The 55173-nt window shown below is 58.8% G+C and carries 58 protein-coding genes and 12 pseudogenes (1 of these 70 only partly in view); 30 read left to right on the forward strand and 40 right to left on the reverse strand.

Going from position 1 to position 55173, the window contains the following annotated elements; genetic code table 11:
* From C486_RS22905 to C486_RS01950, 4 genes and pseudogenes are all read right to left on the reverse strand, one after another.
* Positions 1-170: pseudogene (locus tag C486_RS22905) on the reverse strand (3-ketoacyl-CoA thiolase); the annotation flags it as partial.
* A gap of 299 nt (positions 171-469) precedes the next feature.
* A complete protein-coding gene (locus C486_RS01940; RefSeq protein ID WP_008452442.1) occupies positions 470-907 on the reverse strand; it encodes a universal stress protein in 438 nt (145 codons plus the stop codon).
* A 204-nt stretch (positions 908-1111) separates the two neighbouring features.
* Positions 1112-2755 carry a thiamine pyrophosphate-binding protein gene (locus C486_RS01945; RefSeq protein ID WP_008452444.1) on the reverse strand — a complete coding sequence of 548 codons (1644 nt, stop codon included), beginning with the start codon at positions 2753-2755 and terminating at the stop codon, positions 1112-1114.
* Between the two features lie 834 nt (positions 2756-3589).
* Positions 3590-4768: a CaiB/BaiF CoA transferase family protein gene (locus tag C486_RS01950; protein ID WP_008452445.1), complete on the reverse strand. Its 1179-nt coding sequence runs from the start codon at positions 4766-4768 to the stop codon at positions 3590-3592.
* 164 nt (positions 4769-4932) lie between these two features.
* Here C486_RS01950 and C486_RS01955 point away from each other — a divergent pair, with 164 nt between their 5' ends.
* Positions 4933-5982: a TAXI family TRAP transporter solute-binding subunit gene (locus C486_RS01955; RefSeq protein WP_241432453.1), complete on the forward strand. Its 1050-nt coding sequence runs from the start codon at positions 4933-4935 to the stop codon at positions 5980-5982.
* Between the two features lie 6 nt (positions 5983-5988).
* Positions 5989-7995, forward strand: a complete 2007-nt coding sequence (locus C486_RS01960; RefSeq protein WP_008452450.1) for a TRAP transporter permease — start codon at positions 5989-5991, stop codon at positions 7993-7995.
* 190 nt (positions 7996-8185) lie between these two features.
* Here C486_RS01960 and C486_RS01965 read toward each other — a convergent pair whose 3' ends face one another.
* Together C486_RS01965 and C486_RS01970 are read right to left on the reverse strand one after the other, a co-directional pair.
* On the reverse strand, positions 8186-8941 hold the full coding sequence (locus tag C486_RS01965) for a 3-oxoadipate--succinyl-CoA transferase subunit B (RefSeq protein ID WP_008452453.1): 756 nt from the start codon (positions 8939-8941) through the stop codon (positions 8186-8188).
* Positions 8941-9852: a CoA transferase subunit A gene (locus C486_RS01970; RefSeq protein ID WP_014864319.1), complete on the reverse strand. Its 912-nt coding sequence runs from the start codon at positions 9850-9852 to the stop codon at positions 8941-8943. Before C486_RS01970 ends, C486_RS01965 begins: the two co-directional genes overlap by 1 nt.
* Before the next feature lie 178 nt (positions 9853-10030).
* Here C486_RS01970 and C486_RS01975 point away from each other — a divergent pair, with 178 nt between their 5' ends.
* Positions 10031-10822, forward strand: a complete 792-nt coding sequence (locus C486_RS01975) for an IclR family transcriptional regulator (RefSeq protein ID WP_008452456.1) — start codon at positions 10031-10033, stop codon at positions 10820-10822.
* Positions 10823-11041: 219 nt separating this feature from the next.
* Positions 11042-11733: pseudogene (locus C486_RS22730) on the forward strand (hypothetical protein); the annotation flags it as partial.
* Between the two features lie 12 nt (positions 11734-11745).
* Here C486_RS22730 and C486_RS19810 read toward each other — a convergent pair.
* The 3 genes and pseudogenes from C486_RS19810 to C486_RS01990 form a co-directional block, all read right to left on the reverse strand.
* Positions 11746-12382: pseudogene (locus C486_RS19810) on the reverse strand (IS6 family transposase).
* Between the two features lie 94 nt (positions 12383-12476).
* Entirely contained in the window at positions 12477-12653 is a 177-nt protein-coding gene (locus C486_RS22735) for an HNH endonuclease (protein ID WP_206536962.1), read from the reverse strand.
* A gap of 517 nt (positions 12654-13170) precedes the next feature.
* The gene (locus C486_RS01990) at positions 13171-13494 is read right to left on the reverse strand and encodes a hypothetical protein (protein WP_008452466.1); all 324 of its coding nucleotides are present in this window, start codon (positions 13492-13494) and stop codon (positions 13171-13173) included.
* Between the two features lie 138 nt (positions 13495-13632).
* On the opposite strand from C486_RS01990, the gene C486_RS01995 reads away from it, so the two are divergent.
* The gene (locus C486_RS01995; protein ID WP_008452467.1) at positions 13633-14559 is read left to right on the forward strand and encodes a helix-turn-helix transcriptional regulator; all 927 of its coding nucleotides are present in this window, start codon (positions 13633-13635) and stop codon (positions 14557-14559) included.
* Entirely contained in the window at positions 14556-15359 is an 804-nt protein-coding gene (locus C486_RS02000) for a DUF6036 family nucleotidyltransferase (RefSeq protein ID WP_008452468.1), read from the forward strand. The genes C486_RS01995 and C486_RS02000 overlap by 4 nt, the downstream gene beginning before the upstream one ends.
* Before the next feature lie 13 nt (positions 15360-15372).
* On the opposite strand, the pseudogene C486_RS19820 reads toward C486_RS02000, so the two are convergent.
* The 3 genes and pseudogenes from C486_RS19820 to C486_RS02010 all read right to left on the reverse strand — a co-directional run bounded on the left by C486_RS19820 (position 15373) and on the right by C486_RS02010 (position 17729).
* Positions 15373-16177: pseudogene (locus tag C486_RS19820) on the reverse strand (hypothetical protein).
* 89 nt (positions 16178-16266) lie between these two features.
* Positions 16267-17214 carry an ArdC-like ssDNA-binding domain-containing protein gene (locus C486_RS02005; protein ID WP_008452470.1) on the reverse strand — a complete coding sequence of 316 codons (948 nt, stop codon included), beginning with the start codon at positions 17212-17214 and terminating at the stop codon, positions 16267-16269.
* 167 nt (positions 17215-17381) lie between these two features.
* Complete coding sequence (locus tag C486_RS02010) at positions 17382-17729, reverse strand: hypothetical protein (protein WP_008452472.1); 348 nt, start codon at positions 17727-17729, stop codon at positions 17382-17384.
* A 120-nt stretch (positions 17730-17849) separates the two neighbouring features.
* Here C486_RS02010 and C486_RS19825 point away from each other — a divergent pair, with 120 nt between their 5' ends.
* The 8 genes from C486_RS19825 (at position 17850) to C486_RS02045 (ending at position 28020) form a co-directional block, all read left to right on the forward strand.
* Positions 17850-18002, forward strand: a complete 153-nt coding sequence (locus tag C486_RS19825) for a hypothetical protein (RefSeq protein WP_008452475.1) — start codon at positions 17850-17852, stop codon at positions 18000-18002.
* Between the two features lie 198 nt (positions 18003-18200).
* A complete protein-coding gene (locus C486_RS02015; protein WP_008452477.1) occupies positions 18201-19637 on the forward strand; it encodes an SLC13 family permease in 1437 nt (478 codons plus the stop codon).
* A 102-nt stretch (positions 19638-19739) separates the two neighbouring features.
* Entirely contained in the window at positions 19740-20390 is a 651-nt protein-coding gene (locus C486_RS02020; protein WP_008452479.1) for a helix-turn-helix domain-containing protein, read from the forward strand.
* Positions 20391-20574: 184 nt separating this feature from the next.
* On the forward strand, positions 20575-22416 hold the full coding sequence (locus C486_RS02025) for an ABC transporter substrate-binding protein (RefSeq protein WP_193787465.1): 1842 nt from the start codon (positions 20575-20577) through the stop codon (positions 22414-22416).
* Between the two features lie 199 nt (positions 22417-22615).
* The gene (locus C486_RS02030) at positions 22616-23611 is read left to right on the forward strand and encodes an ABC transporter permease (RefSeq protein ID WP_008452482.1); all 996 of its coding nucleotides are present in this window, start codon (positions 22616-22618) and stop codon (positions 23609-23611) included.
* Positions 23608-24528 carry an ABC transporter permease gene (locus C486_RS02035; RefSeq protein ID WP_008452484.1) on the forward strand — a complete coding sequence of 307 codons (921 nt, stop codon included), beginning with the start codon at positions 23608-23610 and terminating at the stop codon, positions 24526-24528. Before C486_RS02030 ends, C486_RS02035 begins: the two co-directional genes overlap by 4 nt.
* Positions 24525-26627 (forward strand): dipeptide ABC transporter ATP-binding protein, encoded by a 2103-nt coding sequence (locus tag C486_RS02040; protein WP_008452485.1) that lies wholly within the window; start codon positions 24525-24527, stop codon positions 26625-26627. Before C486_RS02035 ends, C486_RS02040 begins: the two co-directional genes overlap by 4 nt.
* Positions 26628-26631: 4 nt before the next feature.
* Positions 26632-28020 carry a hemolysin family protein gene (locus C486_RS02045; protein WP_008452487.1) on the forward strand — a complete coding sequence of 463 codons (1389 nt, stop codon included), beginning with the start codon at positions 26632-26634 and terminating at the stop codon, positions 28018-28020.
* Between the two features lie 8 nt (positions 28021-28028).
* On the opposite strand, the gene C486_RS02050 is transcribed toward C486_RS02045, so the two are convergent.
* From C486_RS02050 to C486_RS02055, 3 genes and pseudogenes are all read right to left on the reverse strand, one after another.
* Positions 28029-28478 (reverse strand): universal stress protein, encoded by a 450-nt coding sequence (locus C486_RS02050; RefSeq protein ID WP_187290115.1) that lies wholly within the window; start codon positions 28476-28478, stop codon positions 28029-28031.
* A 66-nt stretch (positions 28479-28544) separates the two neighbouring features.
* Positions 28545-28706 (reverse strand): annotated as a pseudogene (locus tag C486_RS19830) (IS6 family transposase); the annotation flags it as partial.
* Positions 28649-29143: a hypothetical protein gene (locus tag C486_RS02055; RefSeq protein ID WP_008452491.1), complete on the reverse strand. Its 495-nt coding sequence runs from the start codon at positions 29141-29143 to the stop codon at positions 28649-28651. The gene C486_RS02055 and the pseudogene C486_RS19830, both read right to left, overlap by 58 nt.
* A 339-nt stretch (positions 29144-29482) precedes the next feature.
* On the opposite strand from C486_RS02055, the gene C486_RS02060 reads away from it, so the two are divergent.
* Positions 29483-29716, forward strand: coding sequence for a winged helix-turn-helix domain-containing protein (locus C486_RS02060; protein WP_008452493.1), 234 nt, complete (start codon positions 29483-29485; stop codon positions 29714-29716).
* Positions 29717-29727: 11 nt separating this feature from the next.
* Positions 29728-30006, forward strand: coding sequence for a hypothetical protein (locus C486_RS02065; RefSeq protein WP_008452495.1), 279 nt, complete (start codon positions 29728-29730; stop codon positions 30004-30006).
* 153 nt (positions 30007-30159) lie between these two features.
* Here the strand turns inward: C486_RS02065 and C486_RS22125 are convergent.
* Both C486_RS22125 and C486_RS22910 read right to left on the reverse strand, forming a co-directional pair.
* Positions 30160-30381 (reverse strand): annotated as a pseudogene (locus C486_RS22125) (hypothetical protein); the annotation flags it as partial.
* Between the two features lie 85 nt (positions 30382-30466).
* Positions 30467-30604 carry a DUF7563 family protein gene (locus C486_RS22910; protein ID WP_014864337.1) on the reverse strand — a complete coding sequence of 46 codons (138 nt, stop codon included), beginning with the start codon at positions 30602-30604 and terminating at the stop codon, positions 30467-30469.
* Positions 30605-31180: 576 nt separating this feature from the next.
* Here C486_RS22910 and C486_RS19845 point away from each other — a divergent pair.
* From C486_RS19845 to C486_RS02080, 3 genes and pseudogenes are all read left to right on the forward strand, one after another.
* Positions 31181-31708, forward strand: a complete 528-nt coding sequence (locus C486_RS19845) for a hypothetical protein (RefSeq protein WP_014864335.1) — start codon at positions 31181-31183, stop codon at positions 31706-31708.
* Positions 31709-31848: 140 nt separating this feature from the next.
* Positions 31849-32771: pseudogene (locus C486_RS19850) on the forward strand (IS5 family transposase).
* 147 nt (positions 32772-32918) lie between these two features.
* On the forward strand, positions 32919-33215 hold the full coding sequence (locus C486_RS02080; RefSeq protein ID WP_008452501.1) for a hypothetical protein: 297 nt from the start codon (positions 32919-32921) through the stop codon (positions 33213-33215).
* A 385-nt stretch (positions 33216-33600) separates the two neighbouring features.
* Here C486_RS02080 and C486_RS02085 read toward each other — a convergent pair whose 3' ends face one another.
* The 5 genes from C486_RS02085 to C486_RS22130 all read right to left on the reverse strand — a co-directional run bounded on the left by C486_RS02085 (position 33601) and on the right by C486_RS22130 (position 35752).
* The gene (locus C486_RS02085; protein ID WP_008452503.1) at positions 33601-33873 is read right to left on the reverse strand and encodes a PadR family transcriptional regulator; all 273 of its coding nucleotides are present in this window, start codon (positions 33871-33873) and stop codon (positions 33601-33603) included.
* Positions 33874-34061: 188 nt separating this feature from the next.
* Positions 34062-34355 carry a PadR family transcriptional regulator gene (locus tag C486_RS02090; protein WP_008452505.1) on the reverse strand — a complete coding sequence of 98 codons (294 nt, stop codon included), beginning with the start codon at positions 34353-34355 and terminating at the stop codon, positions 34062-34064.
* Between the two features lie 183 nt (positions 34356-34538).
* Positions 34539-35051 (reverse strand): hypothetical protein, encoded by a 513-nt coding sequence (locus C486_RS02095; RefSeq protein WP_049910045.1) that lies wholly within the window; start codon positions 35049-35051, stop codon positions 34539-34541.
* A complete protein-coding gene (locus C486_RS02100) occupies positions 35052-35354 on the reverse strand; it encodes a hypothetical protein (RefSeq protein ID WP_008452507.1) in 303 nt (100 codons plus the stop codon).
* Between the two features lie 92 nt (positions 35355-35446).
* Positions 35447-35752, reverse strand: a complete 306-nt coding sequence (locus C486_RS22130) for a DUF7558 family protein (RefSeq protein WP_083865985.1) — start codon at positions 35750-35752, stop codon at positions 35447-35449.
* A gap of 430 nt (positions 35753-36182) precedes the next feature.
* On the opposite strand from C486_RS22130, the gene C486_RS20740 reads away from it, so the two are divergent.
* The 3 genes from C486_RS20740 (at position 36183) to C486_RS02115 (ending at position 37857) form a co-directional block, all read left to right on the forward strand.
* Positions 36183-36884 carry a hypothetical protein gene (locus tag C486_RS20740; RefSeq protein WP_152419103.1) on the forward strand — a complete coding sequence of 234 codons (702 nt, stop codon included), beginning with the start codon at positions 36183-36185 and terminating at the stop codon, positions 36882-36884.
* 316 nt (positions 36885-37200) lie between these two features.
* Complete coding sequence (locus C486_RS19860; protein WP_152419104.1) at positions 37201-37440, forward strand: AbrB/MazE/SpoVT family DNA-binding domain-containing protein; 240 nt, start codon at positions 37201-37203, stop codon at positions 37438-37440.
* Positions 37441-37488: 48 nt separating this feature from the next.
* Complete coding sequence (locus C486_RS02115) at positions 37489-37857, forward strand: type II toxin-antitoxin system VapC family toxin (protein WP_206536963.1); 369 nt, start codon at positions 37489-37491, stop codon at positions 37855-37857.
* Between the two features lie 145 nt (positions 37858-38002).
* On the opposite strand, the pseudogene C486_RS19865 reads toward C486_RS02115, so the two are convergent.
* The 5 genes and pseudogenes from C486_RS19865 to C486_RS22015 form a co-directional block, all read right to left on the reverse strand.
* Positions 38003-38396 (reverse strand): annotated as a pseudogene (locus C486_RS19865) (IS1595 family transposase); the annotation flags it as partial.
* A gap of 980 nt (positions 38397-39376) precedes the next feature.
* The gene (locus tag C486_RS02125; protein ID WP_152419105.1) at positions 39377-40024 is read right to left on the reverse strand and encodes a hypothetical protein; all 648 of its coding nucleotides are present in this window, start codon (positions 40022-40024) and stop codon (positions 39377-39379) included.
* Positions 40021-40398 carry a hypothetical protein gene (locus tag C486_RS02130; protein ID WP_049910046.1) on the reverse strand — a complete coding sequence of 126 codons (378 nt, stop codon included), beginning with the start codon at positions 40396-40398 and terminating at the stop codon, positions 40021-40023. The genes C486_RS02125 and C486_RS02130 overlap by 4 nt, the downstream gene beginning before the upstream one ends.
* Entirely contained in the window at positions 40391-40588 is a 198-nt protein-coding gene (locus C486_RS02135) for a hypothetical protein (protein ID WP_008452520.1), read from the reverse strand. Before C486_RS02135 ends, C486_RS02130 begins: the two co-directional genes overlap by 8 nt.
* Positions 40585-40926, reverse strand: a complete 342-nt coding sequence (locus C486_RS22015) for a PadR family transcriptional regulator (protein ID WP_338042862.1) — start codon at positions 40924-40926, stop codon at positions 40585-40587. The genes C486_RS02135 and C486_RS22015 overlap by 4 nt, the downstream gene beginning before the upstream one ends.
* A gap of 362 nt (positions 40927-41288) precedes the next feature.
* Between C486_RS22015 and C486_RS02145 the strand changes: the two genes are divergently transcribed.
* Entirely contained in the window at positions 41289-41612 is a 324-nt protein-coding gene (locus C486_RS02145) for a hypothetical protein (RefSeq protein ID WP_083865984.1), read from the forward strand.
* Positions 41613-41620: 8 nt separating this feature from the next.
* On the opposite strand, the gene C486_RS02150 is transcribed toward C486_RS02145, so the two are convergent.
* Positions 41621-41887, reverse strand: coding sequence for a hypothetical protein (locus C486_RS02150; RefSeq protein ID WP_008452527.1), 267 nt, complete (start codon positions 41885-41887; stop codon positions 41621-41623).
* A gap of 128 nt (positions 41888-42015) precedes the next feature.
* Positions 42016-42207, reverse strand: coding sequence for a zinc finger domain-containing protein (locus C486_RS22915; protein ID WP_449289187.1), 192 nt, complete (start codon positions 42205-42207; stop codon positions 42016-42018).
* 835 nt (positions 42208-43042) lie between these two features.
* Between C486_RS22915 and C486_RS19870 the strand changes: the two are divergent.
* The 3 genes and pseudogenes from C486_RS19870 to C486_RS20750 form a co-directional block, all read left to right on the forward strand.
* Positions 43043-43404: pseudogene (locus C486_RS19870) on the forward strand (zinc ribbon domain-containing protein); the annotation flags it as partial.
* A 122-nt stretch (positions 43405-43526) separates the two neighbouring features.
* Positions 43527-44450 carry a hypothetical protein gene (locus C486_RS20745; protein WP_152419106.1) on the forward strand — a complete coding sequence of 308 codons (924 nt, stop codon included), beginning with the start codon at positions 43527-43529 and terminating at the stop codon, positions 44448-44450.
* Positions 44447-44689: a hypothetical protein gene (locus C486_RS20750; RefSeq protein ID WP_152419107.1), complete on the forward strand. Its 243-nt coding sequence runs from the start codon at positions 44447-44449 to the stop codon at positions 44687-44689. The genes C486_RS20745 and C486_RS20750 overlap by 4 nt, the downstream gene beginning before the upstream one ends.
* A gap of 110 nt (positions 44690-44799) precedes the next feature.
* Here C486_RS20750 and C486_RS02160 read toward each other — a convergent pair whose 3' ends face one another.
* The 5 genes and pseudogenes from C486_RS02160 to C486_RS22640 all read right to left on the reverse strand — a co-directional run.
* Complete coding sequence (locus tag C486_RS02160; protein ID WP_008452532.1) at positions 44800-45861, reverse strand: Cdc6/Cdc18 family protein; 1062 nt, start codon at positions 45859-45861, stop codon at positions 44800-44802.
* An 86-nt stretch (positions 45862-45947) separates the two neighbouring features.
* Positions 45948-46169: a hypothetical protein gene (locus C486_RS02165; RefSeq protein WP_008452533.1), complete on the reverse strand. Its 222-nt coding sequence runs from the start codon at positions 46167-46169 to the stop codon at positions 45948-45950.
* Positions 46169-46366: a hypothetical protein gene (locus tag C486_RS02170; RefSeq protein ID WP_008452535.1), complete on the reverse strand. Its 198-nt coding sequence runs from the start codon at positions 46364-46366 to the stop codon at positions 46169-46171. Before C486_RS02170 ends, C486_RS02165 begins: the two co-directional genes overlap by 1 nt.
* Complete coding sequence (locus C486_RS02175) at positions 46367-46606, reverse strand: hypothetical protein (RefSeq protein WP_008452537.1); 240 nt, start codon at positions 46604-46606, stop codon at positions 46367-46369. It abuts the gene before it with no gap.
* Between the two features lie 265 nt (positions 46607-46871).
* Positions 46872-47093: pseudogene (locus C486_RS22640) on the reverse strand (AAA family ATPase); the annotation flags it as partial.
* A 328-nt stretch (positions 47094-47421) separates the two neighbouring features.
* Here C486_RS22640 and C486_RS02180 point away from each other — a divergent pair.
* Entirely contained in the window at positions 47422-48060 is a 639-nt protein-coding gene (locus tag C486_RS02180) for a LysE family translocator (protein ID WP_008452539.1), read from the forward strand.
* A gap of 427 nt (positions 48061-48487) precedes the next feature.
* Entirely contained in the window at positions 48488-48940 is a 453-nt protein-coding gene (locus C486_RS22740) for an HFX_2341 family transcriptional regulator domain-containing protein (RefSeq protein WP_049910049.1), read from the forward strand.
* A gap of 1 nt (position 48941) precedes the next feature.
* Here C486_RS22740 and C486_RS02195 read toward each other — a convergent pair whose 3' ends face one another.
* The 5 genes and pseudogenes from C486_RS02195 to C486_RS02210 all read right to left on the reverse strand — a co-directional run bounded on the left by C486_RS02195 (position 48942) and on the right by C486_RS02210 (position 53135).
* Positions 48942-50258, reverse strand: a complete 1317-nt coding sequence (locus C486_RS02195; RefSeq protein ID WP_008452544.1) for a cytochrome P450 — start codon at positions 50256-50258, stop codon at positions 48942-48944.
* A gap of 58 nt (positions 50259-50316) precedes the next feature.
* A complete protein-coding gene (locus C486_RS02200; protein WP_008452547.1) occupies positions 50317-50964 on the reverse strand; it encodes a helix-turn-helix domain-containing protein in 648 nt (215 codons plus the stop codon).
* Positions 50965-50966: 2 nt separating this feature from the next.
* Positions 50967-51200, reverse strand: a pseudogene (locus C486_RS02205) (transposase); the annotation flags it as partial.
* A 70-nt stretch (positions 51201-51270) separates the two neighbouring features.
* Positions 51271-51765: a hypothetical protein gene (locus C486_RS20760; protein ID WP_152419109.1), complete on the reverse strand. Its 495-nt coding sequence runs from the start codon at positions 51763-51765 to the stop codon at positions 51271-51273.
* Between the two features lie 725 nt (positions 51766-52490).
* A complete protein-coding gene (locus C486_RS02210; RefSeq protein ID WP_008452550.1) occupies positions 52491-53135 on the reverse strand; it encodes a DUF6735 family protein in 645 nt (214 codons plus the stop codon).
* A gap of 270 nt (positions 53136-53405) precedes the next feature.
* On the opposite strand from C486_RS02210, the gene C486_RS02215 reads away from it, so the two are divergent.
* Entirely contained in the window at positions 53406-54296 is an 891-nt protein-coding gene (locus C486_RS02215; RefSeq protein WP_008452553.1) for a DMT family transporter, read from the forward strand.
* Between the two features lie 152 nt (positions 54297-54448).
* Here C486_RS02215 and C486_RS02220 read toward each other — a convergent pair.
* A pseudogene (locus tag C486_RS02220) lies at positions 54449-54771 on the reverse strand (hypothetical protein).
* A 152-nt stretch (positions 54772-54923) separates the two neighbouring features.
* On the opposite strand from C486_RS02220, the gene C486_RS02225 reads away from it, so the two are divergent.
* Positions 54924-55173, forward strand: partial view of a carboxymuconolactone decarboxylase family protein gene (locus tag C486_RS02225; RefSeq protein WP_008452559.1) — the 5' portion only. The gene runs 122 nt beyond the window's last position; the window shows 250 of its 372 coding nt (coding positions 1-250); its start codon is at positions 54924-54926; its stop codon lies off the right edge, out of view.

Below are 55173 nucleotides of genomic sequence, written 5' to 3' on the forward strand. Positions count from 1 at the left end.
CCGACGCCGAGAGTACCGACGAACGCCTCGTCGATGTCCCCGGCCTCGAGTCCCTTCGGTACGCTGTCCGTCGCCGCGTCGAACGCCGTGCGGAACAGGGAGCGATAGCTCTCCGCGGGGAAAGCCCCGTAGTCCGACTGTCCTGCGCCGACGAGATAAGCATCCCGCATACCTGTCCCCTCAGTCATCGGGTGTAAAATAACTATATGCTTCGTATCGACCGGGCCACGACGGCTGCTGCATCGGTGATCCAGATTAATCGTGTCCGCGATTCGGTTACCGGATCCACGCTCGGATTCCATACTACTGCTACGAGAATTCAGGTCACAGCGACCTGCGACGGGGTTGTCGACTCCAGAGCGCGGCGCGCTCACCAGTTTCGACTGATTTTCGGGCCGACTTGCGGATCGTTCACCAGGTCGGTCGAGCGTCGACTGAGGAGCGCTGATATCAGTCGTTAGCAAAGCAGTTACACGACTGCTACAGGGCGGTTCGTCCCGAGGATCATATCCTGCGTGACGCTACCGAACACCGCTTTGCCGACGGGTGAGCGCTTACGGGTGGGGACGACGAGAACGTCCGCATCTACCGAATCGGCGTATTCGATAATCTCGTCGCTGGGATCACCGTGACAACGGACGACTTCGGTCTCGATTCCGGCGTCCTCAAGTTCGTCGCGTGCGACCATCACAGCCGTCGGGAGGTCGTCGGGATCATACAGTTCAGCCGATGTTACTCGGCTGCCCTCGTCGACGGCGGTAAACTCTTCGAAAACGTTGACTATCGTCACGGCGAGTTTGTCAGAATCGCCGACCGGCCCGTCGGCAGCGATGAGATCCATCACGTAGTCGACGGCGCGCATCGCTCGCTCTTCGTCCGTGTCGATCGGAACGACTACTTGATACATACTTACGACACGTGCCGACTGCTACTTAGTAGTACCTACTTCGTGGGTTACTGTCGTCGCAATCGTCCAATTTCAGGCTTGTCGTAAGCGCTTTGAGCAGTTTTGGTATCGTCGAAATCGAACGAATCAACACCCCGATCACGACGCTGTCGCTCGAGTGAGTGTGAAATCCGGGAACCGTCGTTGAACGTCGTGTTCGAGACGTTACTCGCTCATCCAGTTGCTGGCCTGTGGTTCGCGTGGATCCGTCGGTACTTCTAACAGGACGGGTTCGTCGGCATCGATTGCGGATGCAAGCGCCTCTTCGAGATCGGCTGGTGTCTCGGCGTGTTCGGCCCGCATGCCAAGGCTCGATGCGAGACTCGTGAAATCGATCGGCGCATTCGTCCACTCATACTCTCCGGCCGAGAGACCGTAGTTCTGGCCGGCGTCGTCGCTGATGATCGCGTAGTCCTCGTTGACGAAGACGACGACGGTCAGTGGCAGCCCCTCGGCGACGGCAGTATGAAGTTCGTGGACGCACATCATGAGTCCCCCGTCACCGGACAGGACGACGACATCGTCGTCCGGATTCGCGAGCTGCGCACCGATCCCCGACGGTAGGCCGGTCCCCATCGTTGCCCATGAGCCAGGGTTGACATAGGACCGCGGTCCCGTCGCTTCGAAGACGTTCAACCCCCAGACGCGGAAGCCGCCGGCGTCGACTGCGACGATTGCATCGTCCGGAATCGCGTCGCGAGCGGTCTCGAGCGCACTGACTGACGTGATCGGCGGCGACGAGACGCGCAGGTCTTCGAGCCGGCCACTGGTGGATTCCCGAACAGCGGACGCGCGGTCGATAGCGTCGTTGGTCTCAACCTCGCGGTCCGCGAATGCATCCTCGAGTGACGACAGCGCTGCAGCGGCGTCGGCGACGATACCGACGGTCGGCTCGTAGCCCGTCCCGAGATCGCCGGGCTCGAGCGTTACGTGGACAAGGGTCTCGGGGACGTCGACGTTCCACGCACGGGTGGTGACTGCGTCGAAGTCCGTCCCGACCGCGAGTGCCGCGTCAGCGGTCGCGAGCAGGTCGAGCAGTTCGGGCGACGCGCTCCCGGAGAGGCTTCCAGCGACGTATCCGTTGTCCCCGTCGGGGAGGACACCTTTACCCTTGTACGTGGTGACCACGGGCGCACCGAGTCGGTCGGCCACACAGCGAAGTTCGTCGCTTGCGTTCGCGGCACGGACGCCCCCACCAGCGACGATCACTGGGGCATCGGCCGTGATCAGCAAATCGGCGGCTGCCTCGATATCACGGTCTGCGACGTCCGACACCGATTTTCGGCTGTACTCGGCCGGCGTTGCGAGCGGAACGTCCATTTTCAGGAAGTTCTTCGGAATCCCGATCCGGACTGGACCCTTTGGCTGGGTTTCCGCGGTCGCAATCGCCTCCTCGAGGACGGCGATCGTGCTTTCGGGGTGTTCGACCAGCAGGTTCTCCTTGACGACGTTGTCGTAGGTGTTCGGTGGTGTCTCGTGGATCCCGTCACCACCGCGAATTTCGGGATCGGTTTCGACGGCGATGTGAATTATCGGTGTACAGTCGTTGAGCGCGTTCTTCAACCCGTTCATCGCGTTCATGTCTCCGGGACCGGGAATGACGGCTGTGGCCGCGACTTTGCCGCTGGTTTCCGCGTATCCCCACGCCTCATGAGAGACGGCGGTCTCGTGACGGGCCACGACGAACCGAATGTCGTCCCGCGTTCCGATCGCTTCGTTCAGTGGCAGCGTCTGCTTACCTGGGATTCCGAACATCGTCTCGATCCCATTCGCTGTCAATCGCTCAATGACTGCTTGACTGACGTCCATACGTGGTCCTCGTAAACCAGGTACTTATCCTCTCCCCTCCGTTCGGTATCGGCCCCTGCGACGCTACGAACGGGCCGTTCGATCAGCTGACCGGTAGTACGAATTTCGAACTACGAAACAATCTCTCCCGTTCGTTTGGGCGGAGTCGTACCCCGGTCTCGAATAGTGATTCCAGCACCAGTGGCGATTCTTGCGACTCCAACCTCAACACCCTGCTTATTGCCCGCCGGCTCGTCACTGATCGAATCGACACAAATCCCTCAGATAACAGCCGTGTCAATGCCTTCTCGAAATTTGTTTCTCTATTCGAAACGAACTGTGTGTAACTCGATTTCACCGGATGATTCGTCGCAGTTTTCTCGGAATGCGTTACTCGACCAACTACCTGAATTACAGACATATGTTTGTAAAACATCCATCGATTTGTCCCGTCTGGAATCGGTTTGCGGCTGTACGCCGATCGCCGCCCGTACAACTTAACAACAGAATGGACGTTGTTAGTAGTTGCTTCTTCTCTATGGTAGTGACATCAAATAAGATAGAGTCTGTGTTAAATTTGTAACCATTATGTGATGGGAATGCCTGCTATCCGGTATCTCAGGCTTATTTTCAGCGTTCTCTTTTCGGAACCGCTACTGAGTTTCGGAATGTGAAACAGAACCATGGGTAACGTCATCTATGGGAATGGATCATACGACTTAATCCACCGGCTGAGACCGTCGTCGAATTCACGGGGATGGATCCCTGTTGAGACGGATCTGTCCGTAGACCGATCCTGACTTGAAAAACCGTGTCGCCGATTCGACTCGAGTACCGGAATCGCATTTCGTGTGATCAGATCACGTTCTCAGATTCGAGGGTCACGATCTCCTCCGGAGAATAGCCGAGATCACTGAGAATCTCCGCCGAGTGTTCGCCGAGATGCGGCGGCGCGCGCTCGTGAGTCGTCTCGAGCGAAGAGAAATTGACCGGGTTTGCGGGCGCTTTTACCGTTCCATGTTCGGGGTGGTCCATCTCGACGATCATATCGTGCGCGTCGATGTGGGGATCGTTCACTACTTCTTCGACGTCGTTGACGGGCGTACATGGGACGTCGTACTTCTGGAGGTGTTTGACCCACTCTTCGGTCGTCTTTTCGGCGAAGATTTCGTCAAGGCGACTGTCGAGTTCCCCTCGGTTCTCGGTTCGATCCGTGAACGTCGCGAACCGCTCGTCATCGATCCACTCTTCGCGATTGAGGGCACGACAGAGGTCAGGCCAGATCCCTTCGCTGATCACACCGACGACGATATGGGAATCGGCCGTTTCGATCGCTTGGTACGGTGAGAGGTTAGGATGTTTCGTTCCCATCCGCTGTGGGACCTCGCCGGAGGCGAAGTAGTTCGTCACGTGGTAAAGCAGCCACTGGAAACTCGTGTCGAACAGCGAGAGTTCGATGTGTTGTCCCTCGCCTGTTTGTTGACGGTGATACAGCGAGGTTAGGATAGCGTACGTCGCCGTCATCGCACCGGAGACGTCACAGATCGAGATGCCGACGCGGGCCGGTTGTTCTTCGGTGCCGGTGATGCTCATCATCCCGGCTTCGCCCTGTAGGATAATGTCGAACGATTTCTTCCCGCTGTAGGGACTGTTGGAACCGTAGCCGGACACGTCACAGTATATGAGTTCGTCGTTCAGGGCTGACAGGGTCTCGTAATCCGCACCGAACGCTTCGGCCTTGCCAGGACTGAAGTTCTGCATGAAGACATCGGCTTCCTCGATCAGGTCGTGAAGTACAGTCTGCCCCTCCTCGCTCGTCAAGTCGAGCGTAAGGCTTCGCTTGTTCCGATTCAGGCTCACGAAGTACGCTGACAGTCCCTCGTACTCGGGACTGTACGTCCGGGTGAGATCTCCGTGTCCTGGTCGCTCGATTTTTATTACGTCGGCTCCGAGGTCACCGAACGTCTGCGTTGCCATCGGACCGACGAGTGCCTGTGTTGCATCGATAACCGTCACGTCCTCTAGAGGCTGCATGGTTCGGTGATGGAGATTCCCTGATTTATACGTTCCGCTCACTGGAGGGTGTATCGTCGTCTTCGTTCGTGATGGTGGACCTCTGAGGTGATTCGCTGTTCAGAACTTATGATACCCCGGCATTCCCAAAGGTTTAATTAGGAAGAATACAGCGGATAGTGTGTATGACTCCCACCAGCAGACGGGACATTCTGAAGGTAGCGAGTGGTGTCGGTGCTGTGTCACTGGCCGGCTGTCTCGGCGGCAGCGGCAATTCAACGTCACTGAGCGTCGGTATCCCGAGTTCGACGACGACAACCGGCGCGGCAAGCAACTCTTTCCAGCGAGTCGTCAAAGAGCAGTCGGGTGACACTGAACCGGCTGGCGAAATCCGCTGGCAAAATCAAGAAACCGGCGGTGACCCGCCGAGCCTGCGCCAGTTCTCACAGGGGAACCTGCAGGCGCTGACTGCGGGCAACTTCATCGCCGCCTCGGCCAAGGAGGACCAGCCGCCGTTCGCGGAAAGGCCACTGAAGACGCTCCCCAACCAGCTGTTCTCCATCAGCTCGCTGCACATGCACGTGCTGTCCGTCAACGGCTCGGGCATCGAGACGATCGACGACCTCGTCGGGAGCGACTTTTGGGCGCTGCCACCGTCGTGGGGTCTTCGCCAGCAGGCCGAGGCCGTCTTCTCGAACGCCGGTCTCTGGAGCGAACTCCAGGACACCAACTCGATCGTCAACGCCGATACGGGCGACGTTGCCGGCCTCATCGAAGAGGGGAACATCGACGCGCTGATCGCGTACGGTGCCGGCTTCCAGAATCTCGCCGGCTGGGCGACCGAAGTCGACGCCCGCGCCGATCTCCAACTCGTCGAATTCTCCGACAACCTCGTCGAAGCCGCGAACGACACCCGCGGGACGAGCCACAGCGAACTCGATGTCTACGGCTGGGAAAAGCAGGACTTCCAGCAGGACCAGATGGACGTCTACGGTGCGGACTTCCAGTTCTGGCTCGGCAGTGACGTCTCTCGCGACATCGGCTACGAACTCGCGCGGATCAGCAACGAAAACACCGCGTCGATTCAGGAGGGCCAGCCGGCGTACCTCGATCACAGCGATCCTGAGTCAATGGCCTCGCTGTACCTTGAGGACATGCCGATCCACCCGGGTCCGTACGACTTCCTTGAGGAACAGGGCGTCGACATGAGTACCTACACGCGCGGCGGCGAATAGACGCCTATGAGCGAGACCCAGAACGAACCGCCCGTCTGGTCGCCGTTGGACCTCCGACGAGAGCACCTGCTGAATAACCTCGTCACGGTCGTCGCCTTGCTCTTTTGGGCGCGAGTCCTGCTATACGCACTCAACCAGCAGGTGCCACGGCCCAAATACGGTGTCGTATTCCTCGCTGGCGGTGTCTTGATCTACGTCCTCGACGAACTCAGGACTCTCGAGGGAGAGAACCGCCTCGAGCGTCTCGGGCTGTGGATCTGTGCACTCGTCGGCATTGCCGTGCCGGTTTACGTGTGGCTACACTACGATGTACTCGAGACACAGCGGATCGGCTACGCCCTGGGATACGAGTACGTCATCGGCGGCCTATTCGGGCTCGTCATCCTGTATTTGACGTACCGGTCGTTCGGAGCAGCCTTCGCTGGCGTCGTAATCGCGTCCGTCCTCTACGCCTACTTTGGGAACCTCCTCACCGGACTGTTGAGCCACGGCGGGATTGCCGCCGAACAGATAATCAACGTCCTGACGATGGAGTTCGACGGATTCTTCGGCTCGATCACGCAGGTCGTGGCGGTCAAAGTCGCGTTGTTCTTGCTCTACGCGGGATTGATGCGGGGCTACGGCGCGTTCGAACTCATCATGCGACTCTCCTTTCGGACGGTCAAGTATCTCCGGTCGGGCGTTGCCCAGTCGGCGGTAATCTCGAGCCTGATCGTTGGCTCGATTAACGGCGCACAGACGGCCAACGCAGCGATGACCGGCTCCTTTACGATCCCGCTGATGAAAGAGAGCGGCATGCGGTCCGACTCGGCGGGCGGCATCGAGGCCGTCGCCTCTTCGGGGGGACAGATCATGCCGCCGGTCATGGGTGCCGCCGCGTTCGTCATGGCCTCGCTCATTCCGAGCATCGGCTACGTCGATGTCCTCATTGCGGGAGTCATCCCGGCGCTCGTCTTCTATATCTCCGTGGCCATCGGCGTCCATTACATGGCGGTCAAACAACTCCCTGAGGGTGGCGTCGATATCGAGAGCCGGCTTGAAGACCTGAACGAGGGATACCATCCGATCGTCGAGGCGATTCGCTTCGGGGTCCCGTTCGTGGTCCTGCTGTACACGCTGGGGGTCGCCCAGTGGACGGTTATTAGTTCCGCGCTGTACACCTGTGCAGCGATGGTCCTGACCGGCAGCGGGCTCCCCATCCTGCTGAGTTTCGTCAACGACGATGTGGATCCAGTCGGGACGGTCCGTGACGCCGTGAATGATACCGTCTCCGGGTTCAAGTTCGGCGCCGTCGCCATCGCGCCAATCGCGATCATCATCGCGGCGGTCAACGGGATCGTCGACCTGTTGAACGCGACCGGCCTCCCCGGAAAGCTCTCGCTCGCGATCGTCGGGGTCGCAGGCGGACTCCTACTGTTTACAGCCCTGTTCTCGATGGTTGTCTGTCTCGTCCTCGGACTGGGAATGCCGACCGTCGCCGCGTACACGATCGTCGCCTTGTTGATCGCGCCGACGCTGACCGGCGAGTTCGCGCTGGATCCGGTCGCCGCGCACTTCTTCGTGTTCTACGCGGCCATCCTCTCGGGGATCACGCCACCGATCGCCATCTCGGTAGTGGTCACAGCCGGCATCGCCGGTTCGAGCTTCTGGCGAACCGCGCTCGAGGCACTGAAGCTCGGGATGCCGCTGTTCGTCCTCCCGTTCACGTTCATCTACAACCCCGAAATCGTGACGGAGGGGTTCGGCCTCATGACCGCTGCGTCCGGACTGATCGTTCTGTTCGGCGCGGTCGCGATCACCCATGGTCTCAACTGCGCACCTCGTCCCTTCGGCATCTCGTCACCGCTGAGTTACGGTGTGCGCGCAGTGTACGTCACGCTCGGTGTCGTCGCGATGGTGTGGCCTGCACTACTGCCCCGTGTTGGAGCGGTAGCGGCCACGATACTGTTCATCGCGTTGCAGACACAGATGGCGGGAACGACTAACATCGGCCACGTCGCCGAAAGCGACTAACCGACTTCGGCGCTGTTTTCTCCCGAACGTCATACCGTGTTCCTCCGTCCGATTCCCCGTCTCAAGCGTCGTTACTCCGCGGTTGTCGGGGGAGGGGGGAGGTACGACCGTCCGACAGCCCTAGCGCGGGCTGTCGATCGCATCGTCCGTGAGAGAAATTACGGATAGGGAGTTTCGCTCGAGTCGCCGGTCAGTCGAGATAGACGCCGTCGGGGTCGAGTTCCTCGTGGATCAATCGGAGTTCTTCGTCAGTCGGCTCCCGCGTGCGCTCGACGTCGTCAGCGAACTGGATTTCCCAGCCGGTGGCCGCCTGCACATCGTCTTCGGTGACGCCCGGATGGAGGCGTTCGACGATCATCTCACCGTCGGCATCGAATCCCATGATTGCCTTGTCGGTGATGACCGCGTCCGGCCCGCCTCGCAGTCCGAGATCGGCCCGCTCGGTCTCGGCATCGAGATACCCCGGGCTGGTGACGAAGTCGGCCTCCTCGGGGAACCGTCGCTCTTCGAGCGGCGAGATGATGATGGTCCGATGGGCGTTGCTGGCGATCTCGCAGGCCCCGCCGCTGCCGGGAAGTCGGACCGCCGGGTCGTCGTAGTCGCCGATCACAGTCGAGTTGATGTTGCCATACTTGTCGACTTGCGCGCCGCCGAGGAAGCCGACGTCGATCCGCCCACCCTGCAGGTAGTACGAAAAGCCGTTGAGCATCGATTCGATGCCGACTGCACCCGAAGCGAGTACCGGATCACCGACCGATAGAGGGAGCGAACTCGGGTTCGAGCCGATCGTCCCGGACTCATAGATCATCTCGAGGTTCGATGCGTGGTTGCGCTTCGCGAGGTTGCAGGCCAGATTCGGGACGCCGATCCCGACCAGAACCGAGTCGTCGTCCTCGAGTTGTTCGGCTGCCGCCGTCACCATGAGTTCAGTGTCCGTATACTCCATCAGTAGTCACCCATATCGATCGCCGTCGCATACTTCGAGTCGACTTCGAGGTCCAAAAGTCGCTCCGCGCCGAGTTTCTCCACGTATTCTCGTCTGTCGGCGACACCGTAGACCCATTCGTCGAGCCATGCCTGCGTGTCCTCGTGATCCTTCGAGACTTCCTCCCACTCGAGGTAGGCCGCGTTGTCTCGGTCGTAATAGCCTTGCGCGTACGACGGGTGTGCACCGTAGGGAACTTCGACGACATGATCGACCGCGTCGGCGGTAAACAGCGTCCGATTGGGATCACTTCGGATCGTTTCGGTCGAACACAGCTCCTCGACGCAGCAAATAACTGTCTCGGCCGCGAGCGCCGCTTCTTTCTGCTCGCCCGGGATCCCCCAGAGGTGAGCATTGCCGTCCTCGTCGCTGCGCTGTGCGGAGACGATCGCCACGTCGGGTTTGATTGGCGGTACTACCGGAATTTCGTCGTCACCGTACGGGCTCGAGACGGTTCGAATCGCGTCGCTCTGATCGACGAGATCCGAACCAGCGAACGTCCGAACTGGCATGAACGGCAGGTCCGCCGCGCCGGCGTGCAATGCCGCGACCATCCCGTAGTGGGTGTATTCCTCGGTCTCGATCGGGTTCGGGACGCCGTCCTCGATCGCCCGGCGGAACGCCCGAAGGCTCCCGACACCGGGGTTGCCGGCCCACGAGAACGTCACCTTCGAGACACAGCCCGAAGCAATTAGTTGATCGTATACCAGATCAGGGGTCGCACGGATGAGTTCGAGATCATCGTAGCCAGTACGGATGATCTCGTGACCCGCTGCGAAGGGGATCAAATGTGTGAACCCTGCAAGGTACAGACTATCACCGTCGTCAACAACGTCGCTAATCGTGGACGCCATCGTCGTCACGCTTGACATCGGATCTCTCGGAATTTACAGCAGACATTCGTATAAGCCCACCCCTTTTCCGTTATCTTGCCCGTCCTCCCGATCGATAATTCGGATCAGTCGACGGTTGTGTGGAATAACGAAACGAAACCACCGCGCGGTTTCTATGCGTGAACCTTTTTACGAATTGATTCCTACGTAGGATAGCATGTCTCGAGACGAAGCCGAAAACGGCGATTCCAGACCGCGATCACCGACGATCAAGAGCGTCGAAACCTCGCTCGAAATCGTCGACGAGTTACAGGCTCGAGACGGAGCCAGAGTCTCGGAACTGGCCGAGGCGATCGGAAAATCGAAAGGGACGATTCACAAACACCTTATTACACTTCTGAAACACGATTACGTCGTCAAATCCGGCGGCGAGTACCGGATCGGTCTCCGATTCCTTGATATCGGTGGCTACGCACTCCACCAAATTGAAGGACGACAGTATATCGAGCCGAAAATCCGTGAGTTAGCAGACCTCACCGGTGAAACCGTCCAGTTCTCCGTTGAACAGCGGGGGAGATGCGTTATTCTCGGTCGAAAGGCGGGCCAGAAGGGCGTATTCAGTCGCGCTCGTGTCGGAAAGCGGTTCTACATGCACCAAGTGGCCGGCGGCAAGGCGATCTTGGCGAACTTACCCGACGAACACGTCCGCGAAATCGTCTCCCGCCACGGATTACCGGCCGCGACCGACGCGACTATTACTAATGAGACAGTGCTGTTCGAGGAACTCGAGACGGTCCGCGAGCGGGGGTACGCGTTCAATATCGACGAAAGTACACGAGGGCTCCACGCGGTCGGCGTTCCCCTTATGGGACCCGATGGAGAGATATTCGGTGCGTTCGCCGTCGCCGGCCCGAGTCACCGGATGCGTGGTGAACAGTTTAAAGACGAAATTCCGAACACGGTTCGAAGTGTTGTCAATGAACTCGAGTTGAATCTCGCACACTCATAAGAAGACCGAACTTCGACGACGAGAAACAAATTCAGTCGGCCGACCCGATCAAGAGGTGCATCGACACTCCATAGACGTGGCATCCGTTCGTTCTGCCGATTTTCCGCTCGGTCCGCGCTGTATCGCTGACAGAGCGGCCCGTGACATTCTCCGCCGTTCCGGCTTTCGTTGCACCGTCCAGTGATAGTCGCTTCTAAAGTCGTTCCAGTGGCGACTCGAGTCGACTTCTCACGAGAGTTCCGGTATTGTCTGGAGACCGGCATCGATCCGACGCCGGCGAACGAGCTGTCGACGCTCCGGCTCAGCGTCCCGGTGACCGAAACGAGCAACGACACCTATGGGGAGGTGTCCGCCGCCGGCGACACCGTCACCGACTCGCCGACGGATATCCTGACCGCCGTCGAAGGGGCACTCGAAGCACACGATCCGGACGTCCTGGTCTGCTCAACGAGCGAGATCGTCCAAATCCTCCACGAGATGGCGACGGACGCCGACGTCGGCGACTTCTCGTTGAGTCGGTGGCCGGATGTGGATTACCAACAGCTGGCGAGTCGGTCGACGTACTCGAGCTACGGTCGCGTTGGCCACTCGCCGGTGCGGTACAACGTGCCCGGGCGGGCGATCATCGACGAGTCGAACACGTTCTTCTACGGGGAGACGAACTGCTGACGGCGAAACAGCGGCTGGAAGCCGGCGGCTGGCGCGTCGTCCACGGGATCGTCGTCTCCATCTGGGAGACCCCGGACCCCGACATCGACGACGATGACCGCGAGGACCTCGAGACGCTCGCGATGGAGATCACGGAAGACGTTGAGATTTGGCTCGAACACGAAGCCCACTACGATTGGGTGGCGTTCGTGCCCCAACGAGAGAGCGACGCCGGCGCGTTGACAAAGTACTTCGGGAAGGTCGCCGGGTCGTGTTTAGTTTGTAGCATTGTGCCAGACAGCGAAGGCCTGAAGCCAGGATTCTGCTGTTGACGGTTGTGCGTGACTAAAGCAGTTTGAAAACGAAGAAGTTCGACGTTTTATCTCTTAGAAGACATGTTCAGCAGCGTTCCGATTTCCATGCTTTTCGTATCGAAATCGGAGCCCGGATCGACGGAGTGCAGTTTGGAGATGTTTTGTTCCATCAACGAGAAACACGGCATCGTCGAGATCATGTTTCTCGGTGAATTCCTGCAGGAACCGTTCTGTCAACGCGGTCGTAGTCGTTGAGTACAGCCGAGTATGGAGAATTTTGTTCGTCTCTGGATCAACAGCAGTGTACAGCCAATATTGATGTTCGTCAAGTTGAATCACCGTCCCGTCAAGCACGATGTGATTCGAATTCTCGTCACCAGCTGGCTGTAGATCGCACTTGTGGACCCAATCATGAACTGCCTTTCGACTACGTTTGACACCAAAAAATCTCTAATTCTCGAACTGTATTCGAAAGCGATAGTCCCGCAAGGTGGAGTCGAATACCAAGTTCCATCAACTGGCGCGGTGTCCGCTCTCGTTCCACAAAATTCAAATCGATCCAGTCGCTACACCCGCTGAGGCGGTCGATTTTTGGCATAGGCACCACAAAATCCTGCCGCCTCACTTTTCACGCTTAACGAAACAGTGCCGCCTACCCTTTCACCAAATTCATATCGCACACGGGGTATCTATCAGATCAGTTTCGGACAGATCGGGATACCTTCCCACCGACTGTGGCAGGGCTCACAGAGCGAGACCAAATTTGAGGGGTCATGCGCTGCTTCGATCTCATCCTGGTTGAATTCCGTGAATGGCCGGATATGGTGAACTTGAGGTGTAATCGAAGTTTTTCTTCGCTTCGTCCACATCCTTGGCAGGTCCAATTATCTCGCTCCTAGACCTGTTCGCGTCGTTTTTTCCACAGTGGTCTATAGTTCGGTGTCGACTCCCAGTCATAGGGAACAGTTTCCTGCTGCCACTCCTACTTGCATTCTTAATTACAGAAGTGCCGATCCGCTGATTCGATTTCGTACTGGATTCGTTTGATGATCTCTCCACAGTACGTACATTCTGTCTGAGGCTGATTTTCTACCTGCCACCGTCCCCTATTGCTACAGAAGGTGTTTGCCTGATCGTCGTCGAGCCTCCTTTTGTATCGTTTGAAGTTCGTTCCACAGTAGTCGCATTGAGGTCAATCCTGTTGTCCTCTTCTTCAGACCGCCAACTCATGTAACAAGTCTTATCATAGAAATGGTGTTCTGCACGCTCCACTACCGACGGCGGTCTTGAGACTGTCTCACCACAGAAATCACACTCGACTTCAACGGGCATGGCTCGGCCTTTCGCCGACCATCAGCAACCGTCATCACTGATGAATGCCCGAAGTTATTGGTTCGGGTTGACCGGCTCTTTATATTTTGACTTCACTGATTTGCCGTCCCGCCATTGCCAGTAGTAGTAGCGGTTGTCGTTGATTTCTTTGATCGTGATCGTCGCTTTGGCAGGGACATCGTCCGGAAGATCGTCTGGTCGATCTTCGACCTCTTCTTGATCTGCCGACTCCTCGAGACGGGCCTCTCGTTCCTTGTGCTCGGCTAGCGCTTCAGCGTAAGAAGCAACGTCTCGGATCTGCTTCGGGTCCGACTCGTTGAGCGTGTTGACAATCTCCGTCGGGAGAGTCGCCGGTGGGGTCGGGGGTTCGTAGGACATCGGCTGCTCTCGTGTTAACCAACACGACCCTCGACTCCATAGTTTTGTTGGTTAAGTCAGTGGAAACGGTTCCCGCGCCTGCTGGCTGTAACACTACTCGAAACTTCTTTATATAGTAGTTTCGTACTATGTTACACCGTGCTCCGGCGCATCGAACTCGAGGTCCTCGCCACGGTCGACCGCGGCGACACGATCTCCGAGCTCGCGACGAGGCTCGACCACAGCGAGAGCTACCTCTCTCGTGCCGTCGGCGACATCGTCGAGAAGGGGCTCGTCTACACGGAACGCGACGGGCGGCGAAAACGAGTCGTCCCGTCGGATGCTCGCGCCGTCGAACTCTATCGGGACCTCGTCCGCCAGCACTCCCACATCGAGTTCCCCGAGCTGCTGACCGGGAAGGCACTCGAGGTGCTGTACTACCTCGACCAGCCGCGAACCGTCTCCGAGATCGCCGACCGGAGCGACAACTACCGTAACACGGTCAACCGCGTCCTCAAGCGGTTTCGCGACCGTGGGCTCGTCGGGACGGCCGACGGCCGCTATGACTTCAACGCCGATTTCGACCGCCTCCACAAGTTCGCCCGGGAACTCGCACACCATCTACATCGCCAACGCCTCGAAGCCGTTGCCCCGAAGGGCACGATTCTCTGGGAGGACTACGACGAATTCCTCGCCCAGACCGAGACGGAAATCGACGCGGAGGCGTTCCACGAAACAGGCCTTGCTCGATTCACGGCCTTCGACCTCCAGTTTCTGCTCACCGGCCACCGCTACTACGTCTACTCCGAGGACCTCGACGCAGTCTCGTCGGCGGAGCTCTGCTGTCACATGCTGCTGATCGACGACGGCAGCCGCCACCGCTCGTACTGTCTCCTTCTACTCAGCCACGTCGACATCGACGAGGCGGACCTCCGAGAGCAGGCGGCGAAGTATGGCCTCGAAGACGAAATCGACGCCTTGCTCCGCTACCTCGAGACGCACGGCGAGGTCGACGACGACCGGCTCCCGGAGTGGGACGAGTTCCAAGAGCTGGCGGCTGACTACGAGGTGCCACTACCACCATGAGACCAACATTCGGACGTGAGTACATCGAGAACGAATTCCAGCGAATCGGTGATGGCCTCTCAGCCCCGTTCACGGTCTACCTGATCGGTGGTGGCGCGATGTCGCTGCGCGACCTCAAGGGGGCGACGAAAGATATCGACCTGGTCGTCTCAGATGGCGACGCGTACGGCCAGCTGTGGGCCGTCCTGATGGACCTCGGGTATGCGGAGGTTCAATCGCTGGATCCAAATTATCGGGCACTGGGGGCGACGAGCTGCGTCGAAAACGACGATGGGTGTCGCCTCGACATCTTCAACCAGCAGGTCGCGAACAAGCTCGTCCTCACCGACGGTATGCAAGAGCGCAGCGAGCCGTTCCTCAACACGGATCGACTGACGGTCCGGCTGGTCAGCAACGAGGACATCTTCCTGTTCAAGGCGATCGCAGGCCGCGACGACGACATCGAGGACATGAATATGCTCGTGCAGGCCGGTCTCGATTACGACGTCGTTCGGGATGAACTCGAAGCCCAGATCGAACGCTTGGGGGACGATCAGTTCGCCACGTTCGCGAACGAGGCTCTAGTTGAACTCGAGGAGCGGTACGGGGTGACCACGCCGATCGAGGGCCGCGTCCAGGAGCTCACGAATAGGTACTACCGGGGGCTCGAAGTCCTCCAAGCATTCGACGAGCCGATGACCGTCGACGAACTGGCCGCCGAACTGGAGCTGGATACCGACGAGGTTCACGACCGGATCGCGTATCTCTCAACGTTTGTCCGGGTCCGTCGAGATGGCGACACAGTCCGTCTCGTGGAGTAGCTCAATCGCTACCCTACGGGGAAGGAAGGCGGCCGTCTGGTCGGGGAACGCGGCCACGCTTGATTTCGTAATCGACGCGACGCAGGTGCTTGCAGCCGCCCTCGGGTGAGCGCTGCTGCCAGTCCGGACAGGTGCACGATTTGTCGACGATGTCGACTTCGTACCTGTTGCCAGACGCGGACTGTACCTCGTAGCGGCCACCTTTCGAAAGGAGCGAGACATCCATGGCTTCACCGACGGCACGCTTCGTGCGGGGCTCGAGATCGTCCCGTGATTCTGCGTTCTCGTCGACGACCAGTCAGTCCCGAACGTCGCCCGTTCGGCCACCGTCGGGAGCGACGGCTTCCGCAGGGCCACTAAGCCGCTCGTGGAGCACGTCCTCTACCGGATGGCCTTCCGACCACAGGTAGTGGACCTCGCGGCGCTCGCGATGGTCGTAGGAGCCGCACGCTGCTGCGCTCCCAGTCCAGACACGCTAGGCCCCGAGCGCGGCCATCACGTCGACGATGACGCGGGGCACCGTCCGGGAAGAACAACCGGAAGCGTGTACACGCTTCTTGCGGCGGGACGGTCTCCCACCAATTTTCGCTGGAACCCCAGCTATCGAACATCGCCTCGTCGCTCCCGTAGCCGACGGTCACGCCGTCGCTCGGCGTCCAGTCTGCCGGGAGGTGTTCCGCCTCGCCTTCGAGCACCCGGAGAACGGCGTATCGGAGGTACTTGTGGGCTTGGTTGTCTGTCGTTCGAGCGATCTGGTCGTGCTGCTCGGCAACGTGCTCGGCTTCCTCGAGGACCGTCGTGAGATAGGGTTCAGTCATGGTTCGCGGAGGTCAGAATGCGCCTCCGGCCCTCCGCGAGCGCAGAAAAGCTTAACCAACAGAGCGGACGGAATCCATCACTCTGTTGGTTAACTGAGTGAGAACGAGGATTCGCTCTCGAGAACGTCGATGAGTTCTTCTGCTGTACGACTAATCCGTCCGAGGCGCTCGCGAACGACTTCGGGATCTTCCGACTCCCACGCAGCGAGGTAGAACGCTGACCCGCTAGTGTCGAGCCCGCAGTACCGCCCGACGACGTACGCGACAGCTTCGGCCTCGACTTCGCGTTTCGACCGCTCGGTGTCGTCGTCGACGTCGAAGTGGAGCAGTGCGTGCGCGTACTCGTGGATCAGCGTCCGCGCAAGGTCGGCCTCGTTCTCCCGATCACGCACCTCGACGAGCGGCTGGATGTCGACGAGGCTCAACTGCTCGCAGATGCCCTTCGCGTCGCCGTGGGTCCAGTCTTCGTCGGGAACGATCCGCACCGTCACGCCGAGGTCGTCAGCGGCGACAGTCAACTGTTCGACGAGATCGCCGGCGTCCCCGGTCGCTTCCGTGTCTAGGTCGGGAAGCGGCTCGCCTTCGGTCTGGGAGACGTCGAACACCGGCGCGGGTTTGAACCCGACGAGTCCCTCTGACCACTCCTCGGGCGGCGTCTCGTCGTAGTCACAGTCACTGTCCTCGTGGTAGCTCGGCGAGTTCTCGCACTCCGGGCACTGCTTGGTGATGATCGGCGCCCAGATCCAGATGGCCGACTCGCCCTCCGTGACGTGCCGGTCGAACTCCTCCTGCCACGTCCGGTAGCCCGCCACCCGACTCGCCTCGGGACACTGCCGCTTGATGAGGAGCGTGTTCCGGTAGGAGTAGTCGTGGAAGCGACTCTGGACGTCGAACCACTCTTGGAACTCCGCGCTGGCCTGCGCGTCGTCGACGCCGGCGACGAGGTCGTCGATCCACTGTTCGATAGTGCTGTTCATCTCGTCCGATCGCGTGTCGGTCTCCTCGAAGGAGACCGACGAGTCTCTGGTCGTGGACATCGTGTTCACCGAATCGAGTTCACGGCGACTGCGTCTGTTCAGACCGCGCCGCACCCCTCAGGGGCGTTCAAAAACCGCTCTGTCGGTCAGCGGAGCTCGTGGCGTTCGTCCGCAANTGTTCAGACCGCGCCGCACCCCTCAGGGGCGTTCAAAAACCGCTCTGTCGGTCAGCGGAGCTCGTGGCGTTCGTCCGCAAAGCCAACCGTGACGAGGTACCCGAGGAACTCGTCGAACCGCTCGATGTCGCTGGGCGTATCGGTCGCTAGATGACGCGCCCACTCGATAGCCCATTGGAAGGCGGGATCCGTGCCACCCTTGCCGTGAATATACCACCGCCGGGCCGCTTTCAGCACGACCAGCGGATTCGTCGGCGGATGTTCACCGGCGAGCCCACGGGTGATGGACTCGATTTCGTCGGGGACATCGGCGGGATCGATTTCCTCTGACTGCGTGTTGTCGATATCGACCGGGATCTCGTCGATCGAGACGTTGTCGGGACTCTGTTGGTGACTCACTGGAAGTCACCTCTGAGGGCTTTCGAAGGAGCCCTCGCCCTCTCTGGGGGCACGAAAAACAGGTCGCGAAGTCACGCCGGCGGGAGGTAGACGCTCTGCTCGCTGGCGGTCTCCTCAAGCTTGTTCTACGACGACCGAAACCTCGAGGAGTTCCGGACAGCATACGCGGAGATGCCACTCTACGGGAAGGCGATGGAGAACAAACGGCTCGTTGGCGTTGTTCTCGTATCGCTTGTCGTGATTGTCGGGCTCCTCGCCGGTGGCACGATCTGAGCCACCGGTCTTTCGCGGACTCGACTGTGATTTCTCGAGGGCGATGTCTGGAAGACGAGGGAATTGCACCCATGCCAAGCGGGCAGGCCTCTCGTGACGAGGTCATCAAATTCTTAGTCAGGAACGGAGAGGGTGGAGCTAATGGGAGATCGAGCCGGCACACGGTCAGGGTCGGAACGACGATCCGTGTCACGACAAATGGTCGGACTGATCGTCGCCGCCGGCATCCTCGTTGTCGGGATACTGCTGCCCACGCTCCCGTCGCTGTCCGTCGCAGAGCAACGGGCACTGGCGGTGTTTCTCTCAACACTCGTCCTCTGGCTTACTCGACCGGTTCCGTACGTAGTCTCGAGCCTGCTCAGCGTCGCGTTGCTGTTCGCGCTGGGGGTCGTCGACTCGTTCGACGTGGCGGCGACTGGCTTTACGTCGACGCTGGTATTCTTCCTCCTCTCGCTGCTGTTGCTCGGCGACGCCGTAACGAACGTCGGACTCGATCGTTGGCTGGCGCGTCGCCTGCTGAGCGCGGAGAGCACGCCGAGTCGGACGCTACAGTCGGTCTCCGGTAGCGTCCTCGCGCTGGCACTGGTGATGCCCTCCGCGATGGCGCGTGCAGTGACGTTCGTGCCGGTCGTGAAACGGTTTGCTGGGACGTTCGAACCGGACGGCGACGGCGAAGGCGGCTTCGAGCGGGCGGCGTTTCTCGTCCTCGGCCACGTCAACCCGATCGCGTCAATGGCGCTGATGACTGGTGGCGGAATGGCGCTGGTCACCTCCGAAATCGTCACGACCACAGTGGAACCGATCACGTGGGTCGACTGGGCGGTGTTAATGGTGCCGCCGACGATGGTGCTGTACGCCGCGGCGGCCGTTGCTGCCGGTCACTTTGCGGGCATCGGAAGCCAGACAACGGTCAGTGCGGGCGACAGCACACAGCTAGAGACGGCCGACGTGGGACTGCCACCGAGTGCAACGGGAACTGAGACGCCGCCTGCCGCCGACGCGGAAAAAGCTTCGCTGACTCGCGACCAGCGGCTCGTCGTGCTCGTCCTCTGTGGTACCATCGCGGGCTGGGTCGGTGGCTCGTTCGTCGGAATCCCGATGGTGCTACCGGCCGTCGCGGCGGTGACTGCCCTCTCGATGCCGTCCGTCGGCGTCATCACCACCGATGACATCGCGGAGACGAGCTGGGGGATCATCTTTCTCATCGGCGCGATGTTGTCGATCCTGGACGCGCTACAAGCGACCGGCGCGATCGAACTCGTCATCGGCGTGTTGACGCGACTGATCCCGTTTGCGGCACTGACGGACTGGCAGCTGGTCGCCGTGTTGGTCGGTCTCGCCGTCGGCATCCGAACCCTGTTCTCGACCGGTTCGGCGGCGATCGTGGTCACGCTCCCGATTATCCTCGAGTTGGCCGCTGCCTTCGAGATCAACCGGCTGTTTCTCGCCTTGACCGTATTGCTGGTCGTCGGCTCGACGACGATTCTGCCGTTCAACACGACGGCGGTGCTGGTGTCGATGGACCAGGGGCCGCTCTCGAATCGGGATATCGCCACGTTCGGGCTCGTGACGATGGCGCTGGCGGTCGTGGTCGCCGCCCTCTCATGGATGGTTTACTGGCCACTGGTGTCCTGACCGATCCGGACCACGTGAGCTATATATGTGCAGGCCGGTCTCTCCGCAAGAGGTGAGTTACTGATTCTCCGTGTCGAGTTTACGACCGTGCCGACGGGTGTCATGGCCAAGCTCCGCCGGGAACTGGACGACGTCCGAAGTATCGAACTCGACAACGCGTTCTACGTCGAGGACGGCACGTGGATCGAGTCGCTGACCGTCGCCTCGAGCGCCGCGTTCGACCCCGAAGCCGTCCTTGCGGACATCTCCGGTGTGTCGCTCTTCTACAGCAGCGAGATCCCGACCGCGTCCGACGACCTCGAGATCCGACGGCTCACGATACTGGCAACCGAGTCGTATCCGTTCATCCTGAGTCTGGTGTTGCGCCAGGAGACGATCCCGAACCGTATCGTCCTCCAGAACGGCGTCTTCGAGGTCGTCGTGACCGCACGCGACTGGGAACAGTTCCGCGCGATGGCCGACGAGGTCAAAGACACGCTCGGCGAGTTCGAACTCCTGTCGGTGACACAAAACGAGGAACCGGGCGAACCGCTCGACAGCGGCCGGCTGACCGAAGTCCTCGTCTCGAAGCTGACCGACGACCAACTGGCAGTCCTTGAGACGGCATACAACGAAGGCTACTTCGACATCCCTCGCGAGACGTCGGCGACGGACCTTGCCGACGAACTCGACATCGCACAGTCGACGGTGAGCGAGCGACTTCGAACTGCAGAGCGCACGCTGCTGGAACTCATCTACGGGCCGCGAGACTGACCCGGCTCGATCCGAGCCGAAATCGGCCAATACATCTGTCCCTACTTAAAGAATGATAGCTATCGTCGCTCATAGGGAGTAAATCGAACCTAGTAAGGTTACAACGTGGGGGTAGATGACACTGACAGAAGATCATGACAGACCGGCCACCGGGGGACGTGGCCGACTCACACGGCGCAGCTACATCGCCACGGCCGCCGCGGCGCTCGGGACGAGCGCGCTCGCGGGTTGTAGCGGGAGCCGCGGACAGAGCCTCGAGCCGGACGTACCCGATGGGGTTCCGGAGACAGTCGAAACGCAGTACTGGCGCGAGTGGGAGACCATCGATGCCGACTCGCCGCCACTCGATTACAGCGCGACCGCGGGTGCGGTGCTCGATCGGTTGCCCGTCGAGTTCTCGAGCGAGGACGATCCGTGGATGCGCGAGCACGCGTTGATGGTCAGACGCGGATTGAACGACCTGGGAATCGCCGTCACGCTCAATGACCGGCCGCTGAACCAGCTCTACGCCCAGAGCTGGGCGACGAAGGGGCTCGAGGCAGTAATCTCGATGAGCACGCACGGGCCCGATCCCCAGCGGGGACTCGATCCGAACCCGCTGTTGATGCGCCGAACCGCGGGCTCGCTCTCGAACTACGACAACTACTACCACCCCGAGCTACAGGAATTACTCACCGAACAGGCCCAGACGACCGATCGAGCCGAGCGTGAAGACCTCGTCGCACAGGCACAGGAGATCTTCGCTGAAGACGTCGGCGCGTTGATCACGCTGTTTCCCAACATCGTGACGGCAGTCAACAGGGAGCGGTGGTCCGGCTACGTGGAGACGCCGGGCAACGGTCCGACAATGGACTCGTTCGTCTGGACCGAAGTCAACCTCCAGCCGAAGACGGACAACCGCACCTACGTCAAGGGTGTCACGACGTCGATGAACTCGCTGAACCTGCCGTGGGCCGCTGGCGGCGCGGAGGCAAAGCGCCTCACGTTCATCTACGACGGCCTTTTCGATGCGACGCCTGACCTCGACGTCGTCCCCGCGCTGGCGACCGGCGGTGGCTTTGTCGACGACACGACCGTCGAGCTCGAGTTACGTGAGGGCGTCGACTGGCACGATGGCGAGCCGTTTACGGCCGAGGACGTGAAGTTCACCGTCGAACTCTACCAGGAATACACCTCCTCGAGTCAGGTGCCGTTCTACGAGCCGATCGAGTCCGTCGAGGTGCTTGGCGATCACGAGGTGCGGTTCAACCTGACGAATCCGGACGCCTCGTTTATGACCCAGCGGGTCGTCCGCAGCGTCATTATCCCGAAACACCGGTGGGAGGACGTGGACAACCCATCCCAGCACAACCCGGACGCCCCGGTCGGCACCGGCCCCTTCGAGTTCGAAAACTGGGAACAGGGGACGCGATTCTCGGCGTCGCGCAACGACGGCCACTGGATGTTCGACGACGACTGGCGGGCCGAGGCGCTGGGCGAGCAAGCCGAGCGCGGTCCCGGCATTGATCGCGTCATCTGGATCAACGTGAGCAACGTCGACGCGCTGATCGGCTCGCTTCAAAACGGCGCGATCGACGCCATCGGGACGACCCTCTCGACGCTGCAGGCCGAACGCGCGGCCAACACCGACGGCATCGAGCAAATGTCTGCCGGGAGCTACGCGCCGCTGGACGGGAAACTCATGTTCTCCTGTCCGCTCGTCCGTGACAAGGAATTCCGCGTCGCACTGGCAAAAGCAGTCGATTCGCAGAGGTTTGTCGATGATTTCCTACAGGGTGAAGCGACGGTGCCGTCCGGCGAGAACCCGATCTCGCCGCTCACGCAGTGGCACAACCCCGAGACGACCGCATACGAGATCGACATCGAGGACGCACGGATCATCCTCGAGCGAGCGGGCTACACCTGGGACGGCGACGACAACCTGCGCTTCCCGAACGGCGAGGCCTGGGGAGCATTCGTCGAGCGCATTCAACCCGAGAACACCCACAAACGACGCTCGGAACTTGACCAACCGGATTTCTCATGACCGTACGACCACCGATGACCCACACAGCCGACAGACGCCCGCGGCTCGCGCGGGATCGGATTCGAACCGAGGCGAACAGAGGCCCTGACCGTGCCACCGCTCGTGGCGAGCGTATGACAGCCAGCGGCTGCGACGCGATCGACGCGGGCACAATGCGGACGATAAACGAGACCGCAGTCACACCGGCGGAGGGAGACCGATGACGAAGTTCCAGCGGTTCCTGCTCAAGCGACTGGCGATCTCCGTCCTGTTGACGCTGGTCGCCGTCTCGGTCATCTTCGTCGTCCTGCGACTCCTGCCGGGAAGTCCCTTCGAGGCGCTCGTCACCTCGGGCAATCTCAATCAGGAGCAGATCACCGAGATCCGAGCGATGTACGGCCTCGATGAACCGATGTGGAGACAGTACGTCAACTATCTCACGAGCCTGCTGACCTTCCAGTTTGGCTACTCCATCCTGCGGAGTCAGCCGGTCTGGGCCGTCCTCGAGCCACGCCTGATCAACTCGCTGATCCTGCTGGTGCCGGCGCTGGTGACGACGGCGATCCTGAGCTCGCTGCTTGGCATGTACGCCGGCTGGAACCGGGGGAGCCGCCTCGAGAAATTTAGCATCGTCTCGACGACGCTGCTGCGCTCGACGCCAGTCTTCATCACGGCGATTTTCTTCATCATCGTCTTCGCGTACAACTTAGAGCTCGCCCCGGCACTTGGGATGCGATCGATCCGGGCGACGCCGGACGGCTACATAGAGACATTCGCCTCGCTGGATTTCCTGCATCACTACCTCCTGCCGTTTGCCGTCGCCGTCCTCTACTACAGCGGTGACTTCCTGTTGCTGGCCCGCAACGGCGTTGTCGAGAAGCGCGGCTCCGAGTTCCTCAAACTCCACCGCGCGAAGGGGCTCACCGAGATGGAGCAACTGGCCCGTGCGGGCCGGAACTCGATGCTGCCCATCCTGACGTACTTCACGCTGCGACTGGGGATGATCTTCCAGGGCCTGATCCTGCTCGAGGTGGTCTTTAGCTGGCCAGGGATCGGCCGCGAGTTGGTATTGGCGATCCAGCAGCAGGACTATCCGCTGGTGCAAGCCGCAGTCTTCATCATGGCGCTTGCGGTCATCCTCGCGAACCTCGCCGCGGACGTTCTCTATGCGTACTTCGATCCGACGGTCTCGGCCAGCGGGGGTGGGTCCGCATGAGTACTGGGACGGAGCGAGAAGCGGAGGTATACAAACGCGTCGACGCCGTGTGGACGACCGTTTGTGACCAGTTTGCGTTCCTGCGTCAGGATCGCCTGGCGTTTGGCGGGATGCTCGTCGTCGCGGCGTTCGTGTTCCTCGGGCTGTTCGGGCCATTTCTGGCTCCTCATGACCCGATCGAACATACCGTCCGCGGCGGCGACGGCTCCGTCTTTCGGCTGACGGCCCCGAGTGCGGAGGCGTTCTTCGGGACGACGTCGTACGGCAAGGACGTGCTGAGCCAGTTCCTCGCCGGCGCGCGGCCGACGCTAATCGTCGGCCTGTTCGGCGGGCTGGGAACGGGTGCTCTCGGCTTTACTGTCGGCGTCGTCAGCGGGTACTACGGCGGCTGGGTCGACGAGCTGTTGATGCGCCTGACCGACCTGACGTTCTCGCTGCCGTTCATGCCGATGGCGTTGCTGTTACTGACCTTCATGACGCCCAATATTTGGCTGATCACGGCGATCATCGCTGCCTTCCTCTGGAAGATGCCAGCACGCGTCGTCCGCTCGGAGGTGCTGTCAGTTCGCGAACGAACGTTCGTCAAGTCCGCCCGCGCCAGCGGCGCGAGCGACCTGCGGACGATGCTATACCACGTCGCACCGAACGTGTTGCCGATCGGCTTCCTCTATACTGCCTACGGTGTCGCGTGGGCGATCGCCGCGCAAGCGAGCCTCGCGTTCCTCGGCTTCGGCGACCCAACGATGACCAGCTGGGGACGGATGCTCCGGCAGGTGTTTGCCTCCGGGAACATGCGCGTCGCGTGGTGGTGGGTGTTGCCGCCCGCCGTCGGTATCGCTGCGATAACCACCTCGGTGTTCCTCATCGGCCGCGCCTACGAGGAAGTCATCAACCCCGAAATCCAGACAGACCAATGACGTTACTCGAAGTCGACAACCTGAAAGTCACGTACCAAACCGACGACGACCCAGTCCACGCCGTTAACGATGTCTCCTTTACCATCGACGAGGGCGTCAACTACGGCCTCGCCGGCGAGTCCGGCTCCGGAAAGTCCACCGTCGCGGAGGCGCTGTTGGGCCTACTCCCCGGTAACGGCACCGTCGAGCGCGGGACGATCGAATTCGACGGCAAAGACCTCACGTCCCTCTCGGCGGCCGAGCGTCGGGACGTTCTCTGGGAGGACATCGCCTACATCCCCCAAAGCGCGATGGACTCGCTTGATCCCGTGATGTCGACCGGCGATCAGATCGCACAGGCGATCCACACCCACCGCAACGTCACGGACACGAAAGCATGCGAGCGCGTCCGCGAGCTGTTCGAGATCGTCGGCCTCGACCCCAACCGGGTCGACGACTACCCCCACGAGTTCTCCGGCGGGATGCGCCAGCGGGTCACCATCGCGATGGCGCTTGCCCTCGAGCCGGATCTCATCATCGCCGACGAGCCGACGACCGGGCTGGATGTCATCGTCCAGGACAAGATCATCGACAAGATCCTCGAGATCCAAGAGCGGATGGACAGTTCGTTGCTGTTGATTACCCACGAGATCGGCGTCATCGCCGAGACCTGCGATGAGCTGTCGATCCTCTACGGCGGAAAAGTGATGGAACAGGGCAGCGTCGACAACGTGTTGGTCAATCCGACCAACCCCTACACGATGGGACTGAAGAACTCCTTCCCGGAAATCGACGAGGAGGATGAAGACCCCGTCGCGATCCCGGGCTCGCCGCCGAACCTGAACGGCGAGCCAACATCCTGCGTGTTTCAGGACCGGTGTCCGTTCGCTACCGACGAGTGCGGGGAGTCCCATCCTGACCCGGTCGAGCTCCCCAACCGGAATCACCGATCGGCCTGCCACCGCGTCAAGGAGTCCGCACAGATGCGGCAGGCGGCCGACGACCCGGAGACGTGGGACATCCCCGACGACGGGGACTCTGAGTCCGACCGCGGCGAAGTCATCCTCGAAACGGACGCCCTCGAGAAACACTACGAGCAGAGTCAGTCGCTGCTGAGCAAGGTCCGCGGCGAGGACCCCGATCACGTGAAGGCTGTTGACGGCATCTCGCTGTCGGTGCGTCGCTCGGAGGTTCTCGGTGTTGCCGGCGAGAGTGGTTGCGGGAAGTCGACGCTTGGCGAGACCATGGCCTTACTCGAGGAGCCGACCGGCGGCGAGTTGGTGTTCGACGGGGAACCCTACGAGTACTATCAGGACGGCAATCAACGGGAGTTCCGCCGGAAGATGCAGATCATCTTCCAGGACCCGTTCGACTCGCTGAACCCGCGCCAGACCGTCCGCAAGCTGGTCGGCGAGCCGCTGACGATCCACGATTACCGCACCGACGAGAAAGAGCAGGCAATCGTCGAGACGTTAGAGAAAGTGGGGCTGACCCCCGCCGAGGAGTACCTCGATCAGTACCCTCACGAACTCTCCGGCGGCCAGCGCCAGCGCGTGGCGGTCGCCAAGGCGCTCGTGCTCGATCCGGACTTCCTGATCTGTGACGAGCCGGCGTCGATGCTCGACGTCTCCCTGAAGGTCAACCTGCTGAACCTGCTGCGGGGACTGGCCGACACCGAGGACATCGGAATCGTCTACATCTCACACGACCTCGCGAGCCTGGTCCAGGTCTCCGACCGCCTGGCTGTTATGTACCTCGGTCGGGTCATCGAGGAGGGCGACGTCAACCATATTGCGACCCAGCCGAGCCATCCCTACACGGCGTCGCTGCTATCGGCTGCCCCTGAGAAGGACCCAACGGCCGATCGGACGCGCGTCCTGCTCGAGGGCGAGCCGCCGGACCCGGTCGATCTCCCCTCGGGCTGTGCGTTCGCTCCCCGCTGTCCGAAAGCACAGGAGTCGTGCTGGGAGTCCGAGCCAGCTATCGACGAGACGGGCGACGAGCGCCACCAAGCGGCGTGTTACTTCCCGGAGGGCGATGACGATCCGACGACGGTAGACACGTCCGCGACGGACAGTGACGGGGCCTCGTCGATAAACGCCGACTCGATAGGTGACTGATTCCATGGCCGGCCTCGAGACGACGACGCTGTCAATCGTCGACGCGGTCTATCCGACGCCGCTCGCAGCTGTCGTCGGTGTCGATGTCCCGACGAGCCTCGTGGCCGCCGTCGGGATCGGGACGCTCTTGGTGTTGCTGATCCTGTCGGGGTTTTTCTCTTCGGCGGAGATCGCGATGTTCTCGCTGGCCCACCACCGCATCGAGGCACTCGTCGAAGACGGCGTGTCCGGTGCTGAGACGGTTCAGGCACTGAAAGACGACCCCCACCGGCTGCTGGTGACGATCCTCGTTGGCAACAATCTCGTCAACATCGCGATGTCGTCGATCGCGACGGGGCTGCTCGCGATGTACGTCGGACAGGGCGAGGCGGTGCTGGCCGCCACGTTCGGGGTGACGGCCGTCGTGTTGCTGTTCGGCGAGAGCGCACCGAAATCGTACGCCATCGAGAACACGGAGTCGTGGGCGCTTGCAGTCGCTGGCCCGCTCCGACTCTCGAAGTGCGTGCTGTATCCGCTGGTCGTGACCTTCGATCGGTTAACCAGGCTGGTCAATCGCCTGACCGGCGGCGACACCGCCGTCGAGTCGTCGTACGTGACCCGCGACGAGATCCGTGAACTGATTCGAACCGGCGAGAACGAAGGGATCATCGAGGCCGACGAACGCGAGATGCTCCAGCGCGTGTTCCGGTTCAACGACACCATCGCCAAGGAGGTGATGACTCCACGGCTGGACGTAACGGCCGTCCCCCGAACGGCGACGGTTGACGATGCCGTCGCGAAGTGCGTCGAAAGCGGCCACACCCGCCTCCCGGTCTACGAGGGCGGCCTCGATACCGTCGTCGGCGTTGTCGAACTGAGTGATCTCGTCCGAAGTTATCGGAACGGCGATCCCGCAGGAGACGGCTCGCTCGAGGCCCACATCGAGGAGACGCTGCACGTCCCGGAGAGTAAACAGGTCGACGAACTGTTCCGGGAGATGCGCCACGAGCGCGTCGGCCAGGTCGTCGTCATTGACGAGTTCGGCACGACAGAAGGGATCGTCACGACCGAGGATATCGTCGAGGCGGTCGTCGGCGAGACACTGGACACCCAGGAGGAAGAACCCATTGAGACGATCGACCAGCGGACGATTCGAGTCGATGGCGAAGTGAACATCGAAGACGTCAACGACGTTATCGGCGTCGAGCTTCCCGAAGGCGAGGAGTTCGAGACGATCGCCGGCTTCGTGTTCAACCGCGCCGGCCGTCTGGTCGAACCCGGCGAGACGTTCGAATACGACGGCGTCGAGTTGACGGTCGAGCGCGTCGATAACACGCGTCTCAAGCGCGTGCGGATCGTCGAACCTTCCCCTTCACCGTCCGAAGAATCGTCCGTGGCCGCCTCGAGTTCGTGATTCGACCGCTAGTCGTTCGACATGACCGCCACGACCGGCCGGTCGGCCTCGAGCAGTACGGACTGGGTCGTGCTGCCGAACAGAGCCTTTCCGGTCGGGGATCGCTTCCGGCCGCCAACGACGATGTACTCGGCGTCGTGTTCTGCCGCGGCGTCGACGATCGACGCGACTGGATCACCGACGCGGCCGAGTGTCGAAACCGATTCGTGATCGATGTCCTCGAGCGTCTGCATGGCGACTTCGTTCGCCACAGTGGCCGCTGCATCGGCGCGCTGTGACTTGCTGTACCCCTGGAGATCAGAGACACGCTCGACCGTCTCCTTGCGGGACTCGAAAGCGTCCTGTGAAACGACATGGAGGACGAAAAGTGTTGTTTCGTACGCTGAAGCCAGTTCGTACCCCGTCTCGAGGACGGGATCGCGTTCGGTCGTCGCATCCACCGCGGCAAGTATCGACATACAGTTGCGTTTGGAACCACATATTGTAAACCCTCGGCCAAATAGAGGGGGGGGAGGGGGTCGTGTTTAGTTTGTCGCATTGTGCCAGACAGCGAAGGCCTGAAGCCACGATTCTACTGTTGACGGTTTTGCGTGACTAAAGCAGTTTGAAAACGAAGAGGTACGACGTTTTAGCTCTTGAAAGATACGTTCAGCAGCGTTCCGATTTCCATGTTTTTCGTATCGAAATCCTCTGCTTGGTCGATGTGGAAGTCCACCGACACAGTGAGTTGCCAGAGGTCGAAGGTGAGACGGACGAGTTGGGTTTCGCCATCGTCGAGTTCGACGTGTCCGACTTCGTGCTGGCGGTCGTGCTCCTCGATCTCGGCCTGCTGTTCGTCGGTGAGTTCGCCCCATCTTGCGCCTGTGTCCCATGGGTTCCAGCTGAATAGTGCGGTCACCTCATCAAGCCACTCTTCAACCTGTTCCGTGTAGAACCGGGCTTCCTCGATGTCGCGTTTCTCGGGCGTTTCGCCGCGCCGTAGCGCGCCTTTAATGGACGCGGTCAGTTCGGCGAGTTGGGCGGCATCACTGCGAGTGGACTCGCCGGGGTGGCGGAGTGCTTCAACGAGCCGGTCACGAGCGAGGGATTCGGTCTTCTCGGGATCGACATCCTCGCGGGTCATCGGTAGTCACCCGAGAGTTCTGCATCACCGGAGATGTAGCAGTCGGCGCACGGGAAGCCTTCGTCAAGCTTCGCGCACTCGTCGCAGGTGTCTTCATCGGTCGGTTCGATCGCCGTGCCGAAATCTGAAACCCGGCGGATGTCTTCATTGACATGGGTTCTTCAATCGCCTTGGGGAACTCGGCCCGCCTGTTCCAGCAGGCGGGCGTTCCTTCGACCGTCACGCCCCACGAGGCCGGGCTTCCTCCGTACCTTCTGCTATATAGCATATGGTGATAAAGGTTTGGCCTCCTGCTTGGAGGCAGAAGGCTGAAAGGGAATGCTTCCGACTTAGAGAGCAATGGGCGAAGACCGGGAAAGGAACGAAGGCGGGCAATTTGTGCCCGAACACACCGATGAGGACGTACTCAACGCAGTGCGGGAATACGAGCCCGCAGGAACAAAAGAAGTGGCTGACGAGCTCGGCATCGCCCGGCAGAGTGCGGACTATCGCCTTCGGCGGCTTCTTGATGAGGGGCAAGTCTCGAAAAAGAAAGTCGGGAATTCTCTGGTCTGGTCGGCCGAAGAGGATTAACCGAGAGCGACATGGCGAAGGAGAAGGACGAAGACACCGACCGAGACCCCGAGACCAAAGAGCGAATCGACAAGCGTTGGCGGGAGAAGGCCGAACTCAGCCGAGACTACAAAGACGCCCGCGATGAGTTGACAGACAACCCGAGGGACGATCCGTGGGGCTACACGGAACTTCCGGCCCGCAACCCCGCGGAGAACGTCATCCCGCCGCTGTGGGAGCGGATTCGCTCGAACGCGCTCACCGTCAGCCAATCACGCAAGCGGTTGGGTGAGGCGTACCGGCGTCGGTGAGGCATCGAGACGGACTTCCGCGTGATCAAGGAGGACTTCCTCGCCAACTGTGGATCGCGGAATCCGGCTCTACGAGCGTTTTACTTCAATTTTCGCCGCGCCGAGGAGACTGGCGAATACCTGAGTAAGGGGAAGCAGGTTACAACAACTGATAAGACAGAACAGGCATTTGGTCGGGTCCGCTGGGATCGGTGCGCCACAAGACCGACACTCGGTATCCGTTTCCGTTGGTGTCTCTGGATATCCAGTCGTCGCCATCGCGATTCGCTGTCGATCAGGTTCACGGTCAACGCACTCGCTGAGTCCTCCAGATGGGATATGAGAGGCTTCGCCGGTCGGACGGAGCTCTTCAAAGTCAGAATCTCGATCAGTCATTGATTGGGTAATGGGTTGTATTGTCCCACAGCTCGGTGCAGGTCCAGTTCAATAGAGAAGATCTGAAAATGAGATCACTGAGACGCTATTGCTGGCGGAGTCCTGCTTCTCGAGCTTCACGGTTGCTGGCACAGTGGATGCACGCTGGCAAATCACCATCAACAGAGAAAACCCGGAAATAGTTCTCGGTGACGTGAGAGCCACAGCCATCACATTCTGGCATTATCCAAACCAATGTTGGCACTCCAATAAATATCTTGTTCTAATGCTTGTGTGATCTTCCCCAATACCATCCACTCTAAATGTGATTGACTCTTTTCTGCGCTTCAATAAAGTGTCCACAGTCTTCACAACGGGTTTTGACTGCGTTGGTGGCAACCCGCTCGTTGCACTCGGGACACGAACCGGTTCTTGAGTCGGGCTGGATGTCTTCGTCGAACGTTATCTGGTAGATCTCTCTGAGAGTCATGATGTTCACGAGGGGCAATGAGCAACTCCAACTGCCCCTCACCCCACTTGTGGGGCACAGAAACCGCTCGATCAGTAGACAGTAGCAGGGTTCTTTGTGAAACTCGCGGTAAGTACAGGTGAAAGCGTTACCGGAGCAGCTACCTACCTCTCGGATCGGCGTCAGAAACAACCTGCTGAATATAGAGGATGAGTTCAGCAAATGCCATCCTCTTTTTTATCCTATCGAATTTCTCTCTAGAAGATATGTCAATCGGTGAAAGTTGCGAGAGAGGTTCGAAAACTGAACCAGAACGAATACTTAGCATCTTATGAATTGCTAAATGGAAGTATGAAACCATCACCAAACAATGATTTCACACAACAAAGAGATGACCGTTCAGACGACGTGTCGATCGCCCGTCGAAGTGTTCTGCGGGCGGGTGCTGGCTTGGCAACAACTGCCGTAGGCATTACAGCACTCAGCGGACAAGTCGCCGCACACTTCCCCACTGGTCTCGAGGTCGATATCAAGCCAGGAAGTGAGAAGAACCCGATTAACCCGAACAGCCATGGGACCATTCCGGTCGCTGTCCTACAGACGGACGAGTTCGATCCGACGAGTGAGGCTGTCAGGTATCGGTTTGGAGCCCCTGACGTCGTCGCAGAGGGGGGCGGCGCACGCCCGGCACACGGCGGCCATATTGAAGACGTAGACGGAGACGGGCAAGACGATCTCGTGCTTCACTTCCCGACAGACGAAACCAGGTTCGACGGTGATGAGTCCGAGGGCCGACTCGAGTGGGAGCGAACCGAGGAGGGCGCCCATGGATTGGCCGGGACAGATACAGTCACGATCGTAGGCAGAGGCCCCCAATAATCTCCGCCTGCACTGACCGATTGTCGTTTCGAGGTTAAGTGGAGTACTCGTGCTGAATACAGAGCGCGGGCCATGTTTAGACGCTGCTCAGTTGCCGTCTTGACCGGGATTATGTGGAGGTGAGTGGGGAAGCGGCGAGTATGCCATCTCAACTCTCCCGGTTTACCGACCGATGTGTCGATTTGTCTCCAGAACGCTGTCACTGGCGACCCAGCACCGGCGGTCAGGAAAGGTAACGGCGGCTATGCTGACTGGGAGATTGTCTCCATTCACTGCCTTCGAGAGTACCTGAACCAGCCCTACCGCCGGTTGCTCGATATTCTGCACGAGATGCCCAGAATCGCCGCGAAACTCGACCTTGTGGTGGATCAGCTTACTGGATTTCACAACTGGCTGTACACGGAAACAGGATCTCACAATGCGGATCTGGCGGGTATTGCTGCGGCTGNTGTGGTGGATCAGCTTACTGGATTTCACAACTGGCTGTACACGGAAACAGGATCTCACAATGCGGATCTGGCGGGTATTGCTGCGGCTGTCTGTCTCGCTGCACGAGCTCGGCGACGTTCAGGCGATCGACGCAACCGGCTTCAAACGCCATCAAGCCAGCCGTCACTACGTTCTTCGCGTTGGCTACAACTTTGACGATATCAAGACGACAGCGCTCGTCGATTGCGATACCAGTGTCATCCTCGACATTCATTGCCCGATGAAACAGCCGCACGATACACAAATTGGACGACAGGTACTCACGAGAAACCTCACCCAGCTCGCCACAATTACCGCCGACAAAAGCTACGACTGGGACGCGCTCCGGCACGAACTCAGGGATACTGGAATCTGCCCGGTGATCAAACATCGAGAGTTCTACGCACTCGACAAAGCACACAACGCTCGCCACGACGAGAACGTCTATCACCGTCGGTCGATTGTCGAAGCGGTTTTCTTCGCACTGAAACATCGGGTCGGCGAGACGTTGCGGGCTAGAACGTGGTTTGGCCAGTTCAGAGAACTCGTCCTAAAGGCCGCCGTCAGAAACATCGAGCAAGCTGTGAGGCCCTAACACCACTGATCTTACGCGTCTAAACAAGGCCCACAGCGCGTATCGGTCAGCGTCATCAGCACTGTTTCACGATCAAACCATACTCGTCTCAGCGGCGGGTGCGTGAACCCCCGCAACATTTGAACGTCGCGGGAGACGACACGCTCGATGCCCTCCATCATCGATAAAACCGTGTTCGGCGACCCCTCCAGAGGTCTTGCACTGGTCTACCTCTGTGGCGCACTTCTGCTGGCCGGGCAGCAGGGGTACTACGTCATTGTAGAAGGGGCGACACCATTCTATGCTGGACTGTTTCTGATCGCCGGGATGGCCCTCTCCGGCATTGCCGAGTCCCTGCCGAAACCTCGACGACGGGCAGCCGGCGTCTTGCGACTCACGACACTCGTCGTGCTGGTGAGCATGTTCGTAATTATGATCGTTACACCCGAACTCCTCATCAACTGAGCGCGGTGATCGATTCGAACTCACTGCTACCAACCGAATGTGTTCTTGAGGAGGTTCCGCTACGACTGCTGACAATTCACGGGGTGAATCTACCGTATCAGCCCCACGGTTTCTGACAGAGTTCCGCCAGTCTGTGAGTACACCGCTGCACGTACAGCGCTTATTTAGAAATTTGAGGGGGACTACATCTAACCTTTTCAGCGAACAGCCGCTTCAGTCGTACTCTGGCGAATAGAACGCGCTCGCCATGCTGCATCCATGCTCTCTATTCAGCAGGCGGTTTTTAACATAGTTCGGATAGATCGATAGCCACTTCGGTAACTGCTTGGCCTGTACTTACCGATTCGGGGAGCAAAGCAAGAATCGAGATCGCTTCTGATCTCGATTAGTCGATGTACTGTACTACCCACTCACGGCGATCCTCGATCGCTTGCTCTCCCTCGTCTGTGATCGCGTAGTAGTTTGTGCGCCTATCGAGTTGTCCTTTCTCGACAAGATCCTTGTTCACGACCGTATCGAGATTGGGATACAGCCGACCATGATTGATCTCTGAACTGTAGTACTGCTCGATCTCGTCTTTGACGTCCTGTCCAGATGGCTGGTCAGCGCCCACGATCACGTATAGCAGGTCTCGTTGGAATCCTGTGAGGTCGTCCATGGCCCAGCCATTCAGGTGAGATGATATTTGTTATTCTATCCGTACGTAGATGTAAGCAGATCCAACTAGTCAGATCTTATACCACTAGCCGGTTCTTCTCCCTTCCACGGGCACCTGAGCTGTGGTCATGATGAAACGACACTCAACGGGGTCTGCCCTACCACGCACGCTCAGCGGTCGCAATCGTCTCACTCCGAATTCGAGAGTAGCTCACCGACGTACTGAGCCTCACACTCACGCCGGGCCTCAAGTTCGCGTTGACCACGCGCTGTGATCGTGTAGTAGTTCGTTCGTTTGTCGGCCTCACCTTTCTCGACGAGTCCTTTGTCGACGACATCATCGAGGTTGGGATACAGGCGTCCGTGGTTGATTTCGTTCTCGTAGTACCCCTCGAGTTCGTCTTTGATCGCGAGACCATGTGGCTCGTCCCGGCCGGCGATCACATACAAGATATCACGCTGAAATGCAGTGAGATCGTACATATTCGAATGCGGGTATATTGAGTAATGAAGGTTCCGAGACCAAGTGATACCTTAGAATTTTCTTATATGTTGAAAATATGAGAACGACGAGACAGACTTATACACGGTCTGCGCCGAACAGGGGCCCAGGTACGGACGGGTATTCAGGGCGGTGACTGAGAACCGATGGGCGACAGCGCGGTGTTAGGGTTCCTCAAGCAATGACCTGACCCGTTGCACGTAGCTGTTTGCATCCCAGCTGCGGGCATCGCTGATCTCGTCGAGAATAGCGCGAGCATCGGCAGCTGACAGCTGTTCGGTGCGAACGAGTACCGAGAGCAGCGTCGGCGTTGTGACGAGCCGCGTATCGGCGAGCGAGGCGTGGACCAGACCGAGTTGGGTGAACTCATCACAGAGCGACAGTGTGGCGTCGAGGTCATTCGCGAGGGTGACAGCAGCGTTTTCGCCGTCATCAAGCGGAAATTCGGCATCGAGGTCGACCGATCGTGCCTCAAACGTCCCAGTTCGGTCGAGGACGGTCGTTGAAGCCCGACCGTGTACATCATCATAGGAGGCGATCTCTCGGAGTTCCTCAATGACCACTGTTGGGACGATGACCTCGTAGCAGGACAGACAGAGTTCGAGTGGATCGGGATCGTCGTCAGCAACGACCCCAAGACTCACGAGGGCAGAGGCGTCAGCGATGAGCGTCGACATTTATGCGTCGGCGACCTCGTCGATGAAGTCCTCGTCCAGCTGCTGTTTCAACACTCGGAGGTTCGCCGCCTCTTCGGCACCGACGAGTGCTTTGAGTTGCTCGAAGGAAATCTCGTCGTCGTAGTAGGCAGCCGCGATTTCCTGCGTGAGCGCGTCATCATGGGCCGCCTCTTGGAGGTACTCTCGCAGCGCAGTCACGAGGACATCCGTCCGGTCTTCCCCGAGGACATCTGCGAGGGCGTCGGTCCGGTCGATAAGCCGGTGGGGCGCCCGGAACTGAACGCGCTTTTTGTCGCTACTCATTATGTGTACATTGTGAGCCAGCCCACTTAGCATTTATTGTGTGTACAATGTGAGCTACGCTTCCCTCACGTCGACGATCGGTCGACCGATCGTCAGTCAGATACGATATGCTTCTCGAGATCACATGTCCAGTAGGTAGCTGGCCCACCGGGACTACATCGCGCACACAGCTGTAGCGCTCCCTCGAGATGGCCGAGTTCGACGCGGAATCGCGTGAGGGCTGCAAGCGCGTCGACGACGAGCCCACAGCCGTCGCAGGCGTGGTGATTTCTCTTATCCGGACCTGGCCGTATCTGGATAGCACAATCGACACAGATCAGGCGACTGACTCGCTCGTCTTTCCTCCAAGTGAATACAGAATTAGACAGCTCGTATAATTCAGATAAGTATACATCAATTGTAGTTGAATCTGCTACTGGATATCAAAATAAGATTGCAACCATGATGCAACGTGGTTCCAAGAAGGAGCACTAATTAATGATATCAAATCACGGGTCATAACGCTCATTGCTGATAACTATCCTAATGTTCGATCACGGGTCTGGTTGAACCGTTATACGATGAACAGGTACAATACCACGGCCCTCAGGCCGTGGATACGCGCCGTCACTCAGTGACACATTCCACCGATATCGACAGGGCTGGATATTCCACGCTAACTGATTACTNCCACGGCCCTCAGGCCGTGGATACGCGCCGTCACTCAGTGACACATTCCACCGATATCGACAGGGCTGGATATTCCACGCTAACTGATTACTGTAACCTCCCCTATTATTTCACCATAACTACTTTATTACTATAGTCGCAATATATTGATGAGTAACGATGGACTCATACCTAGTCTATTATACGTTTGAGAAATCGTGGTCAAGCGAAGAACTCGAACAATTATTCTCGCACCTTGATGCAACATATAGCGTTCAATTGGGTTCAAAAGGTCTGGACCAGCCAGAGTCACATGACATTGATGAATATATAGGTGAGATTAAGGGAGATTTAGGCTATTTTAGAATAGATCATGGCGGTAATCTATTCAGCATGATGTTTAATGATAAGATGGAACCAGCTGTCGGTCTGCCGAATATTATGATCCGAATTCAGGATCACATGGTTCATAGACTAGAAAACGAAAGCGAAGACGAAGCTGTCTCTCGTTTCAATGAGGTCTATTCGTTCCTTGCCGATTTCTACGAGAAACTGGTTGAAATCAGCTGTGAACCAGTCTATGTCTATGGACTGAATTTTGGTGAATGTGATAGCGTTGGCGATCCAGATCATACGCGTCATATAAGCCGTGACCAGCTTCTGGCTGGCGAAATGCCGGGTATCTACTGGTTCCAAATTGTTCCTCCCGAAATTGTCAAACGAATGGGTGTCGATCAATTCCTCTCAGCGCCAGCCTATCGAGTTGAACAGTTAGCCGATGCCGCTGTCTTCCTTGCCGTTGATCAAGGTATAAATGACGGACTGTTTGAACATTCGACAAAAGACGTCTCCGAATATTTTGGACTCGAGTGGGAGCCATGACAGACGGCTTTCGAAGGAATAGCATGAATGACACCCAAGATAGCGACCCACTCGAGAAAGAAACCAAGCACGAGCGTCGCAACGCGGTAGAAACCCAGCACGGAATTGAAACGGTTGGGGAGCGTTCAGGAGTCGGGAGGGAGTAAGTACGGCCTGTTGCCGACCCCATTCAGCGATAATCAGAGTCTTGAGCAGGGGTCGCCGATGCAGATTGCGTATCACGTCCCGACCGGTTCGTTCATTCTGACTCCCGTCGACGCCTACACTCATGTTCACCTACATGTGATTTATTATGGTACAGTACGAACCATCCCATATGACCCCAGAAGTTGAAGAAACGAAGGTTAGCTCTCGAGGTGGTGTCACAGTTCCCTCGTCTGTTCGTAACCAACTCGGAATTGAAGGGGGTGACAAACTCCGCTGGCATCTCGATGGCGATGGAGATCTCCGAATCGGGGTTGTACACCAGCAGGAGGGAGTATTCGATAGCGTCGAACCCATCGATATGGGTGAGACAAACGCAGTAGACATCAAAGAGGAATTCGGAAGCGAATGACAGCAGTCGTCGATACCAGCGTTCTATTCGCACATCGGAGCGAACATGATGAGTATCATGAACAGGCTCGAGAGATTATCCAAAGTCGACCACGGACAGTTACCGAACTTCCACATCACAGACCACGTCCTCGCCGAAACCCTGAATCTGATTCTCAATAAGGGGAATCATCAGAAAGCGACGCAGACGATGGACCTGCTGATCAAAGGAAGTCACTTCCAGCTACAACACACACCGAAAACGGACTTCAATTCGACTCAGGCACTCTTTCGCCGCTATTCGTATCTGTCATTCATCGATGCAACGATTGTAGCGTACATGCAGCGGACGGGTATCGAGTATCTCTATTCGTTTGACGACGATTTTGACTCGATGGAGGGCGTGACGCGGATCAATTCTGCCATCGATCCGCGGTAGTGATCGGTCTCTTGTGAGCGTGATCTATAGTAGGATCCATGAGATCACCTACTGCAGGAACGTCACCGACGACGTGCAGGCCACGAGGTCTCTCTCGAGTTCGAGGACAATTACCACCACAGCTTGGGCGACTCTATACTAACGTTCAACGCTCTTGTGTAGCACTTTGTTGAGTTCGCGGCGTCGCTTTGATAGCGTGTTTAAGCGCTTCTCTCTCTGGTTTCCGCAGTAGCTTTCGTCGAAGTTGGAACGCTCGGAGATACTGTGTGAGCTTATCTTCTGAAATGCCTCGATGAGGTGAGAGCCACGGTCGCAGCGGCGATTCGTGGCTCTCGCAGGTATTGACGTGAGCGTCATCGTCCACATATTCGCGGTCGACTTCGTCGTTCTCGTCGAGTGGGTCGTAGGCACGAAATCCGTCAGTGTAGACGGTCACAGTGGCTCCTTCTCGCGTTTTGAGAAGGAGCCACTGTGACCGTCAATTTGTCGGCTGATTTCGCAGGGATCTGGTGCTGATTGCCGGTGCTGCAATCGCCGATCGACTCGGCCGCCTGTTTTGGTGACCCAGACTCGACTGCCAGTTCGGTCAGGAGATCACGCTCCTCGAGCAGATAGCGTACCTGCGACCGATTCAGCGTACGGAGTTCGCGCTCGACCTCGAACAGCGAATCGGAGTTCTCGACGATCGTCTCGAGGTCCTCCTCGTCGATGTCATCGGGAAGCACCGCTCCGCATGCAGTCGAGTTCTGGTGCTCGGACAGTTTCGTCCGGCGGTAGAACAGCCGCCCGCACCCGTCGCACTCGAGATCGGCCTCGGCCTCGAGGACCGCCGGCTCCCTGTTGTGGTCACTCTCGCAGTGATCACGAACGGCTGCTTCGTCGACGTACTTCCGGCCACACCAGCCACACCAGACGCGGTCAGTGTCACCATCGGTCTCTTTCTGGACATCGTCGCCGGCGTCGCCAGCGTCTTCGTCCGCGGCGTCCTCCTCGAGGGCGACGTCTTGCTCTGCCTCTGACTCAGAGTCGACATCACTGGTGGGTGTGTCGTCCTCGGTGGAGGTACCGTTCTCGTCGCTTCCGTCTTCGCCGTTCTCCGTTTCGTGGACGCCGTGTTTGACCATTCGGCGGTAGACAGCACCGTAGCCAACCTCGAATCGGTCGGCCGCGGCACTGATGTTGCCATCCGCCTCGTCGTACGCGAGCTGGAGATCTTCGGTCGACGTGTGATCCAGCAGGTCCTCGTCCGTCTCGTCGATGTCCTCGTCTTTCCCGTCTTCTTCGTCTTCCCCGCCGGTCCGATCGCAGCCTGGATCGTCGGTCGTCTTGGGTTCGCCCTCCTGAACGTCGTCGGTGTCGGTGAGCGAGAGGTCGCCGTCGACGGGAACGGTCATCGTCACCTGTCCGCGGATCTGCTCTTTGCTGACCTCGAGCAGTTGTGCGCTGTCGGGCTCGATCGCGGTTTCGCCGAGCGCGTCGATGACGTCGGCGAGACGCCGCAGGCCATCGGCATCGGCGGTCATCGGTTACCCCCTTCCGTTCCAGTGGTAGCCTCCGCGTCGACGTAGCAGGGGATTCCACCCTCGTCGCGCTGTAGGAAACTGACCTCGGACAGCGGGACGATCTCGGCCTTGCCGTAGTCGTTGAGGTGGGTCTCGAAGACGCCCTCGTACTCTCCCGACAGCAAGTTCCCTTCGTGGTGGAACTCGCCGTCGAGGAACACGACCGTTGAGTACTCTGGCCACGGGTCAGTGAGCATCACGAAGACGGTCGCCTTGTTGACCGTGAGACGATCGCCGTCGTGGTATTCGCCTGCCTCGAAGACGGCGACGCTATTCCAGCCGAGCATCCCCGTGAGGCTGTCAACGGTACGAGCGGGACAGCTGTCCCACTGTTCAGTGCCGTCCTCGACGGTACCGCCGTCGGTCGCAACCTCGTAGTCGCCGGCGTCCTCGAGCTTCTCGGCTGCCTTGTCCAGGTCGTCAAGCGTGACCATCGACCCGTCGGCTCGGATGGCCTCCTTGACCGCTTGGTTCGTCAGCTCCTGGATCTCCGCTTCCGTCTTGGCGTCGTACCGCTCGGCGAGCCGATCGGGCTCGAGGCCGCGACCGATCTCCATGCGGGTCTCGGCGAGTCGCTCCTGCCAGCATTCTTCGACAGTTGTCACGCCCCGTCACCCCCGTTCTCGTGAACAGTCTCCGGCGTCTCCCGAAGGTAGCCACGGGCGGGGCAGTAGATCTCGCCGTAGGCGTGCATCCAGTCGATGGTCTCGAACACCACACTGAACGAGACCTCACTCTCCTCGAGGACTTCGTCGACGACGTCGCCGATCGGCGCTCCGTGCTTGCCCTCGTCGTCGAGGTCGTCAACCTGCTTGAGGACGATCTCGTCGGTCGTCTCGAGCTGGCCGCCGTCGGCCATGAGGTCCTTGCTTTCTTCGGCCTCGGTTTCGGTCTCTCTCCCGACGAGGTCTTTCCCGCAGTTCTGGCAGCGGTACCCCGCATCTGGATCCTCGCCGCAGACGGGGCAGACCTCAGACATCGCGACCACCTCTGTCGGCCTCGAGTTCATCCGCGAGAGCGCGCAGCGCTCCGGCTGGCGTGTCGGAGCCGAGCGTCACGTCGACGCCGTCGGCCGTCGCGGTCCACCGAACAACCTCTTCGTCGCCCTCACGCGTCAGCGACTCCTCGAGGGTGACGTTGATCGACTCGAGATCGATCGAGGGCGTCATCGCGAATCGCCTCCGTTGATCCGCTCGTCTTGCCACCCGAGATCGTCTTCGAGGAACGCCCGTGCTGTCTCGGTGATCGCGTAGTTGTTCGTCCGCTTGTCGAGTTCGCTTTTCTCGACCAACTCGAGATCGCAGAGTTCGTCGAGGTTCGGGTAGAGGCGGCCGTGGTTGACATCGACCCCGTAGTAGTCTTCGAGTTCGCTCTTGATCGCAAGTCCGTAGCGACTGTCCTCGGCGAGGATCTCGAGGATTCGGGTCTGGAACTTCGTCAGTTCGCGGCGGAGCTGATGGGTGTCTGCTTTCGAGAGCGAGACACGCCCGCCGTCGGGGAGTGCGATCTTCTTGCCGGACGGAGGACGGCTGTCGGTGGAGCGTTCAGGGCTCGAGTCTTCGGCAGCGTCGGCTGTGGTCTTCTGGCCGTCGGAACGGCCGGTGATTCGTCTATCAGTGGGGTAATCGTTTTTAACCCCGGAGTTCTCGTTCGACATGACTTTCGAAATCCCTCTGGAAGGGTTCGGAAGTCGATCTCGGGGTGTTCCAGCACCCCGAACCGCTGAAGGTTCTTGCGAGACCGACTTCCCAGTTACAGTGAATGGTTGGTCCGCCTAATACTTTTCCACGTAGTAACGGGATCTATACCAGCTACTGACCGGACACTTATCGGCCAGTGGCGTGAATCAGTCAGTATATCGGTGTACATATGAGTGCTGTTTACCCAGTTACGCGGGAGATGCGCCAGCCGGCGGAGTGGATGCGGTCGCCAGCCGATGACCGTATCCTTGAGTTGATGCACGACGAGGGGAACATGACGCCCCGCGCCCTCTCCCGTGACGGGGATATCCCTCGGATCGATATCAGTCGCGACTACGCTGGCGATCGCTGCCGCGAGCTGGCGAAGTACGGGCTGCTTGAACGCCTTGATCGGGGTCTCTACCGTCTCACTGATCTTGGCGAGGCCTATCTGGAGGGCGATCTCGACGTAAGCGAACTTGAAGAGGTCGACGATACGATGGTCGACGAGTGAACCTCGCACTATAACTCACCCCGAACCAGTTCCATCGCGTCGGTCATCCAGTTGGGAAGTGGCCGCGCCGGCGGATCGCGATCGACGCATTTGCCCTCGTCGTTGAACTCGAGGAGCCACTCCTCTTCCCCGTAGCTGATCGAGATCGGTCGGCCGCCATCGGAGCCGTAGGCGATCTCTACCGTGGCTCGTATGGGCTCTTCGGGCGGGGCCTCTTTCCCGAGGTCCTCCGCGAGGTCGATGTCGATCGTCTGCCGGTCTCCTGTCGTCGACATGGCAACTGCTGGTGAGGGGTGCTGTCCCCTTTAAATCGACTTAGAATTCCGAATAATCGCACCATCCTGAAGGCCATGTTGTGACCGACCACATCATTTATGGAAATTGCAAGGCTAAAACCTCCCCTTCAACGCGGGGAGGATGTCAACTCCGTCTGCTCGTCTTCTGGGTCTTCGGCGCGTTCTACCCTAGCGGCATGGCACTTTCGAACGCGGTGTCCTCCGGGCCGTTTGCATTTCCTCTCGGGGTTGGCTCCGCAAGATGGGCAAGGAACCGTGCGAGCAGCGGCGTGGTCTGGTTGATCGTCGTTGCCCGGCACCTCATTGGCGAACTTCCTTGCGCGCTCACGAACGCGCTCACGGCGTTGTGTTCGAGTCCCGGTGTATCCTTCCGGCGGTTCCCACGAATCTACAGCAAACTACCCTTCCGCAGTATCTTCAAGCCAAAGCCACTACGACGGGTTAGGCGTATTCCCGTTGATATTGATGTACTGGCCAAGCGTCGGATGCGGGCGTTCATCCGCGTCCTCAAGTATCTGTTCGCCGCAATTACACGCAATTATCAATCACCGTCGGTACTAACCAACCAGTATATTCAAGTGAGAAGAATTATATAAAAATAATAAATAGAGTTTATGCCTGGGACTGCCAGATCTGTACTGAGTATTGGTTCTATTGGTATTAGTATCCTGTTTATTATATATCCAGAATTTATGGAAAGAATGCGGATTAGGACAGCTGCAGACCCACAACCGTCAGAATGGGCAATCAAACGGAATCGTTACTTTGTGGGTCCACTCTGGATAGGTATTGGTATATTTGCATACATTGCATAACTTTATAATAGAGTCCATTGCCACCACGACTCAAACGCGTTAGTGTCAACGGTGATTTCGAGGAACTCTTGGGCGGCGATGACGCCGGCCGGCGGATGCTTGTAGACGTGCCCCCATGCTCCACCGGAGAGTTCAATCCGATACCAGCCCGTCTCGTCGCTCACCTGGTTTCGAACTTTGAGTTCAATCCGCGGGAATAGCAGCGGTCCACGGACACGAACAAACGCGTTCTCAATTGACTTGTGGGCCGCTTCGAGATCGGTAATCCAGTCAGGTTGAGCATCGGCAGCGTTCGCCTTAGGATAGGAGGACCCGACTGGGTCGAAGTGGGAACAAGAAACTCCACGGCTGGGAGTTCGACCGGTTCACCACGTTGCTTGAATACAAGGCGGAGGAACACGGCATCCTCGTAGACCGAAAGAGCGAGCGAGACACGTCAAAGACGTGTTCGTGTTGTGGGCGGAAGCGCGAGGCGAACCGCGTGGAGCGTGGCTTGTATGTCTGCGAGTCGTGCGGGGCGACAATGAACGCGGACGTGAATGGTGCGGTGAATATTCGTAGGAAGATAATCCTCCTACAGAGGATATGAGTAACGGTCGTTTGGCACGGCCAGTAGCCTACCTGTTCAACCAAACTTCGGGATCGTTCCACCCGAGGGAACAGATGGGTTGCGAACCTTAATATCCCAACGCTCGGGAATCCTCGCCCTTTAGATCGGGGGAAGATGTCAAGTGGTTGTTTAACCGTACTAATAATAGAAGTAATGAAAAGTTATTAGAAAATATAGATATAATACAAATAGTGTGGACCGAAGAAACATCCTGGCTTGGTGCCTTAGTGGTGGGATCATCGGCATCAGTGGTTGTAGCGGCCTGCTACCGAATGAAAAGGAAGAGACATCGAGTCAATTCGATCCTTCTCCATTTACAGAAATCGAAGGCACTCAGTCACCTGATGCAGTGTTGATTATAGACGAAGACGATACTAATTCGTTTGGAACGGCAGTTGCTGCAGCAAACCAGACAGTATTCGTTGGTGCCCCAGAGGCAGAGACAGCAGCAGAATCTAAATCAGGTGCAGTGTATGGCTTTCAGAATGGTGACGGAGAATGGAACCAAACAGCTAAACTTGTCGTGCCAGAGGAAGGTCCAGATGACTATGGCGCCAGAGTAGCAGGAAGCGAAGGGACTGTCCTCATACGAGATGACTCAAAGGAAATGGTTCCGATAACAGTCATTGAATGGGAGGAAAACGGATGGCAGCAGACATCAACCATCTCCCCCTCGACATATACTGGACCTCTCGCAACAGCCGACTCAACTGCTGTTCTTGGAAGTGCTTCTGATCAATCTATTGGGATTATATACGAGCGTCAGAGTGGTGAGTGGAAACAGCAAGAGTCCATCTCTGTAGATGGGAGAACTGGCAATGACCGATCAATCCGATCCGTTGCAATTGATCACGGAACGATAGTCATCGGAGAGACTCCTAAAGGTGGGAGGGTAAATACTGGGAAAGCATACATCTGTGAATATTTGAATGATAGTTGGAAACTCCAATCTGAAATCACCAGTGATGCTGAACAAGATAGTTTTGGGACTTCTGTTGCAGTTCACAATAATATAATAATAGTTGGGGCCCCTATAATAAAACCGTGTGGTGCTTCTCAAAAGAGGATGGTGGATGGGAACAAAACCAGCGCTATTCTGTCACGAATGACGAGATGAGCAACAGTTTCGGATGGTCCGTTGATCTCGGTTCGCAGGGGGCTATTATTGGTGATCCACACTATGAATCTAGTGGAGGATTCTATCACATTGCCGATCCAACAGATGATGAGAGAGAGGGAACCTACTATACAGGATCTGAATCAAGCACTAGTTTTGGTAGCAGTGTTGCAATAGCGGACAACACAGTAATCGTTGCTGATAAAAACCAGAATACGGCTTACCTCTACACCTTATAACTCAATATAATAACATTAATGCCACTATTATTCATGTCTAGTCGTAAGAGTACTAAACCCAATTATGGAGATGCAAGGAGAAAGCCCCGCCCTTTAGAGCGGGGAGGATGTCAAGACTGAGTGGCCGCTACTGGTAACTCGAGTTGCGGTTCGACGTCTCCGTCGATCACGCGGTAGGTTCGGTCGCGAGTTGGCCCCTCATATCCGATGAGGTTGTATTCTTCGAGCTTTTTGAACTTTCCTCGTCGGGCCCGTTTGCCGATCGATGTCGGGGCAACACCGTGGTAGACCTCTTCAGCGATGGTATCGTAGCGATCATGCAGCGCCTCACCGGAGATTTCGCCAGCCTCGTGGATAATCGCGTACAGCACCTGGTGGTGAAACGGCAGCGACTGTAGGTTCAGCTTCCGGATTCGATGCTCCGCTCGCTCTTTGCCGGCCTCGATATCCTCATCGTGGATCCGCAGATGGCCCTGTTCTCGAGCAACATGAGCCGCTCCCCATAGCCGCTGGATCCCATCGCGGGCGACGCCGGCGACCGCGTCCGCGAGCCAGCGGAGTTGCTCAGATGTGACTACCTCTCCAGTGTGGAACCCCTGCCGTGCTCGACGCTCGAGGATGTCCGCGAGTTCAGGAACACGGTAGCGCTCGAGCGCGATATGGTTGCGGTCGAACGAGTGGCCGTTGTCGACATTCAGTCGTGAGAGCCACTTCTGTTTCTCGTGCGCGATCACGATGGCCGTTACGTCCTCAAGGGCGAGCAACTCGCCGACCGCGTTCGTCGCCGGAAGGTCATCGCCCTCGTCTAGGACGACGACGGTCTTGCGATCGATCGCCTCCCGCAGTTGTCGCCGGACTTTGTCTGTCGGAGTCGACTTGGCAACGCCGGCGGGCCCGTTAGGAAGCCCCTCCAGAGTTGCCCGAAGGATCCCGGGACCCGTCTTGCCGAGTGCCTTGATGTGGACGCGGTCGGCACCGAACCGCGTCTGGTAGCGATCGAGTGCCTTGCTCGCGAACAGTGATTTTCCAACCCCGCTCGAGCCCGTGATGAGGATCCCATCCGAACTCGTAGCCCCAGTGAGCTGCTGAAAAAGGTCCTGCATCTCCCCCTCACGATACAGGAGTTCGACCTTGTCGAAGTTGTCGTCGAAGACCCTCGGATCAGCAAACATACACACAACCTCTATCACGTCGGTTAAAAATACTACTTGCAATTCCGAATCTTCACCTGCGAAAACAGCGGTCGTATTAGGACCGTCTACCTGATCAGGAACCGTTCGCGCCAGAAGTCCGTACGAGTCCAGCGCTGCGGGCAGTCCTGGGCGTGCGGGATCTCGTCGATGTTTTTCGCCCGCCGGTGACAGGCCTCGCACATGATCTCGCCGGTCGGTTCGCCGATCTTGAAGCCGTCGACGTCGACCGGCGTGTCGCTGCGGACGACCCGGTACTCCGTCTCCGGGGCGAGTGCGTCCTGATTCATCATTCGGCCCCCATCGTCAGGACGACCGGCCCGAACTGGACCGACCGATCGCCGGCGTGACGTAGGACCGTCGCGAGCGTACTGCTCGGCTTCGGCCCGACGACGATCTCGTTCTCACCGTCGTCGGTCACATCGGCCAGCCGTACGAGCGGGAGCCACTCAATGACCGCCGCAGCGACGCCGCGAAGCACCGACATCTACCGCACCTCCAGAACGAGGAACAGCCCCTGAGATTGGACAGTTCCGACACCGCAGTCGTGGTCGACAAGGATCCGGAGGACGCCCGGCGGGACGCGATCGACCTGCGCCCCGAGGATGATCTCGAGTGCGCGCTGGCCGCCGATGGCGCGCCGGTCGACCAAGTGGACATCGTGGACGGTTGGGTGCGAGGGAGCGGCCTCGGCAGCGCCCTCGGGGTCGGCCGTCTGGACGCTCATCGCGACCACCGTGGTTCACCGGAAACATGCTCTCCGAGCTCGTCGGCGACGTCATCGGGTTCGAGCGGTGCCGGGACAGAGTCCGCGCCGGTAGCGAAGGCCACTCGTCGGATGTGCTTGCAGCGCCGGTCGCGGTACTCGTAGTCGGGGCACTCGCAGGCCTCAAGGTGCGCGTCGACGAGGTACTCCGTACCACTCTCAGAGACGACGAGGTAAATCCTACCCGGGCGACCTCTCGCCCACGCGCAAGGAGTGCGTTTGAATCGATCGTCGACGAATTGAGGGCGTACCGCTGCCGGAGGTTGTGGAGCATCCACCGCGCCGACGCAGTCTTTCCGACGCCGCTGGGCCCGTGGATCAGGATGTCTTTCGCACCCAGCCCGTGCTGTGTCGGTCCGAGAAGTCGTGAGAGCGACTGTAGTTCGGTGTGTCGGTGGAAAATCTTGGTTTCGTACGCGTCGTCGAAGACCCACCGAGATTCAATCATAACTGACTGTTTTGATAACCATCATAAAAGCCGTGGTGGGCGGCGTTTCGGAACAGTTGGGGGAAACATAGTACGTTCGCACACCACCTCTCTGCAACTACTCGACGAATGACAAGTATAGGCGAAGGCGTTGCCGGAGCGACTATTTACCTCTCCGAGTGGTGGCAGAAACAGCGTGCTGAATACAGAGAATGAGTTCAGCACGACGACTTCGTTTGATTCATGTCGAATTAGTGAACAGTGAATTAGCCGTTCCGCAGATGTGCGAACAGCACGAAACGTCGCCGCCACCGACTGATTTTAGTAACTCACGAGAGAATTTGTGTTCATGGTGGATCTCGGTATTTTGTTGGCGTTCATTCCGGCAGCCGTCCTCATTGTGATTACGCCCGGGCCAGATACCGTCTATAATCTGACGGAGAGTCTGCGTGAGGGCTCGACCGCTGGGATGTTTGCAGCGCTCGGTACCGCCACTGGGATACTTGTCCATACTGCTGCTGCTGTCCTTGGGCTCGCCACACTCCTTCGGACGAGCGCCACTGCGTATCAACTTGTAAAATACATCGGCGCCGCATATTTAGTGTACCTCGGGGTGCAAACCCTCCGCAACGACGAAGAATTCGATATTGAGACGACGCTCGGTGGAGACGACCGCTCGTACGTCGAGTCGTACAAGGAAGCAGCTGCCATCAATATCTCGAATCCGAAGGTTGCGATGTTCGTGCTGGCGTTCTTCCCGCAGTTCATCCCATCATCGGCAAACGCCACCGTCCTCATGTCGATTCTCGGCGTCGCTTATGCCGTAGTGAGCATTGTGTATTTTGCCGGTGTCGCGCTCTTAGCCGACCGCGTCCGCTCACTGCTGGTTGACTCAGATCTCACCCAGCGCGCAATCCAATATGGCAGCGGCAGCGTGCTCTTAGGGTTCGGCCTGAAACTCGCTCTCGAAAAACGCCCTACCACCTGAGAACAGAGACCACTGTACTGAACAATCACCACTTTCACAGACCGAGCCGAATCCCGAGGAACATTCGCGCTCTGTATTCAGCATGCTGTGAACAACATCCATCAGAATTGGTAGAATTGCGGGCAGTCAATAAGCACATCGATGCACCGGTTGGTACTCAGGGATAAGGGTGAAAATATCCTTCTGAGAATAGTTCTGTGACTCCCTCAACAGCTGTGGAAACAAGAAGAAATCACCGCTAATCGCGACACCGTCCGCACACTCAAGGTCGATGTCTTCGACGGGCTCACACCCAGTTTCGCGCCACTGACAACCGTTCCACTCGAGGGTCATCCGAAGCCACTTGCCGTCGGCGCGTGGCCGGAACGAGATCTTCCGCGGCGGGCCACCGGCTGGCCGATACTCGACTCGGACTGTGATCCAGACGATGATCTCTGACGACCTTCTCTCCCGCGACAATCTCGAGGACGACGAGTGGGCCCAGACTCCGCACCCCGGGCATCTGGTCCCCGACTCGATCGATCGCGATCGGGAACTCGAAGCGGAGCTCGAGAACCAGCAGAACATCGCGGACGCCGCCCAGCAGATGGCGGCCGCGCTACAGAACGGAGCCGACGCCGGCGATGCGGTCCCCGAAGAATTCGCTGCCCAGATCGAGGCGAAGAACGAACGGATCCGCGACCTCGAGGACCGACTCGAATCGGTCACGGACGAGCGTGACCAGCTGCGCGACCGCGAGCACCTGACCGCCGCTGGAGACTTGCTGGACGAGTTCGACGAGCGCGGCACCACCATCGGCACGACAGAGATCGACGGCAGTCACGCATCGAACTCCCCGTGGCCTCCTTCTCTAACGCCAAGCCCTTCAGTGAGCGAGTGAGTCAGTCAAGACGGCGGACGGTCATCTCGACGGGGTCGTCGGGGCGGAGGGTGATCGAGGGGGCAAAGGAGAGGTCGTCGTGGGGATCGACGGTCCACTCCTGCGCGATGGTCGCCAGGACGAGGCGAGCTTCGAGCATGGCGAAGCGGTCGCCGATACAGCGGCGTGGGCCGCCGCCGAAGGGGAAGTAGCCGAACTTCGGAAGCGAACTCTCGAACTCGTCGGTCCAGCGTTCGGGGCGGAAGGTCGTGGGGTCGTCGTAAATGCGGTCGTCGTGGTGGATCACCCAAGGGTGCATCGTGACGGTCGTTCCGGCCGGGATCTCGTAGCCACCCAGGTTGTCAGGTTCGGTGGCTTCCCGGACTAGTTCCCAGACGGGTGGATAGAGACGCATGCCTTCTTGGATGGCCTGTTCGGTGTAGGGGAGGTCGTCGAGGTCGGCCATCGTCGGAGTCCGGCCGTCGAGGACATCGTCGAGTTCAGCCTGCAACTGGGCGCGTTGCTCGGGATTGCGGCCTAGGGCGTGCAGTGTGTGGGTTAGCGTCAGTGCCGTCGTCTCGTGGCCGGCGAGCAGGATGGTGATGATTTCATCACGAACGCGTTCGCGTGTGATGTCCTCGCCCTGTGCCGCGAGGAGGATCGAAACGATATCGTTGCCGTCACCCTCGTCGTGTTTCTCGACGATGCGGTCGGCAACATCCTCGAGCGTCTGAATGGCGGCCTGATACCGGCGGTTCTCCGGCGTCGGGAGCCAACTAGGTGGATGGTACTGGCGTTCGGCGTAATCCATCACAGCTTCGAGCGCGTCGCTGACGTCGCCTTGCTCGTCGGAAACGTCGACATCGAAGAGCGTCTGGGCGGCGATTTCGACGGTGAGGTGCATCATGTCCTCGTGGATGTCACGCGTGTCGCCGTCGGCCCACGAGTCGAGCAGGCGCACGACGCCGTCGGTCATCTGCTGGGAGTACTGTTCGAGCATCTTCGGATGGAAGGCAGGTTGCATCCGGTGGCGCTCCTCGCGCCACGCAGACCCCTCGCTCGTGAGCAGACCCTCGCCGAGCGCGTCGCCGAGTGCCTCCTGAAAGAGGTCGCCCTTGATGTAGGACTGGTTATTCTGGACGAGTACCTGTTCGACGAGTTCGGGGTCGCTCACCTGATAGATTGTCGTACCGGCGACATTGAAGGACGCCACCGGCCCGTACTCGGTCGCGGTGTCGGTGACGAATCCGAGTCGGTCGTCAGCGAATTGGAGAGTGTTGCCTACAAGTGGGTAGCCGGTCGGTCCGGGCGGTGTGTCGGTGTGATTCGTCGTTGCCATTGTATATAAAGAGACGTGCCCACGGCCAATCGACCTACTGCGGGCGAAAACTGGTCATTTAAGACAGACGTGGCAGCAGCCGGGCCTCGATCTTACGGAGATGCTCCGATGCGGTGCTCTCGGCGCATTCCGCGGCGGCTGCGACATCCTCGATGGTGGCGGTGCGTGGCGTCGCGTAATATCCCACGTCGATGGCAGCGTCAAGGACAGTTCGCTGGCGGTCGGTCAGGGCGGATCGAGCGGCGTCGATCTCCGGGTTGTATGTGCCCAACTGCTCGATACGGACGTCGGCCGCGGTGTCGGTGGGGAGGTCGTCCATCGCGTCGTGAAGCGCCGCAGACGCACCTGCGATGCGGACCGTCACGCTCTCGGCTCCAAGTTCGATCGGTAGATCGACGAGCAGCCGATGACGTTCGACAATCCGCAGTAACTCGGCCAGTTCCGATGTCGGGTGCGAATGCATGAAAACGTACAGATCCCCGTTCTCGGTGTCGAAGACATCGTAGGAGATGGCGTCAGCCCACGATTCGAGGTCGGCGACGACGCTGTCACGGGACGCCTCCAGCCGACAGAGCTGAACGAGCGTCCCGTCGTGGAGGTAGTTCATGTTGCATAGCGTGCCGCGGTCCACATCCAGCCCGGGAATCAGCGCGTTACCGGTCTCCGACGTTGGCGTCCGTGGAAAGGTGAGCGTCAGGTACCGCATACCTGTGGTTGAATCGGCCACCCCAATACACTGTCGCCGGTTTCGAGCCAGTCGTGCCAGTCAAGGATGTCGTAGGCGCTATCCCCAAGCAGCCAGGTCGGTGTTTCGACGGCGAGCGCGTCACGGGTGACGCTCATCGCCGTCTGTTGGGATGCTTGCTTGGCCTGTGTGAACTCCATCGCTATCGGGATTTTAGCGCCGGTTGAGACGATCGTACAGGCGAAGCCGTAGTAGTACTAATACGAGGACGTCGTCGACGTTCTCGAGGAACGCGACCTTTCTGACTAACTCTTTCTCGAAGTCTGTTCAGTACATCCCCAACTCTTCCTGTATACGATACTCTAACCGGGAAATTCGATCCTCCAAATTAGACACTTCATCATCGACATTATTCTCTATTTCTTTAAATCGCCCCTCGAGTACTCCGTATACAGAATCTGGGTCAGGATCGGTCACTTGATCAATTTCTGCAACAGGGCTGATTCTGGGCCCATCTCTTGTGAAATAGAGACCTGCGTCTGCATCATCCGCGGATGATACATACCGATACGTATACTCTGAATTCCAATACCGATCGAAAAGTCTGTCCGCAACAATCGACTGGCGAGCAGCTTTTGCACCTTCGATAGCGTCAGTACCAGTAAGATCGGCGGGGAACACATCCGAATGCTCCTCCAGAAGATGTTCCTCAATTTCGCAAATATTGAAGGCTTTCTCCTTGTTATTTCTGAACAGATTATTTATCTCAGCCACCACCGGATCGTTGAGCTCTGCATTTTTCCCACGTGTCAGAATTAACATCAACCGGCATATTCGTCTCTATTTATCTATTCGATAAAGTAGTACCGACAATGCTTGTTTGTATACAGGCCTCGGCCATGTATCTTAGATATGGTCCTTAGATTAGATTCTAAGATAACTCACTTACCAATCATTCTTGGGAATCATCAGGCAGAGCGCGAAGATGTCGTTACCGATCAACGGTATCTCGTTCGTTACACTGCCTATAGAAACAACTCCCAAATAACAGATAAAGGTCATATTCATTACTACCCAGCCGGAGAGGATGATTTGGTCTTCGACATTCACTCTCCTGGTGAGTTGACCCGACGGTGAATGTGTGTTGTGTGTTCAGCACGGCTTTGCCAACCTATATGCTGTTTTTAATAAGGGACCTCGTCTCTCGACCATAGAAGAATTCTTCAAAATCCGTTTCATAGCTCTCACTGAACAAATCTGCGACTATCCTCCGAGTAGTGACTATATCGATAGCGTCAGCGGTGAAGTGATCGGGTTAGGGCGAATACGAGCAGCGGGATGAATGCGACGATGTTTCAGGCTCGCCATTGGTCGTTGGGGAGTCGGTCATCGTTCCAACGACCGACCAGATTGTGGGTCTGAGTATTGAGGACGGTAGCGAACTGTGGGCTACGTCTGAGACATCTGCAGCGGGATGTGTTCCTGTCAGCCGTGGTCTGCTTTACACGTCAGGGAATCCGGTGACGCTGCAAACAAACTGTGACTAATCAGGACGAACGGGGTACTTCTGGGTTGGAAATGAGTAACTCCTGGCGCTTCCTGATCCACTCACCGAACTTCTGCTGGAGGTACTGACGAACCGTCGACTGGGTGAACACACCCTTGTCGACCATATCGCTGACGACATCTTTCAGTGCCCGGAACTGTCCCTGCAGGTGGCCGTCGCCGACCGGCTCGCCATCGTACCAGCACACCGTGGCGAGCGCTCCGTTCCCGACCGTCGCTTCCTGTTCGACGGTCTCGGAATCGTACTGGAGCCCGAACCACAGCGTCCGATAGGCAGTCACCTCGAAGGTCGGCGACACCACGTAGAACGCCTCGTGGTGGAGATAGTCGAGGTAGTCAGCGACGATTTCGTCGAAGGTGAGCCCGGTGGCACGGGGTTTCGGCTTGACGATCGTCGACGGCCGATCCTCGCTGGCGAGGTACCCTTCGACAGCGTCTGTATCGGGACCATCAGCCAGATCGGCACACAGCTGTTTGGCCCAGTTGGAATCGGTGTCGTCGCCACCGAACGGCGACCCAGCCGTGATTCGGTGTTTGAGCTTCAGGTTTGGGGCGCCCCAATGCGAATAGTGGAGCGTGTACTGTCCGTCTGTGCGTTCGTACGCAACGAGTGCGCGGTGTCCCATCAACTAATCACCTCACGGGACGATTCCGACTGGATCGCCCCGCACCCTTCCCGGGGCACGAAAAACTCCAACAGTAGTTGCCCGTGAAATTTCCATATTCGAGATTGATACAGGTTCTCAGTGATGTCCAGCGGGCCGAACAGCGGCGCTACAGCGCACACGGATACCAGTCCCGGCAGGACCTCGACATCGTCGCCAAGCGCACTCGGCCGTCCGGAGAGTCAGGGCGGTTCGACGCATATTTCCCCGTCGGTGGCGACCTCCTCGTGAATGCGTCGCTACGGGACGGCCGGCCGGTTCTTGCTCTTGTGTGCCGTCTGGGGAACAGCGTTCATGGCGACGGACGTTGGCTTGGCCGATCTCCCTGCGGTGCCGTTCGCGGCCGTGCGCTTCGACGTCGCCGCCGCGCTGCTGTTCGTTGCCGTGTTCGCCTCCGGCGCGGATGTCCGCCCCCGGACTCGAGACGACTACGTCTACGTGCTGGTCGGTGGCGCGCTCATCATCGGCGCCCACCACGCGTTCCTCTTCGCCGGCCAACGGTACGTCACGGGTAGTGTCGCTGCTGTACTGTTGGGTCTCGTCCCCGTGGTGACGCCCGCGCTCACGCGGCTCGTCTCCACCGATGAAGAGTTCACCGTCCCCACCGCACTCGGCGTTGCGCTCGGGTTCGCCGGCGTCGTCATCATCGCTGACCCCGACCCCACGAATATCACAGACAGCGTCCTCGGTGTGTCGCTCGTGCTGGCGTCCGCGCTCGCGTTCGCCGTCGCCGCGGTCGTTACGCACAGCCGATCACCGTCGATGCCGTTCCTCTCGACGCAGGCGTGGATGATGGCTACCGGTGCCGCCGTCCTCCACGTCGCTGTGCTCGTGCTCCCCGGCCAGTCGTTTGCGGCCGCCACATGGACGCTGTCCGCGCTCAGCGCACTTGCGTATCTCTCTGCGGTCGCCGGCGTCGGCGGCTTCTTGCTCTACTTCACGTTGCTGGACGATCTCGGCCCTATCGAGATGAGCTTCATTGAGTACGTGATTCCTGTGTTCGCGGCGCTAGCGGGCTGGCTCGTGCTTGGGCAGGAAGTGACACCCGCGACCGTCGGCGGGTTCGCGTTCATCGTGGCAGGGTTCGTTGCCGCGAAGTGGCGGACGCTGCGTTGGACGTAGTGGCGCGTGGGTGCCGATCACTGGAGGAAGTTTTCCTGAACGCATTCGTTGGGTGTCCGAGTAGCTGACAAGTGCGGCGTCCCATCGGGAAATCACTTCACGGGGCAATTTCGACTGGATCGCCACGCACCCGACTCGGAAGACGAACAACCCTACTCGTCGATTGGGTCGGAGGAACTGAGGTCTGCGTGGAGGACTTCACCCGCCGTCTGAATATCAAACTCTTCGTCAGCTTTGAGGTGGTCGGCAAGGGTCCAGAGGAACTCGTGGGTCACGATGCCACCCTCGTAGTCAGGGAGGCCGTTTTCACGCGCCTCGTACACCTCGAAGTCATCATGGCCCCAGATCGAAAATTTCCCCTCCTCGCTCACCCCCCCCCCCCCCAGTTGAGCATTCCGAAGCAGTAGTTCTCACAGAGGNCCCCCCCCCCCCCCCCCCCCCCCCCCCCCCCCCCCCCCCCCCCCCAGTTGAGCATTCCGAAGCAGTAGTTCTCACAGAGGTCATCCAGCCGGTTGAGGTCACTGAGGATACAGTGCATCCTGAATCCCTGCTCGAAACTGCTGATTCATTGGAAGCGCCTCACGGCTCGGCGGCGCGGATAGACGCCGCGTTGTCGTTCAATAGACCATGACCACAGACGATTCAACTGAGGCATTCGCTGGATTGTTTGCAGACTCCGACGCTGAGCCGGAGTTCCTGACAAAGCTTCGGACTCACGACCCAGACTTCGCAGACTACGTTGCTGCGATCGCACGAAACGCTGATACAGATGACGCGCTATCCGCACAGACGAAGACGCTAATCACGCTTGCCCTCGATGCCGCCGATGGAAATACAGCAGGTATGAATAATCTCGCTGCCGTCGCCCGCTCACAGG

The organism is Natrinema gari JCM 14663 (assembly GCF_000337175.1).
In the GTDB taxonomy this organism is placed as follows: Archaea; Halobacteriota; Halobacteria; order Halobacteriales; family Natrialbaceae; genus Natrinema; species Natrinema gari.

Excerpts from the sequence above, each read along its gene's own strand:
- C486_RS02210 (WP_008452550.1), bottom strand. The coding sequence starts at position 53,135 with ATGGGACACCGCGCACTCGTTGCGTACGAACGCACAGACGGACAGTAC.
- C486_RS02045 (WP_008452487.1), top strand. The coding sequence starts at position 26,632 with ATGGCCGGCCTCGAGACGACGACGCTGTCAATCGTCGACGCGGTCTAT.
- C486_RS01950 (WP_008452445.1), bottom strand. The coding sequence starts at position 4,768 with ATGCAGCCTCTAGAGGACGTGACGGTTATCGATGCAACACAGGCACTC.
- C486_RS02015 (WP_008452477.1), top strand. The coding sequence starts at position 18,201 with ATGGTCGGACTGATCGTCGCCGCCGGCATCCTCGTTGTCGGGATACTG.
- C486_RS02145 (WP_083865984.1), top strand. The coding sequence starts at position 41,289 with ATGAGTGCTGTTTACCCAGTTACGCGGGAGATGCGCCAGCCGGCGGAG.
- C486_RS02150 (WP_008452527.1), bottom strand. The coding sequence starts at position 41,887 with ATGTCGACGACAGGAGACCGGCAGACGATCGACATCGACCTCGCGGAG.
- C486_RS02080 (WP_008452501.1), top strand. The coding sequence starts at position 32,919 with ATGCCCTCCATCATCGATAAAACCGTGTTCGGCGACCCCTCCAGAGGT.
- C486_RS01965 (WP_008452453.1), bottom strand. The coding sequence starts at position 8,941 with ATGGAGTATACGGACACTGAACTCATGGTGACGGCGGCAGCCGAACAA.
- C486_RS02055 (WP_008452491.1), bottom strand. The coding sequence starts at position 29,143 with ATGACCCGCGAGGATGTCGATCCCGAGAAGACCGAATCCCTCGCTCGT.
- C486_RS02100 (WP_008452507.1), bottom strand. The coding sequence starts at position 35,354 with ATGAGTAGCGACAAAAAGCGCGTTCAGTTCCGGGCGCCCCACCGGCTT.
- C486_RS02090 (WP_008452505.1), bottom strand. The coding sequence starts at position 34,355 with ATGTACGATCTCACTGCATTTCAGCGTGATATCTTGTATGTGATCGCC.
- C486_RS01955 (WP_241432453.1), top strand. The coding sequence starts at position 4,933 with ATGACTCCCACCAGCAGACGGGACATTCTGAAGGTAGCGAGTGGTGTC.
- C486_RS02195 (WP_008452544.1), bottom strand. The coding sequence starts at position 50,258 with ATGGCAACGACGAATCACACCGACACACCGCCCGGACCGACCGGCTAC.
- C486_RS02175 (WP_008452537.1), bottom strand. The coding sequence starts at position 46,606 with ATGAGCGTCCAGACGGCCGACCCCGAGGGCGCTGCCGAGGCCGCTCCC.
- C486_RS02115 (WP_206536963.1), top strand. The coding sequence starts at position 37,489 with ATGAGTATCATGAACAGGCTCGAGAGATTATCCAAAGTCGACCACGGA.
- C486_RS20740 (WP_152419103.1), top strand. The coding sequence starts at position 36,183 with ATGGACTCATACCTAGTCTATTATACGTTTGAGAAATCGTGGTCAAGC.
- C486_RS02020 (WP_008452479.1), top strand. The coding sequence starts at position 19,740 with ATGGCCAAGCTCCGCCGGGAACTGGACGACGTCCGAAGTATCGAACTC.
- C486_RS02065 (WP_008452495.1), top strand. The coding sequence starts at position 29,728 with ATGGCGAAGGAGAAGGACGAAGACACCGACCGAGACCCCGAGACCAAA.
- C486_RS19860 (WP_152419104.1), top strand. The coding sequence starts at position 37,201 with ATGACCCCAGAAGTTGAAGAAACGAAGGTTAGCTCTCGAGGTGGTGTC.
- C486_RS01975 (WP_008452456.1), top strand. The coding sequence starts at position 10,031 with ATGTCTCGAGACGAAGCCGAAAACGGCGATTCCAGACCGCGATCACCG.
- C486_RS02030 (WP_008452482.1), top strand. The coding sequence starts at position 22,616 with ATGACGAAGTTCCAGCGGTTCCTGCTCAAGCGACTGGCGATCTCCGTC.
- C486_RS02135 (WP_008452520.1), bottom strand. The coding sequence starts at position 40,588 with ATGACGCCCTCGATCGATCTCGAGTCGATCAACGTCACCCTCGAGGAG.
- C486_RS20750 (WP_152419107.1), top strand. The coding sequence starts at position 44,447 with ATGAGCAACAGTTTCGGATGGTCCGTTGATCTCGGTTCGCAGGGGGCT.
- C486_RS02130 (WP_049910046.1), bottom strand. The coding sequence starts at position 40,398 with ATGTCTGAGGTCTGCCCCGTCTGCGGCGAGGATCCAGATGCGGGGTAC.
- C486_RS01945 (WP_008452444.1), bottom strand. The coding sequence starts at position 2,755 with ATGGACGTCAGTCAAGCAGTCATTGAGCGATTGACAGCGAATGGGATC.
- C486_RS02005 (WP_008452470.1), bottom strand. The coding sequence starts at position 17,214 with ATGTCCACGACCAGAGACTCGTCGGTCTCCTTCGAGGAGACCGACACG.
- C486_RS02165 (WP_008452533.1), bottom strand. The coding sequence starts at position 46,169 with ATGAATCAGGACGCACTCGCCCCGGAGACGGAGTACCGGGTCGTCCGC.
- C486_RS02200 (WP_008452547.1), bottom strand. The coding sequence starts at position 50,964 with ATGCGGTACCTGACGCTCACCTTTCCACGGACGCCAACGTCGGAGACC.
- C486_RS01960 (WP_008452450.1), top strand. The coding sequence starts at position 5,989 with ATGAGCGAGACCCAGAACGAACCGCCCGTCTGGTCGCCGTTGGACCTC.
- C486_RS02085 (WP_008452503.1), bottom strand. The coding sequence starts at position 33,873 with ATGGACGACCTCACAGGATTCCAACGAGACCTGCTATACGTGATCGTG.
- C486_RS22740 (WP_049910049.1), top strand. The coding sequence starts at position 48,488 with ATGATCTCTGACGACCTTCTCTCCCGCGACAATCTCGAGGACGACGAG.
- C486_RS02170 (WP_008452535.1), bottom strand. The coding sequence starts at position 46,366 with ATGTCGGTGCTTCGCGGCGTCGCTGCGGCGGTCATTGAGTGGCTCCCG.
- C486_RS02060 (WP_008452493.1), top strand. The coding sequence starts at position 29,483 with ATGGGCGAAGACCGGGAAAGGAACGAAGGCGGGCAATTTGTGCCCGAA.
- C486_RS02035 (WP_008452484.1), top strand. The coding sequence starts at position 23,608 with ATGAGTACTGGGACGGAGCGAGAAGCGGAGGTATACAAACGCGTCGAC.
- C486_RS22735 (WP_206536962.1), bottom strand. The coding sequence starts at position 12,653 with ATGTGGACGAAGCGAAGAAAAACTTCGATTACACCTCAAGTTCACCAT.
- C486_RS20760 (WP_152419109.1), bottom strand. The coding sequence starts at position 51,765 with ATGTTAATTCTGACACGTGGGAAAAATGCAGAGCTCAACGATCCGGTG.
- C486_RS22910 (WP_014864337.1), bottom strand. The coding sequence starts at position 30,604 with ATGCCAGAATGTGATGGCTGTGGCTCTCACGTCACCGAGAACTATTTC.
- C486_RS02040 (WP_008452485.1), top strand. The coding sequence starts at position 24,525 with ATGACGTTACTCGAAGTCGACAACCTGAAAGTCACGTACCAAACCGAC.
- C486_RS02180 (WP_008452539.1), top strand. The coding sequence starts at position 47,422 with ATGGTGGATCTCGGTATTTTGTTGGCGTTCATTCCGGCAGCCGTCCTC.
- C486_RS19845 (WP_014864335.1), top strand. The coding sequence starts at position 31,181 with ATGAAACCATCACCAAACAATGATTTCACACAACAAAGAGATGACCGT.
- C486_RS02000 (WP_008452468.1), top strand. The coding sequence starts at position 14,556 with ATGAGACCAACATTCGGACGTGAGTACATCGAGAACGAATTCCAGCGA.
- C486_RS02215 (WP_008452553.1), top strand. The coding sequence starts at position 53,406 with ATGCGTCGCTACGGGACGGCCGGCCGGTTCTTGCTCTTGTGTGCCGTC.
- C486_RS01970 (WP_014864319.1), bottom strand. The coding sequence starts at position 9,852 with ATGTCAAGCGTGACGACGATGGCGTCCACGATTAGCGACGTTGTTGAC.
- C486_RS02050 (WP_187290115.1), bottom strand. The coding sequence starts at position 28,478 with ATGTCGATACTTGCCGCGGTGGATGCGACGACCGAACGCGATCCCGTC.
- C486_RS02095 (WP_049910045.1), bottom strand. The coding sequence starts at position 35,051 with ATGTCGACGCTCATCGCTGACGCCTCTGCCCTCGTGAGTCTTGGGGTC.
- C486_RS02160 (WP_008452532.1), bottom strand. The coding sequence starts at position 45,861 with ATGTTTGCTGATCCGAGGGTCTTCGACGACAACTTCGACAAGGTCGAA.
- C486_RS01990 (WP_008452466.1), bottom strand. The coding sequence starts at position 13,494 with ATGTCCTACGAACCCCCGACCCCACCGGCGACTCTCCCGACGGAGATT.
- C486_RS01940 (WP_008452442.1), bottom strand. The coding sequence starts at position 907 with ATGTATCAAGTAGTCGTTCCGATCGACACGGACGAAGAGCGAGCGATG.